The organism is [Clostridium] clostridioforme AGR2157 (assembly GCF_000424325.1).
Taxonomy (GTDB): domain Bacteria; phylum Bacillota; class Clostridia; order Lachnospirales; family Lachnospiraceae; genus Enterocloster; species Enterocloster clostridioformis_A.
The window spans coordinates 1-57,671 of the sequence record NZ_AUJR01000028.1 but is presented as its reverse complement, the minus strand read 5'-3'; the positions used below and the strand labels follow the sequence as shown (position 1 = coordinate 57,671).

General features: G+C 50.5%; 56 protein-coding genes and 3 pseudogenes (1 of these 59 running past the window's edge). 13 read left to right on the top strand and 46 right to left on the bottom strand.

Translation table 11 applies throughout. The features are described 5' to 3' along the window. The 5 genes from G614_RS0112860 to mtaB all read right to left on the bottom strand — a co-directional run. Positions 1-1,260, bottom strand: the 5' portion of a protein-coding gene (locus G614_RS0112860) for a ribonuclease J (protein ID WP_207637845.1). It extends 855 nt beyond the left edge of the window; the window shows 1,260 of its 2,115 coding nt (coding positions 1-1,260); it begins with the start codon at positions 1,258-1,260; its stop codon lies off the left edge, out of view. Between the two features lie 24 nt (positions 1,261-1,284). Then, entirely contained in the window at positions 1,285-1,569 is a 285-nt protein-coding gene (locus G614_RS0112855) for a DUF1292 domain-containing protein (RefSeq protein ID WP_027642267.1), read from the bottom strand. Positions 1,570-1,639: 70 nt separating this feature from the next. Next, the gene (ruvX, locus tag G614_RS0112850; protein ID WP_027642266.1) at positions 1,640-2,065 is read right to left on the bottom strand and encodes a Holliday junction resolvase RuvX; all 426 of its coding nucleotides are present in this window, start codon (positions 2,063-2,065) and stop codon (positions 1,640-1,642) included. 219 nt (positions 2,066-2,284) lie between these two features. Next, the gene (locus G614_RS0112845; protein ID WP_002567796.1) at positions 2,285-2,545 is read right to left on the bottom strand and encodes an IreB family regulatory phosphoprotein; all 261 of its coding nucleotides are present in this window, start codon (positions 2,543-2,545) and stop codon (positions 2,285-2,287) included. A gap of 149 nt (positions 2,546-2,694) precedes the next feature. After that, the gene (gene mtaB, locus G614_RS0112840) at positions 2,695-4,056 is read right to left on the bottom strand and encodes a tRNA (N(6)-L-threonylcarbamoyladenosine(37)-C(2))-methylthiotransferase MtaB (RefSeq protein ID WP_027642265.1); all 1,362 of its coding nucleotides are present in this window, start codon (positions 4,054-4,056) and stop codon (positions 2,695-2,697) included. Positions 4,057-4,261: 205 nt separating this feature from the next. On the opposite strand from mtaB, the gene G614_RS0112835 reads away from it, so the two are divergent. Further along, a complete protein-coding gene (locus G614_RS0112835) occupies positions 4,262-4,495 on the top strand; it encodes an HPr family phosphocarrier protein (RefSeq protein ID WP_002577933.1) in 234 nt (77 codons plus the stop codon). Positions 4,496-4,637: 142 nt separating this feature from the next. Here G614_RS0112835 and thiI read toward each other — a convergent pair whose 3' ends face one another. The 6 genes from thiI to G614_RS0112800 all read right to left on the bottom strand — a co-directional run bounded on the left by thiI (position 4,638) and on the right by G614_RS0112800 (position 10,741). After that, positions 4,638-5,822 (bottom strand): tRNA uracil 4-sulfurtransferase ThiI, encoded by a 1,185-nt coding sequence (gene thiI, locus G614_RS0112830; protein WP_027642264.1) that lies wholly within the window; start codon positions 5,820-5,822, stop codon positions 4,638-4,640. 67 nt (positions 5,823-5,889) lie between these two features. Continuing rightward, positions 5,890-7,044 carry a cysteine desulfurase family protein gene (locus G614_RS0112825; RefSeq protein WP_027642263.1) on the bottom strand — a complete coding sequence of 385 codons (1,155 nt, stop codon included), beginning with the start codon at positions 7,042-7,044 and terminating at the stop codon, positions 5,890-5,892. Between the two features lie 13 nt (positions 7,045-7,057). Continuing rightward, the gene (locus G614_RS0112820) at positions 7,058-7,807 is read right to left on the bottom strand and encodes a 16S rRNA (uracil(1498)-N(3))-methyltransferase (RefSeq protein WP_027642262.1); all 750 of its coding nucleotides are present in this window, start codon (positions 7,805-7,807) and stop codon (positions 7,058-7,060) included. Positions 7,808-7,837: 30 nt separating this feature from the next. Next, positions 7,838-8,794 (bottom strand): 50S ribosomal protein L11 methyltransferase, encoded by a 957-nt coding sequence (gene prmA / locus G614_RS0112815; protein ID WP_027642261.1) that lies wholly within the window; start codon positions 8,792-8,794, stop codon positions 7,838-7,840. An 18-nt stretch (positions 8,795-8,812) separates the two neighbouring features. Further along, entirely contained in the window at positions 8,813-9,568 is a 756-nt protein-coding gene (locus G614_RS0112810) for a sulfite exporter TauE/SafE family protein (protein WP_027642260.1), read from the bottom strand. Between the two features lie 438 nt (positions 9,569-10,006). Continuing rightward, complete coding sequence (locus G614_RS0112800; RefSeq protein ID WP_027642259.1) at positions 10,007-10,741, bottom strand: hypothetical protein; 735 nt, start codon at positions 10,739-10,741, stop codon at positions 10,007-10,009. Positions 10,742-10,899: 158 nt separating this feature from the next. Here G614_RS0112800 and G614_RS0112795 point away from each other — a divergent pair, with 158 nt between their 5' ends. Genes G614_RS0112795 through G614_RS0112785 form a run of 3 tightly spaced genes read left to right on the top strand, consistent with a single transcriptional unit; the run spans position 10,900 to position 14,993 of the window. Continuing rightward, positions 10,900-12,624, top strand: coding sequence for an ABC transporter ATP-binding protein (locus G614_RS0112795; RefSeq protein WP_027642258.1), 1,725 nt, complete (start codon positions 10,900-10,902; stop codon positions 12,622-12,624). Next, positions 12,624-14,519, top strand: coding sequence for an ABC transporter ATP-binding protein (locus tag G614_RS0112790; protein ID WP_027642257.1), 1,896 nt, complete (start codon positions 12,624-12,626; stop codon positions 14,517-14,519). The genes G614_RS0112795 and G614_RS0112790 overlap by 1 nt, the downstream gene beginning before the upstream one ends. An 18-nt stretch (positions 14,520-14,537) precedes the next feature. Continuing rightward, positions 14,538-14,993, top strand: coding sequence for a MarR family winged helix-turn-helix transcriptional regulator (locus G614_RS0112785; RefSeq protein WP_027642256.1), 456 nt, complete (start codon positions 14,538-14,540; stop codon positions 14,991-14,993). An 8-nt stretch (positions 14,994-15,001) separates the two neighbouring features. On the opposite strand, the gene G614_RS0112780 is transcribed toward G614_RS0112785, so the two are convergent. The 8 genes and pseudogenes from G614_RS0112780 to G614_RS0112745 form a co-directional block, all read right to left on the bottom strand. Next, positions 15,002-15,898 (bottom strand): D-isomer specific 2-hydroxyacid dehydrogenase family protein, encoded by an 897-nt coding sequence (locus tag G614_RS0112780; protein ID WP_002586210.1) that lies wholly within the window; start codon positions 15,896-15,898, stop codon positions 15,002-15,004. Between the two features lie 12 nt (positions 15,899-15,910). Further along, on the bottom strand, positions 15,911-16,696 hold the full coding sequence (locus tag G614_RS0112775) for an aspartate dehydrogenase domain-containing protein (RefSeq protein ID WP_027642255.1): 786 nt from the start codon (positions 16,694-16,696) through the stop codon (positions 15,911-15,913). 73 nt (positions 16,697-16,769) lie between these two features. Further along, on the bottom strand, positions 16,770-17,960 hold the full coding sequence (locus G614_RS0112770; protein WP_027642254.1) for a coenzyme F420-0:L-glutamate ligase: 1,191 nt from the start codon (positions 17,958-17,960) through the stop codon (positions 16,770-16,772). A gap of 77 nt (positions 17,961-18,037) precedes the next feature. Next, positions 18,038-18,181 (bottom strand): annotated as a pseudogene (locus G614_RS34425) (competence protein TfoX); the annotation flags it as partial. Between the two features lie 116 nt (positions 18,182-18,297). Next, a pseudogene (locus G614_RS27420) lies at positions 18,298-18,681 on the bottom strand (helix-turn-helix transcriptional regulator); the annotation flags it as partial. Positions 18,682-18,970: 289 nt separating this feature from the next. Next, positions 18,971-19,834, bottom strand: coding sequence for a type II restriction endonuclease (locus tag G614_RS0112755; protein ID WP_027642253.1), 864 nt, complete (start codon positions 19,832-19,834; stop codon positions 18,971-18,973). Further along, on the bottom strand, positions 19,828-20,625 hold the full coding sequence (locus G614_RS0112750; RefSeq protein WP_027642252.1) for a DNA-methyltransferase: 798 nt from the start codon (positions 20,623-20,625) through the stop codon (positions 19,828-19,830). Before G614_RS0112750 ends, G614_RS0112755 begins: the two co-directional genes overlap by 7 nt. Before the next feature lie 10 nt (positions 20,626-20,635). After that, a complete protein-coding gene (locus G614_RS0112745; RefSeq protein WP_027642251.1) occupies positions 20,636-21,463 on the bottom strand; it encodes a DNA adenine methylase in 828 nt (275 codons plus the stop codon). 205 nt (positions 21,464-21,668) lie between these two features. Between G614_RS0112745 and G614_RS0112740 the strand changes: the two genes are divergently transcribed. After that, a complete protein-coding gene (locus tag G614_RS0112740) occupies positions 21,669-22,490 on the top strand; it encodes a DUF305 domain-containing protein (RefSeq protein WP_027642250.1) in 822 nt (273 codons plus the stop codon). A gap of 82 nt (positions 22,491-22,572) precedes the next feature. On the opposite strand, the pseudogene G614_RS32745 reads toward G614_RS0112740, so the two are convergent. The 13 genes and pseudogenes from G614_RS32745 to recQ form a co-directional block, all read right to left on the bottom strand. Further along, positions 22,573-22,794 (bottom strand): annotated as a pseudogene (locus G614_RS32745) (spore photoproduct lyase); the annotation flags it as partial. After that, positions 22,794-22,943 (bottom strand): hypothetical protein, encoded by a 150-nt coding sequence (locus tag G614_RS32740; protein WP_242828083.1) that lies wholly within the window; start codon positions 22,941-22,943, stop codon positions 22,794-22,796. The pseudogene G614_RS32745 and the gene G614_RS32740, both read right to left, overlap by 1 nt. 166 nt (positions 22,944-23,109) lie before the next feature. Next, positions 23,110-24,330 carry an ROK family transcriptional regulator gene (locus G614_RS0112725; protein WP_002586201.1) on the bottom strand — a complete coding sequence of 407 codons (1,221 nt, stop codon included), beginning with the start codon at positions 24,328-24,330 and terminating at the stop codon, positions 23,110-23,112. Positions 24,331-24,411: 81 nt separating this feature from the next. Continuing rightward, positions 24,412-25,749, bottom strand: a complete 1,338-nt coding sequence (locus G614_RS0112720; protein ID WP_027642248.1) for a fucose isomerase — start codon at positions 25,747-25,749, stop codon at positions 24,412-24,414. Between the two features lie 63 nt (positions 25,750-25,812). Then, a complete protein-coding gene (locus G614_RS0112715; RefSeq protein ID WP_002586199.1) occupies positions 25,813-27,357 on the bottom strand; it encodes a tripartite tricarboxylate transporter permease in 1,545 nt (514 codons plus the stop codon). Between the two features lie 4 nt (positions 27,358-27,361). Beyond that, positions 27,362-27,829 (bottom strand): tripartite tricarboxylate transporter TctB family protein, encoded by a 468-nt coding sequence (locus G614_RS0112710; protein WP_027642247.1) that lies wholly within the window; start codon positions 27,827-27,829, stop codon positions 27,362-27,364. An 84-nt stretch (positions 27,830-27,913) separates the two neighbouring features. Then, positions 27,914-28,990, bottom strand: coding sequence for a tripartite tricarboxylate transporter substrate-binding protein (locus tag G614_RS0112705; protein WP_027642246.1), 1,077 nt, complete (start codon positions 28,988-28,990; stop codon positions 27,914-27,916). Positions 28,991-29,113: 123 nt separating this feature from the next. Further along, positions 29,114-29,872: a sulfite exporter TauE/SafE family protein gene (locus tag G614_RS0112700; protein ID WP_027642245.1), complete on the bottom strand. Its 759-nt coding sequence runs from the start codon at positions 29,870-29,872 to the stop codon at positions 29,114-29,116. Positions 29,873-29,878: 6 nt separating this feature from the next. After that, entirely contained in the window at positions 29,879-31,888 is a 2,010-nt protein-coding gene (locus tag G614_RS0112695; RefSeq protein WP_027642244.1) for an alpha-glucosidase, read from the bottom strand. A gap of 10 nt (positions 31,889-31,898) precedes the next feature. Next, positions 31,899-32,564, bottom strand: a complete 666-nt coding sequence (locus G614_RS0112690; RefSeq protein ID WP_027642243.1) for a DUF4867 family protein — start codon at positions 32,562-32,564, stop codon at positions 31,899-31,901. Between the two features lie 17 nt (positions 32,565-32,581). Next, the gene (locus G614_RS0112685; protein WP_002586193.1) at positions 32,582-33,439 is read right to left on the bottom strand and encodes an NAD(P)-dependent oxidoreductase; all 858 of its coding nucleotides are present in this window, start codon (positions 33,437-33,439) and stop codon (positions 32,582-32,584) included. Positions 33,440-33,495: 56 nt separating this feature from the next. Continuing rightward, complete coding sequence (locus G614_RS0112680; RefSeq protein WP_027642242.1) at positions 33,496-34,182, bottom strand: transaldolase family protein; 687 nt, start codon at positions 34,180-34,182, stop codon at positions 33,496-33,498. Between the two features lie 343 nt (positions 34,183-34,525). Beyond that, positions 34,526-36,409: a DNA helicase RecQ gene (recQ, locus tag G614_RS0112675; protein ID WP_027642241.1), complete on the bottom strand. Its 1,884-nt coding sequence runs from the start codon at positions 36,407-36,409 to the stop codon at positions 34,526-34,528. Positions 36,410-36,816: 407 nt separating this feature from the next. Between recQ and G614_RS0112670 the strand changes: the two genes are divergently transcribed. After that, entirely contained in the window at positions 36,817-37,653 is an 837-nt protein-coding gene (locus G614_RS0112670; protein WP_002577793.1) for a polysaccharide deacetylase family protein, read from the top strand. A gap of 156 nt (positions 37,654-37,809) precedes the next feature. Here the strand turns inward: G614_RS0112670 and G614_RS0112665 are convergent, their stop codons facing one another. Continuing rightward, positions 37,810-38,166, bottom strand: a complete 357-nt coding sequence (locus G614_RS0112665) for an arsenate reductase family protein (RefSeq protein ID WP_027642240.1) — start codon at positions 38,164-38,166, stop codon at positions 37,810-37,812. A 27-nt stretch (positions 38,167-38,193) separates the two neighbouring features. Then, entirely contained in the window at positions 38,194-39,198 is a 1,005-nt protein-coding gene (locus G614_RS0112660; protein ID WP_027642239.1) for a hypothetical protein, read from the bottom strand. A gap of 136 nt (positions 39,199-39,334) precedes the next feature. Here G614_RS0112660 and G614_RS0112655 point away from each other — a divergent pair, with 136 nt between their 5' ends. Beyond that, entirely contained in the window at positions 39,335-39,970 is a 636-nt protein-coding gene (locus G614_RS0112655; protein WP_027642238.1) for an SGNH/GDSL hydrolase family protein, read from the top strand. A 174-nt stretch (positions 39,971-40,144) separates the two neighbouring features. Here G614_RS0112655 and G614_RS0112650 read toward each other — a convergent pair whose 3' ends face one another. From G614_RS0112650 to G614_RS0112630, 5 genes are all read right to left on the bottom strand, one after another. Next, a complete protein-coding gene (locus G614_RS0112650) occupies positions 40,145-40,684 on the bottom strand; it encodes a nitroreductase family protein (RefSeq protein ID WP_027642237.1) in 540 nt (179 codons plus the stop codon). Positions 40,685-40,727: 43 nt separating this feature from the next. After that, entirely contained in the window at positions 40,728-41,414 is a 687-nt protein-coding gene (locus G614_RS0112645) for a YkgJ family cysteine cluster protein (protein WP_027642236.1), read from the bottom strand. 104 nt (positions 41,415-41,518) lie between these two features. Continuing rightward, positions 41,519-43,720: a DNA topoisomerase III gene (locus G614_RS0112640; protein ID WP_027642235.1), complete on the bottom strand. Its 2,202-nt coding sequence runs from the start codon at positions 43,718-43,720 to the stop codon at positions 41,519-41,521. A gap of 100 nt (positions 43,721-43,820) precedes the next feature. Then, a complete protein-coding gene (locus tag G614_RS0112635) occupies positions 43,821-45,605 on the bottom strand; it encodes a cobaltochelatase CobT-related protein (RefSeq protein WP_027642234.1) in 1,785 nt (594 codons plus the stop codon). Next, positions 45,595-46,515, bottom strand: coding sequence for an AAA family ATPase (locus G614_RS0112630; protein ID WP_027642233.1), 921 nt, complete (start codon positions 46,513-46,515; stop codon positions 45,595-45,597). The genes G614_RS0112635 and G614_RS0112630 overlap by 11 nt, the downstream gene beginning before the upstream one ends. A 47-nt stretch (positions 46,516-46,562) precedes the next feature. Here G614_RS0112630 and G614_RS35035 point away from each other — a divergent pair, with 47 nt between their 5' ends. After that, the gene (locus G614_RS35035) at positions 46,563-46,868 is read left to right on the top strand and encodes a hypothetical protein (protein ID WP_242828082.1); all 306 of its coding nucleotides are present in this window, start codon (positions 46,563-46,565) and stop codon (positions 46,866-46,868) included. Here G614_RS35035 and G614_RS0112620 read toward each other — a convergent pair. Both G614_RS0112620 and G614_RS0112610 read right to left on the bottom strand, forming a co-directional pair. Next, positions 46,865-47,053, bottom strand: coding sequence for a hypothetical protein (locus G614_RS0112620; protein WP_027642232.1), 189 nt, complete (start codon positions 47,051-47,053; stop codon positions 46,865-46,867). The genes G614_RS35035 and G614_RS0112620 overlap by 4 nt on opposite strands. Before the next feature lie 91 nt (positions 47,054-47,144). After that, positions 47,145-47,567, bottom strand: a complete 423-nt coding sequence (locus G614_RS0112610) for a hypothetical protein (RefSeq protein WP_027642231.1) — start codon at positions 47,565-47,567, stop codon at positions 47,145-47,147. Between the two features lie 103 nt (positions 47,568-47,670). Here G614_RS0112610 and G614_RS0112605 point away from each other — a divergent pair, with 103 nt between their 5' ends. Then, positions 47,671-47,892 (top strand): helix-turn-helix domain-containing protein, encoded by a 222-nt coding sequence (locus tag G614_RS0112605; protein WP_027642230.1) that lies wholly within the window; start codon positions 47,671-47,673, stop codon positions 47,890-47,892. 115 nt (positions 47,893-48,007) lie between these two features. On the opposite strand, the gene G614_RS0112600 is transcribed toward G614_RS0112605, so the two are convergent. The 3 genes from G614_RS0112600 to G614_RS0112590 form a co-directional block, all read right to left on the bottom strand. Beyond that, a complete protein-coding gene (locus G614_RS0112600) occupies positions 48,008-48,829 on the bottom strand; it encodes a PRD domain-containing protein (protein WP_027642229.1) in 822 nt (273 codons plus the stop codon). 207 nt (positions 48,830-49,036) lie between these two features. After that, positions 49,037-51,163 carry a PTS transporter subunit IIABC gene (locus tag G614_RS27405; protein WP_044917714.1) on the bottom strand — a complete coding sequence of 709 codons (2,127 nt, stop codon included), beginning with the start codon at positions 51,161-51,163 and terminating at the stop codon, positions 49,037-49,039. 362 nt (positions 51,164-51,525) lie between these two features. Beyond that, positions 51,526-53,478 carry an endonuclease MutS2 gene (locus tag G614_RS0112590; RefSeq protein WP_027642228.1) on the bottom strand — a complete coding sequence of 651 codons (1,953 nt, stop codon included), beginning with the start codon at positions 53,476-53,478 and terminating at the stop codon, positions 51,526-51,528. A 453-nt stretch (positions 53,479-53,931) separates the two neighbouring features. Between G614_RS0112590 and G614_RS33705 the strand changes: the two genes are divergently transcribed. The 3 genes from G614_RS33705 to G614_RS0112575 all read left to right on the top strand — a co-directional run bounded on the left by G614_RS33705 (position 53,932) and on the right by G614_RS0112575 (position 56,131). Then, positions 53,932-55,287 carry a DNA-deoxyinosine glycosylase gene (locus G614_RS33705; protein ID WP_027642227.1) on the top strand — a complete coding sequence of 452 codons (1,356 nt, stop codon included), beginning with the start codon at positions 53,932-53,934 and terminating at the stop codon, positions 55,285-55,287. A gap of 146 nt (positions 55,288-55,433) precedes the next feature. Beyond that, positions 55,434-55,946: a ferritin gene (locus G614_RS0112580; protein WP_027642226.1), complete on the top strand. Its 513-nt coding sequence runs from the start codon at positions 55,434-55,436 to the stop codon at positions 55,944-55,946. Continuing rightward, positions 55,946-56,131: a (2Fe-2S)-binding protein gene (locus G614_RS0112575; RefSeq protein ID WP_002586167.1), complete on the top strand. Its 186-nt coding sequence runs from the start codon at positions 55,946-55,948 to the stop codon at positions 56,129-56,131. Before G614_RS0112580 ends, G614_RS0112575 begins: the two co-directional genes overlap by 1 nt. Before the next feature lie 162 nt (positions 56,132-56,293). Here the strand turns inward: G614_RS0112575 and G614_RS33365 are convergent, their stop codons facing one another. Continuing rightward, positions 56,294-56,428 carry a hypothetical protein gene (locus G614_RS33365; protein ID WP_278245991.1) on the bottom strand — a complete coding sequence of 45 codons (135 nt, stop codon included), beginning with the start codon at positions 56,426-56,428 and terminating at the stop codon, positions 56,294-56,296. Positions 56,429-56,511: 83 nt separating this feature from the next. Beyond that, positions 56,512-57,177 (bottom strand): sugar O-acetyltransferase, encoded by a 666-nt coding sequence (locus G614_RS0112565; protein WP_027642225.1) that lies wholly within the window; start codon positions 57,175-57,177, stop codon positions 56,512-56,514. Positions 57,178-57,443: 266 nt separating this feature from the next. Between G614_RS0112565 and G614_RS34415 the strand changes: the two genes are divergently transcribed. After that, a partial coding sequence (locus G614_RS34415; RefSeq protein ID WP_207637844.1) for a transposase zinc-binding domain-containing protein occupies positions 57,444-57,671 on the top strand: 228 nt, incomplete at its 3' end.

Genomic DNA, 57,671 nt, shown 5'->3' with positions numbered 1-57,671 from the left:
CTTGCTGGCAATATCCATGATAGTCACCATGCTGCGGCCTTCCACCACAACCTTGCGGCCGTATTTATACGCCGTGTTCACCACCTGCTGAACCCTGTCCACATTGGAGGCAAAGGTGGCAACGATGATGCGCCTGTTCTGGTGCTCCGCGAATATGGCGTCAAATGTCTTTCCCACGGTACGCTCGGACATGGTGAATCCGGGACGGATGGCATTGGTGCTGTCTGCCATCAGGGCCAGCACGCCCTTCTTGCCCAGCTCCGCAAAGCGCTGCAGGTCAATGGGATCCCCAAACACCGGCGTATAGTCAATCTTAAAGTCTCCTGTGTGCAGCACGGTTCCCACCGGCGTAAATATGGCCAGGGCGGATGCGTCCTGGATGCTGTGGTTTGTCTTCACGAATTCCACTCTGAAACATCCCAGGTTCACGGACTGTCCGTGCTTCATCACCTTGCGTTTGGTGTTCTTTAAGAGTCGGTGCTCCTCCAGCTTATGCTCAATCAGGGCAATGGTCAGCTTTGTGCCGTATACAGGCACATTGACCTGCTGCAGGATATAAGGCAGGGCGCCGATATGGTCCTCATGGCCATGGGTAATGACGAAGCCCTTCACCTTGTCAATGTTCTGCTTTAAGTAGGTCACATCCGGTATTACCAGGTCAATGCCCAGCATGTCGTCCCCCGGGAAGGCCAGTCCGCAGTCCACCACAATGATGCTGTCCTCATACTCAAAGGCAGTGATGTTCATTCCAATCTGCTCAAGACCGCCTAACGGAATGATTTTCAGCTTGCCCTTTCCATCCTTTCTTCCGTCCCGTCCCTTCTGTCTGGCCGGAGAGGGAAGCGCCTTTGATTCGCCTGAATTTCCGGACGCCTTGGACTCCCCGGAATTCCTGGATGTCTTTGCGCTGCCGGCTCCCTTGGAGGTCCTTGCGCCGGTGCTGTCCTTGAACTCCCTGGCAGCGGATCCGGTCTGGGACTCTCCCATTTGTCCGGGCCTGCTCTTTGCCTGTCCCTGCCTGGAACCCGGGTTTTTCTTTTTCTGGGCTTCCCCATTTCCTCCCTGTTCCTTGGAAGCGGTCTTTTTCTGGGCCGGTCTCCTGTTCCGGGACTTATTGGGCTGCTCCTGTGGGGCCGCTGTTCCTGCCGCTTCCCGGACGCCGGCGTCCTGGACATTGTTTTCCTGTTCGGCCTGAATCGTTACCTGTGCAGCTGCCTCTGGCGCCGCCTCTGCCGTATTCTCTTTTTCTTCTAAATTCAAATTGATTCCTCCAATCTTTCTATTCTATTTCTCAAGGTCCACATCTGCATCGCTTAACAGTTCTTCAAACACTTTCATCAGTGCGTCCAGTTCGCTGTCGTCTTCCACAAACTCATACACAGCCTCAGCGTCCTGCTGTCCTGACATATCCTTAAGGATATAGCACTCTCCGTCCTCACCTTCCGGCGCGTCTGTCACAAGCAGATAACTCCTTGCATTTATCCTTGTTTCTTCTAACACATAAAAATCCACGGACTCTCCTGAATCCGTCACCATGGTAATCAAATCTTCTCTCGTCTTTTCTTCCATTTCTTCTCTCCTGACGCCTGTCTGTCCCGCCTGACGGGACCGGCTGCTTTGTCCATGTCCCAATTACATCCTAAATATGCTGCAGGCTGTCCAGATATCCCTGCAGAATCATGGCTGCCGCAATCTGGTCCACGCTTTTTTTTCTGTTTTCCCTGCGCACTCCGCTTTCAATCAGAACCCGTTCTGCCGCCACTGTGGTGAGACGCTCGTCCCAGAGGATGACCTCAAGACCGGTGCGCCGTTCCAGGGCCGCTTTGAACTCCTGGGTCTTTTCCCCGCGCTCGCCCACTGTATTGTTCATATTCTTAGGATAACCAAGAACAATACGTTCAATCTCGTATTCACCAATTAATTGCACAATCCGTGCAAGGGTCTGACGCATCTTATTCTCGCTGGCCCTTGTGATTGTCTCCACTGTCTGGGCAGTTATACCTAAAGGATCGCAGACTGCCACCCCAACTGTTTTCGAGCCAAAATCCAGACCCATTATCCTCATATTCAATTCCTCCGGTAAACGCAAAAAATCGGAATGCACCATAAAAGCAGCTGGCTTATGGCCAACTGAATGCATCCCATCATATCCATCCGTACATTACTGTGAAGGCCCGTTCCCGGGCCTTCTGTTATTCACGCCGCATATCCTGCCTGCCCGTGGCGGGCCGGATGCCCCTGGAGCGCCCCGGCAGATTGCCCCGGAACCAGTCTGAAACAGTTCTTATTTCAGACGGGCATCAATATACACAGCCATCAGTTCCTCCAGAATCTCATCCCGTTCAACCTTCATGATAAGACTTCTGGCCCCCTTATGGCTGGTAATATAAGTCGGGTCCCCAGACATGATATAACCCACGATCTGGTTCACGGGATTATACCCCTTTTCAGTCAAGGCAATATATACCTGCTCCAGTACGTCGCTTACTTCTATCTTTTTGTCCTGAACAGCTTGAAAATATTGAGTATCTTTTATATTGCCCATGTCATCACGTCCTTTAAGTATTCTTCTCTATTCTACATTATATTTTGCTATTCGGCAATAGATTATTTTCTTAATTTTTTCTAATTATTATCATGTTTCTGTAAAATGTCGCACAATCCTTCCGTCTTTTCGGAAATATGTTCCTTTTTTCAACAAAATTCCACCTTTAAAATCTCATCATTCAGAAGGCCCGAAGCAGAAAGCTCCATGATGCGCCCCGCAAACTGCTCCTGGTCCATTCCGTCCTCCAGCGGCAGGGCTGCCCTGACATACTGAGGGGTGTGGCCTATCATATACCATTTTCCCTCAATCTCAGCCCCTTCCTCAAACAGGACCGATACCCGGCTTCCCACAAAGCGCTCCCTGTATCCACGGGACATGGTCCTTTCCAGTTCCAGCAGCACGTCACTGCGCCGTGCCTTTACCTGCTCCAAAACCTGGTCCTCCATGACAGCCGCCTTGGTGCCCTGGCGTTTGGAGTATTTAAAAACATGCATCTCATAAAAACGCACTGTCTCCAGAAACCTTCTGGTTATCTCAAACTCTTCCTCTGTCTCTCCCGGAAACCCCGCGATCACATCCGTGGTAATGGCCGGACGGTCAAAGGTCTCCCTGAGTATGCCGCAGCGCCTGAGATAATCCTCCGTGGTATAATGGCGGTTCATCCGTTTTAACGTGGCGTCGCAGCCGCTTTGGAGAGAGAGATGGAAATGGGGACAGAATTCCGGCAGACCGGCCAGCTTTCCGGCAAATTCCCTGGTGATGATTCTTGGCTCCAGGGAGCCCAGACGGATGCGCTCCAGTCCCTCCACCCGGTGAATCCGTTCTATCAAATCCCACAGGGGGCCGCTGTCCCAGTCGCCGCCCTTTACAGGGCTTCCTTCCATATGCTCCGTTCCATAGGAGCTTAAATGGATTCCTGTAAGCACCACTTCCCTGTATCCCCGGGCCACCAGACCTTCCACCTCAGCCACCACATCCTCCGGCTTCCGGCTTCTGACCCTGCCTCTGGCGTACGGGATGATGCAGTAGCTGCAGAACTGATTACAGCCGTCCTGGACCTTGATGAATGCCCTGGTATGTTCTCCCAGGCGGCTTACATGAAGCTCCTCATACTCCTCGGCGCGGGCGATATCCAGCACATAGCCTTCTTCGTCCCCCTGCCTGTCCCTCATGTATTCTTCCAGAATATCCGCCAGACGCGCCTTATTGTTATTGCCGATAATGATATCCACACTGTTGTCTTCCTTCAAGGCATCGGACGCCACCTGGACATAACAGCCCGCTGCCACCACCACAGCCTCCGGATTCAGCTTCTTTGCACGGTGGAGCATCTGGCGGGATTTGCGGTCCGCGATATTCGTCACGGAGCATGTATTGATAATATAGACGTCAGCCTTCTGGTCAAAGGGCACGATTTCATAACCGCGCTCCGCCAGCTGCTGCTGCATGGCTTCCGTCTCATAAGCATTTACTTTGCATCCCAGGTTATGCAGGGCTGCTTTTGGCATTGTAAAACCTCCTGTTCACGGTCTGTCGCGACCCTTTATGCGGGGCATCCGCCCTATGGAACTCTAACCAAATTACCATATTGTTACTGCGTTTTTCATGCAATCTCACTATTGACTTTTAGTCCCCCTGTCTGTAGTATTAAAGCAAAGCAGGATTCACTGCAAACATAATTCATACACTCACACCACAAGGAGGGTTTTTCTCATGAAAACAGTTCGCATTTCGTTAAATTCCATTGACAAGGTTAAGTCGTTTGTAAATGATTTATCTAAGTTTGATGTTGATTTTGATTTGGTTTCCGGCAGATATGTGATTGATGCTAAGTCTATCATGGGTATCTTCAGCCTGGATTTATCCAAGCCAATCGACCTTAACATTCATGCCGAGAGCGGCGTTGATGACATTCTGGCTATCTTAGCACCATACATCATCGCTTAATCTGCTGATTCATTTCCCGCTGCCGCTGACCGCGGGAAAAGGCACATAAGTCAAGTCATCAGAAACCATCAGAGTCTGCCTCGGCAGACTCTTTTTTATGTTTGTTTCCGGATTGTATTGATGCGTTGTGCCTCTGTGCCCTTTATCCCTGACAGAGAATCTGTTCCGTGGTCTCCAGGGCAGTCTCCACCAGCTGGCCGATTTTCTCCTCCAGGCGGCGCTCCGAGCTGTGAATCACATTGATGTTGGGCTTTGTCACCGGATGCTTGGCCACAAAAATGGTGCAGCAGTCCTCGTAAGGCTGGATGGATGTCTCGTAGGTGCCGATTTTCTCAGACACATCCACGATTTCCTGCTTGTCAAAGCCAATGACCGGCCGGAACACCGGCATGGCGCACACCTCATTGGTGGCTGCCAGGGACTGTAATGTCTGGGAGGCCACCTGTCCGATGCTCTCGCCTGTAATCAGGCCGATGGAGCCGGTGCGCTCCGCTATGGTCTGGGCAATCCGCATCATATAGCGGCGCATGATGATGGTCAGCTCCTCATGGGGGCATTTATCGTAAATGTAGAGCTGGATGTCCGTAAAATTCACCACATGGAGATTGATGGGCCCTGCGTATCTGGCCACCAGGTTTGCCAGGTCCACCACCTTCTGCTTCGCCCGCTCGCTGGTATAGGGCGGGGCATGGAAATACACCGCGTCTATCTTCACGCCTCTCTTGGCAATCATGTACCCTGCCACCGGGCTGTCGATGCCGCCGGACAGCAGCAGCATGGCCCTGCCGTTGGTTCCCACGGGCATGCCTCCGGGACCGGGAATCATCAGGGAAAACAGGTTGATTCTCTGGCGCACCTCCACATGGAGAACCACATCCGGGTGATGGACGTCCACACGCATCCGGGGGAACGCTTCCAGAATCGCCTCTCCCATGTCACGGTTAATCTGCTCCGAGGTCACGGGATACTGTTTATCCCCCCTGCGGGCATTTACCTTAAAGGTTATGTTCTTATCCGGATAAACCTGGTCCATGTACTCCACCACATGTTTTTTCAGGCTCTCGTAATCCTTATCCTCAATCTGCACCATGGGGCAGATATCCGCTATGCCGAATACACGCTTCAGCGCCTCCACTGCATCGTCGTAATCATAGTCCGTCTCCGCCTTCACATAGATGCGCCCTGACTCCTTGGTGACGTCAAACTGTCCCTCCACGCTCTTTAATGCATAGCGGATCTGCTTTATGAGGGCATCCTCGAACATATACCGGTTTTTGCCCTTGGTGCCAATCTCCGCGTATTTAATTAAAAATGACTGGTACTGCATCTTTTACCTCTTTCTATCGCTTAATCGTCCCCTTAATTGTCCTGAGGGGACGTATCATTTACACGTATCAGCCTCTGTGGTACCTTCTCAGCACCGGCAGGAGCTCTTCCAGGACTTCCATACAGTAATCTATCTCTTCCTTTGTGTTGAACACGCCAAAGCTGAACCTCAGCGTAGAATCTAACAGTTCCTGCCTGACTCCAATGGCCTTTAAGGTTCCGCTGATTGCCGGGTGATTGGAAGAACAGGCGGATCCGGAAGAAACATAGATCCCCTTATCCTCCAGGGCATGAAGAAGGACCTCGCTTCTCACCCCCTGAAAGCTTGCGCTGACAATCTGGGGCGCGCTCTCCATTCCCTTGCGGCTGTTGACGGTGACGCCCGGCAGGGACGCCATGCGGTCTGTCATATAGTCCTTCAGGCCGGTGATGTACTCCACCTTCTGCTGATGGTCCGTGTAGATTTCCCTGGCCGCCCGGCCCATGCCTGCAATGCCCGGAACATTTTCCGTGCCTGAACGCATGTCCTTTTGCTGGCCGCCTCCGTAGAGAAGGGGACGAATCTTCACCTTCTCATCAATATAGAGAAAACCCACTCCCTTGGGACCGTGAATCTTATGGGCGCTGACAGACAACAGGTCGATTCCCTGCTTCTTCGGACGTATGATAAGCTTGCCGTAGGCCTGGATAGCGTCCACATGGAAAAGGATGGATGGTTTCTTCCCATGGATAAGGGATGCAATCTGCTCCACCGGCTCAATGGCCCCCACCTCGTTGTTCACATACATGATGGATACCAGGATGGTGTCCTGGCGGATGGCGGCTTCCAGCTCCTCCAGGGATATGTGGCCCTGGCTGTCCACAGACAGATATGTGACCTCAAACCCCTGCTGCTCCAGATACGCCAGGGGATTGTAAACCGAGGCGTGTTCGATTCTGGTGCTGATGATGTGCTTTCCGGCCCTCTGGTTTGCCATGGCAGTGCCGATGAGAGCCATGTTGTTGGATTCCGTGCCGCCGGAGGTGAACAGGATTTCCTTATCCCTGACCTTTAATGTCTTGGCAATGTCCGCCGCTGCCTGGCGCACATACTGCTCTGCCTCCATTCCCTTTCTGTGCTTGGCGGACGGATTGCCGTAATCCTCCGTCATGGTCTTCACCACAATATCCTTCACGCTGTCAAATACACGCGTGGTGGCTGAATTGTCAAAATATGCTTCCATTATACAAACTCCTTTACAGCGCCCCTTCCAGCCGCATCATAAGTACCGACAGCACGGCCAGGCCCGCTGTCTCCGTCCTCAGTATCCTGCGTCCCAGGCTGATGGGCCGCACGCCTTTTGAAAGGGCCAATTCTATCTCACGTTCATCAAATCCGCCCTCCGGTCCAATGAACACAGCAATGTCCTGCCCCGGCCCAAGGGCATCTAATTCTGCCTTTGTGCCGGCCATCCCCTCCTCATGTTCATAAGGAATGAGACGCACGCAAAAGCCCCGCCTCTCCACATAGTCAAAGGCTTCCTTTAAAGTCATGACACCGGATACCTGCGGAACCAGGCTGCGCTTGGACTGCTTGGCAGCGCTCTGTGCGATGGCCTGCCACCGCTTGCGCTTGGCCTCTTCCTTTTTCGGCTCCAGCTTGACCACCGTGTTCCTGGTGGACACCGGCACAATGCCGGCCGCCCCCAGCTCCACGGCCTTCTGGATGATAAACTCCATCTTATCAGATTTGGGCAGTCCCTGAAAGAGCCAGATTCTGGAAGGAAGCTCCCTCCCCTCCTCCTCTGTCTTAAGAATCAGGGCTGTGACCTCCCCTCCGGCGATTTCCTCTGCCTGACACAGGTAATCCCTGCCAGTGCCGTCGCTGACCAGCATTTCCTCCCCCTGCCTCATGCGCAGAACGTTCTTTATGTGGTTCACGTCAGGTCCGGTTATCCTTATCAGGCCGTCCTCCACCTGCTCAGGGTTCACAAAAAAATGATGCATGGCTTTCCCTCAGGTCCTTCCTTATTCATCCTATTTCCTTCTGGCGGTCACGCTCACCCATTCTCCCTGGTATGTGATTTCCACCACTTCCAGCTCCCGGCAGCGTGCAAACGCCTCCTTCACCGCCTCTTCCTTCATATCAATGATGCCGGAGGTGATGAAGATACCGCCCTTTTTCAGATGGGCCGGTATCTCGTCCACCAGCAGAATGATGACATCCGCCAGTATGTTGGCCACCGCCACATCGTACCTGCCGTATCCTGCCCACTCCTTTACGGAAGTCTGGTCTATGATATTACCCTGGAGCACATGGAACCTGTTCTCAGGAATGCTGTTGGCTTCCAGGTTCTCCCTTACGGCGTTAATGGCATTTTCATCCAGATCCGTGCCCCACACCTCTTTTGCCCCCAGTTTCAGGGCTGTGATTCCCAGGATGCCGCTGCCAGTTCCCACGTCCAGTACTAAGGTGTCCCGGTTCACGTACTTTTTAAGCTGCCGGATGCACAGCTGGGTGGTCTCATGCATGCCGGTTCCAAAGGCAGTGCCCGGGTCAATCTGCACCAGAAGCTTGTCCTTGTGCTCCTCCGGGATAGTCTCCCAGGTAGGCTTAATCAGGATATCGTCCACTGTAAAGGGCTTAAAGTACTGTTTCCAGTTGTTGATCCAGTCCTTGTCCTCTGTCTCCGACGCGGTGATGGTCCTGGCACCCAGGTCCGCAAATGGGGACAGCTCGTCCAGGCCCTCTTCCACCCGTTTGAGATAATCCGCCACATCCGCGTCATCATCCAGGTAAAAGCTTATCCTGGCAACCCCTTCGTCCGGAGGAAGCTCAGGGAGGATGTCAATAAACATTCCCTTTGTCTCCTTCTCTGTCAGGGGCACATTGTCCTCGATTTCGATTCCTTCTATACCAATGTCGTCAAACATGCTGCTAATCAGGTCTACCGCCTGAGTTGTGGTAGTTAATGTAAATTTTTTCCATTTCATACGATTCACTCCTATTTCCTATGTGCCGCTTACTATTTTAATGAACAATACCCCAAGCACCACCAGTACCACGGGACGGACCACCCTCTGACCGTCGTGGGCCACCATGCCTGCCCCAATGTAGTGTCCCGCGATGGAACAGACACCTGCCATAAGCCCCAGCGGGTAGCAGACATTTCCGGTGGCAATGAAGGCCACAAGGGCCGCAATATTAGAGGAAAGGTTGATTACCTTTGTCTGGGCGGAGGCGCTGCGGGCGTCCAGCCCGGCGGCCCCTGTGAGAATCAGAATCAGGAATGTTCCTGTTCCGGGTCCGTAAAAGCCGTCATATCCCCCCACAAAAAAGGCTGCCGCTATGCAGATGGCAAACACCTTGTTTCTGGAAATATCATCCGCCCTGTCCCTCGCTCCCATATCCTTGTTCCTGAGCACGTAAAACGCTACAACGGGCAGCACCACAATCATCATGTGCTTGATGACAGATTCCGGCACCATGAGGGCCAGATGGGCTCCCAGGGCCGATCCTGTCAGGGCTGCCGCCGAGGAACAGACCGCCATGAACACCTTTCCCTTCAGGAAACCGTGCTTTGCCAGGCGGGCCGTGGAAACAGTTGTGCCCATGGCGGAGCTGAGTTTATTGGTACCCAGTGCCACATGGGCGGGCACCCCTGCGATGAGATATGCAGGTAGGGCAATAAGCCCGCCTCCTCCTGCAATGGAATCCACCAGTCCGGCCAGGAATACCAACGGGCACACAATAAGATATTGTAACATGATTGTATCCTCTTTTCCGTAAAACAACCATTATATTATCACATAATATGTACACTGGCAATAAGCGGCATTTTTTTTTTGCAATAAAAAAGCCCCGCCCCGCATTAACATTATGAACGGATGAAAGAAAGATGCCGGGGCAGGAACGGGCAACCGCACAGGCCCCAGGGGACAGGGATTCCGGAACATACAATCATAAAACAAAAGGGCGGCAAAAGGCCGCGCGAAATTCCAACATTGCATTACACTCCATCACACACATACCGGATGGAACGGCTCCCAGGCATTGAACCAAGATACAAAAGAGAGGGATTACCATACAGTTACCATATAAATAAGGATACGAAAGAAAAAATTGCTTCTGGTCTTAGATTTACCATACGACAAAAACAAGAAAACCCCGGCTCCTGCTTGCCACAGGCGCCGGGGTTTTCTCCGCTACTGAATCAAAGCCCCGTCCGCTCCCACCACATAGCCGTCCGGGGTTGTGGTATTTACAAACAGGCGTCCCATGGTCCCGTCAGACTGGGTATTGAAATAATAAAGCTTCCCGTCTATCATCTGCCAGCCTGTGCGCATCATCCCCAGGGTACCGTCATCCAGGGGATTCAGATAATAGCGGTTTTTGTCGCTGTCCGTAAACCACCCGGTCAGCATATATCCATTCTGGTCAAAGCGGTACCATCTGTTATGTATAAGCTGCCACCCCCCTGACAGCCAGCTGCCGCCATAGAGCTGGAACCACCAGCCTCCGGGGCTGTATCTCCAGCCCTGGCCGTACTGTACGCCGGGTCCTCCGTTGTAATACCACCAGTCATCCTCGTCGTCCCAGTCATCCCAGTCATCCCAATAGTCGTCATTGGGGTCCCACCAGTATCCGGGGTCAAACTGGGCAGTGGACGTATCCGGCACATTGGTGTTAAAGCCAGGATAAGCCCTGACCGTATTATCCGTGGTGACCCGGGCATTGCCCTGAGGCGCCGAAGGGCCGCCGTAATCGTAGGTTCCTGACAGCGCTGTCCCGTAATCATACTCCACTCCGGGGCCGCCCCTGGGGTAATGGTCATAATACCAGCTGTCTCCCGGCCCATAGGCCAGGCAGTCCTGAACCGGCAGGAAAGACAGCGCAGCCACAGCTGCCAGTATAAACGGTACGGAAATCATCCTTCTCATGTTTATCTCCTCTTTTGACTTAAGTCTGTATTACATTCCCAATTACATTCTTATGCATATCCAAAAGTATATCACAACACAATTGACATTTTCAATACATGAGCATACAATAGTTGTATGTGCAACTGTTGTGAATGCATATGAAGGAGGATTCCGGAATGAAGGAATTTTTATCTTACCTGAAGCCCTACAAAAGGGATGCCGTCATGGCCGTCTTCTGTATTGAAGCCGAAACCGTGTTTGAGCTAATCATTCCCCTGGTCATGGCTTCCATTGTGGATGTGGGCGTGGCCAATGGAGACAGGCATTATATCCTGATGAAAGGGCTGCAGATGGTTCTCTTTGCCTTTATCTCCCTTGTGCTGGGTCAGGGCTCCGCCATGTTCTCGGCCCGGTGCGGCCAGGGACTGGGGGCCGAAATCCGCAAGGCGGAGTTTGCCAAGCTGCAGCAGTTTTCCTTTGCCAACACAGACCATTTCAGCAGCTCTTCCCTGGTGACCCGCCTTACCAGCGACGTAACCACCATACAAAACTCCGTTGCCACAGGCATGCGGCCTGCTTTCCGCTCCCCGGTCATGATGCTGACCGCCATGGCTGCCTCCTTTTACATCAATCCGCAGCTGGCCATGGTGTTTCTGGTGGCTGCTCCTGTCCTGGGTGTGCTGCTGTTTTTCATCATCAGCCATGTGCGCCCCCTGTACAGCGTAATGCAGGGCGCCATTGACATGGTAAACCGCATCATTCAGGAAAACCTGGCCGCCATCCGTGTGGTGAAATCCTATGTCAGGGGCGATCATGAAATCCGGAAATTCGAGGAGGTCAATTACAATCTGCAGTTTACGGCGGAAAAAGCCTTCCGCCTGTCAGTCCTCAACATGCCGGCCATGCAGTTAGTCATGTACTCCACCATCCTGTGCATCCTGTGGTTCGGCGGCAGGCTGGTCACCATAGGCGGCGTGAAGGTGGGTGAACTGACTGGTTTCCTGAGCTATGTCCTTCAGGTTTTAAATTCCCTGATGATGTTCTCCAATGTGTTCCTCATGACCACCAGGGCCCTGGCTTCCTGGAAGCGTATCTCGGAAGTCATGGATGAGGAAATCGACATCAAGGAGGATGCATCCAGTCCCCTTGAAGTGGAGCATGGTGATATCCGGTTTGAGAATGTATACTTTAAATACAATCAGGATGCTGCCGAATATGTGCTCTCGGACATCTCCTTTCATATAGAGGCAGGACAGACCGTGGGCATCATCGGCCAGACAGGCGCTGCCAAGAGCACGCTGGTGCAGCTGATTCCCAGACTCTATGATGTCACAAAAGGTACTGTATATATAGACGGCCGCCCGGTCCGGGAATACCCCCTTAAGGGACTGAGGGATTCCATCGCCATGGTGCTCCAGAAAAATACCCTGTTTTCCGGTACGGTAAAGGATAACCTGCGCTGGGGCAGGGAAACGGCCACGGACCAGGAAATCGAGGAGGCCTGCCGCATTGCCTGCGTGGATGAATTCATCGACCGCCTGGAACGCGGATATGAAACAGAGCTGGGCCAGGGAGGCATCAATGTGTCAGGCGGGCAGAAGCAGAGACTCTGCATTGCCAGGGCTATCCTCAAGTCTCCCAAGGTGCTGATTCTGGATGATTCCACCAGCGCGGTGGATACTGCCACAGAGGCCAAAATCCGGGACGGACTGGCAAAGAGCATGCCGGATACAACCAAAATCATCATTGCCCAGCGCATATCCTCAGTGGCCCACGCAGACCAAATCATTATACTGGAGGACGGACGGGTGAACGCGGTAGGCAGCCACGAAACCCTGCTGGCTTCCAACCAGATTTATCAGGACATCTATCATTCTCAACAGGAAGGGGCGAATCTGTAATGGCAAGAATAGCAAATTATAACCGTCCCAAGGATACCAGACGGACCTTAAGGCAGATGCTCAGCTATCTGGGGCGGCACAAGTGGTATATGCTGGTTATCGCCCTCCTGGTGACAATCAGCGCCCTGGCCAGCATATTGGGAACATACATGTTAAAACCGGTCATCAACCGTTTCATTCTCCCGGGAGACATACCGGGGCTTGTGAAAATGCTTCTGGTCATGGGAGCGCTGTACCTGTGCGGCGCGCTCTCCTGTTATGCCTACAATCAGATGATGGTCCACATTTCCCAGAAGGTGGTGAACGAAATCCGGTCCGATTTGTTCCGGCACACCCAGCGCCTTCCCCTTACCTACTTTGACGCCCATACCCACGGGGAGCTGATGAGCCGTTTCACCAACGATGTGGACACCATCAGCGAAGCCCTTAACAACAGCTTTGCCATGATGATACAGAGCTTCATAACCATAACAGGAACCATTACCATGCTGCTGGTGCTGGACTGGCGTCTTTCCCTTATTGTCATGGTATTTCTGATTCTCATGGTTCTGTTTATCCGTTATAATGGAAAAAGGAGCAGGAAGTATTTTACCCAGCAGCAGAAATACCTGGGCAGCATCAACGGCTTTGTGGAGGAGATGGTGGCTGGCCAGAAGGTGGAAAAAGTATTCAATCACGAGGCACAGGACTACGAGGAATTCTGCCGCCGCAACGAGGCATTCCGAACAGCGGCCACCAAAGCCCTGACCTATTCCGGCATGACGGTTCCCACCATAGTGGCCCTGTCCTATGTAAACTATGCCCTGTCAGCCTGTGTGGGCGGCCTGTTTGCCCTGTCAGGCCTTACGGATTTGGGGACACTGGCATCCTATCTGGTGTATGTGCGCCAGAGTGCCATGCCCATGAACCAGTTTACCCAGCAGATAAACTTTCTTTTGGCCGCCCTGTCGGGAGCCGAGCGAATTTTTGATATGATGAACGAGACCCAGGAACTGGATGAAGGCACAGTGACACTGTGTAATGTGCGAAAGAATGACAATGGCGGCTGGGAAGAATGCAGGGAATTTACCCACTGTTTCGCCTGGAAGGTGCCGGATGAGGATTCGGTTGATACGGCGCAGACCCATACCGGCTCCCAATCCGGCTTCCGTCTCATTCCCCTTGAGGGGGATGTGCGTTTCAACCAGGTTGTGTTCGGATACACGCCGGAGAAAACCATCCTGAACGGCATCAGCCTTTATGCCAAGCCCGGACAGAAAATCGCGTTTGTAGGTTCCACCGGCGCAGGAAAAACCACCATCATCAATCTGGTGAACCGTTTCTATGAAATACAGCAGGGAAGCATAACCTATGACGGCATTGACATAAGAACCATAAAAAAGGACGATTTGCGCCGTTCCCTTTCCATGGTCATCCAGGATACCCACCTGTTCACAGGAACCATAGCGGACAACATACGTTACGGACGGCTGGACGCCACAGACGAGGACGTGGTAAATGCAGCCAGGGTAGCCAATGCGCACTCCTTCATCCGCCGTCTGCCCCAGGGTTATGATACGCCCCTTCACAGCGACGGCGCCAACCTGTCCCAGGGGCAGCGCCAGCTTCTGGCTATTGCGCGGGCAGCCATCTCCCGCCCTCCTGTGCTGATTCTGGATGAGGCCACCAGCTCCATTGACACCCGGACGGAAAAACTCATTGAAAAGGGAATGGACGCGCTGATGGACGGGCGCACCGTCTTTGTCATCGCTCACAGACTGTCCACGGTCCGCAACTCCAAGGCCATTATGGTACTGGAAAAGGGCGAAATCATAGAACGCGGAAGCCACGATGAACTCATTGACCAGAAAGGGCGGTATTATAAGCTGTACACAGGCCAGTTTGAACTGGAATAGAGAAAGGAAGCATGAACCATGATGAAACAAGAGCAGGTACGCCGCCTCCTGGTGAGGGCGGAAAGGGCAAGGAAGCATCTGATGCAGCCCCATTTCACACGGATTGGCCTTACCTTCGGCCAGGGCCACGCCCGCATCCTGGATGTACTGCTGGCCCAGGACCATATAACCCAGAAAGAACTGTCGGATCTCTGCCATATGGATGTGACCACCATGTCCCGCTCCCTGGACCGTCTGGAGGAATCCGGCTACCTGGTAAGAGAAAAAGATCCTGGATGCCGCAGGTCCTATCTGATTTGCCTCACCGGTGAAGGGGTGGCAGAGGCCCATAAGGTACGCAGGGTACTGGAAATGGTGGATGATGTTATATGGAAAGGATTGGGGCAGGATGAGATGGAAGCATTCTGCGGCACCATGGAAAAGATATGTGAAAATCTGGAACAGTGTGATTTCAAATGGGATGACGAAACATAAAGCAATAACTACTGCTCCAGGTATGCGCGAATATTGTCCAGCACCTTTTTGCTGAGCAAATCAAAGGCCTGTTTTGTCCTGCCTGCTGAGATGCGTGCACAGAATACGCCCGGATGACCAAGCAGTTCTCCGGTGCTGTCTCCCAGGGCTCCCTCTGTATCGCAGATGAAGTAATTATTTCCCTGATCCAGCCATGTTTTCAGGGCAGGAAGGTCGAATGCCGGTCCAATGGAGGTATTGAACAGGAGCTTTCCCTGCCCCAGCTGCCTGAATTCCTTCTCATGAAGCAGAATCACATTTTTATTCAGGCAGGCAAAGACCACCTCGCTGCGGTCCAGCAGTTCCTTTAAGGGCCTGTAAGTCATCCCCTGGTCTTCTCTGTCCTGCTTCCTGGAACGGCTGTAATAGGACACATCCGCCCCCATGAACTTCAGGGCATCGGCTATCATTCCTCCTGACACGCCCATTCCGATGATACCCACCTTTAAATCCGTGATTTCAACGGGCATATCACGAAACATGGGACGGTCAAAGCCGTGAAGGAAACGCACCAGCTCACTGAGCACGTATTCCACCACCCCCCTGTCGCCGTAATCCCTGATTCCAAGCACTGTGATGCCCCGTTCCCTGGCACAGGCAATGTCTACATTGGCGCTTTCCTCAGAATAGAGGCTGCAGCACATGCCAATGTACCGGATGGATGGGCAGCTCTCGATCACATGACGGCTGATTCTGGATGTGTAGCTTACCAGCACCGCATCCGCGTCACCGATACGCCGGATGATTTCCCCATCGCCGGACGGCACATCCTCATGCAATGTTATCTCTCCCGCATACCGGTGCAGTTCCTCCTCTGCGCTGGGTATCAGGCTCACCGGCTCAATAGCCACTAATTTCTTAAACATGTCCATTTCCTCCTAAAATACGATTGGTGATACAATATTCTGTAAAACCGCCACCACGCTCCAGCCGGCAATGGCGCTGGTGCTGGAATAAATATCCACAACAGCCTTCACTCCTTCTATCTCGGATGTGATCTTATGGTCATCCCCAACCATGCCTGGAACGCTGTATATATCCACACGGGTATCCTCCGGCCCCGCGGTCACAAGGGATGAGGCCACAGCCACATTTACCTTGGTGGGCAGGAGGGAAATGGCTTCTTTTGCGTTGCCGTGAAATACATGGCTCTCCGGTCCGTCCTCCATCAGGCGCTCTACAAAAAGCGGGGTTCCCTTTAAGGACGCCGGTCCTTTCCTTGTCCTGATGCCTGCCTCTGCCTGCCCCATAAGGGATATGGTCCGCAGCACATCAAATCCTCCCACCGCACCGGACGCAATGTACACCCTGGTTCCGTGGCCGGCAGCCGCGGCCTTTACCTGTCCAAAAAATTCATGATCCGCAAATGCTCCGATGGACAGCACAATCATGCCGGCCCCGGATTCCAGAATCTTCACTCCGCAGTCCTTTACAGACTGGACCGAGGCTGCCTCCGCAACATAGTCAGGGGACAGCGCCAGAAGCTCGTCTATGGTGCCGCATGCCTGACACCCGCCTTTTTTTGCCAGAAGCTCTGTCTTTTCCCTGGTCCTGCCCAAAACTCCCACCAGCTCATATTCATCCAGCATTCCTTTCAGACCGGCTTCCACAATAATATCGGCCAGATAGCCGTTGCCCAGAATACCCAGTTTTAATTTTCCCATCATAACCTCCTAAAACAAGGGCTGAACGCTCCCTAAAAGCCTTCAGCCCTCCATGCCTTATCATCATTATGGCTTAGTTTGTATAGTTATCAAAATATCCCTGAACCAAAATGACCGGTGTACCCTTATCGCCGGAACCACTGGTAAGGTCACAAAGTGATCCTATCAGATCGGTGAGTCTTCTCGGCGTGGTTCCCTGGGATGCCATGTCGCCCACCAGATCGGATTTCTTCTCCTTGATTCTCTGGGAAACGGCATTCTTTAAGGCTTCTCCGGACAAATCCTTAAAATCATTGTCAGCCAGATATTTTAATTTCACTTCGTTTGGCGTGCCTTCCAGTCCTTCTGTATTGGCAACAGATACCACCGGGTCGGCCAGTTCCCAAATTTTTCCTACCGGATCCTTGAACGCGCCGTCGCCGTATACCATGACTTCCACATGCTTTCCTGTGCGGTCCAGGACTTTGTTCTGAATATCGTTTACCAAATCCATACAATCCCGCGGGAACAGCTTAATGGTGTCCTCGGTTGACTTGTTGGAGCCCAAAAGGCCGTATTTTTCATTGCAGCCGCTTCCGTCCACCGGGGCATTCAGGATGTCATCCATGCCGCATACCACCTCTGCGCCTGCCTCCTTTAAGATGCGCTTGGTGCGCATACGCGAATGGATGTCACAGGTCAGCACCCGCTTGGTATAATTTAAGATTTCCCTTGGATTATTTGCGAATACCACCTGGGCCTTCGCGCCCTGTTCTTCAATCAGCTGGCAGTAATAGGCCACATAGTCCACACCGGTAAACGGGTGCTTGTTCTCCCCAAACAGTTCCCTGTAGCGCTTCAAATCCAGCACATCGCTGTAAGGATTAATACCGGCCTCGTCTACCTGATCCAAGGATACCAGGGAGTTTCCCACCTCGTCGCTGGGATAGCTGAGCATCAGAACAACCTTCTTTGCGCCTTTGGCAATTCCCTTCAGACAGATGGAAAAACGGTTTCTGGACAGAATCGGGAAAATGACGCCGATGGTCTCCCCGCCAAGTTTTGCCTTCACGTCCCCCGCAATGGCATCAATGGAAGCGTAATTACCCTGAGCCCTGGCAACCACGGACTCTGTCACGGAAATGACATCCCTGTCCCTGATTTCAAAACCTTCGCTTTCCGCTGCATCCAAAACACTGTCTACCACGATTTCAGCAAGATTGTCTCCTTCACGGATAATCGGGCAGCGGATTCCTCTCGAAATTGTTCCTACTTTTCTTTCCATATGTATCTTCTCCTAATATATTATAATTTTCGTCATGCTATCTTATTATAATATAAAATACGGGATTGGGAAAGTAGTTATTTTCGTTTTGGCAGGGATGGGTTCGGAAGCTGACTGCAGGTATCCAGGACCAGGGCAGTCAGAAACTCTCTGTCATCCAGCTCCTCCACCAGATACATTCCCGGACGGCCGCCATGAGGCGCCACCGGTTCTGCTTCCGGGGTCCTGGTTGGGTCCTGCTGGTCATACCGGCTGCACGGGAGTTCACTGCATCTGCCGCAGTGGGGCAGTTGGATAACAGGACATCTGTTTGTCATGTTTAGAGATTGGTCCATGTCTATCTGTAAATTTCATAAATACGGCGTCCCAACTCTGCAAGTTCCGCCCGGAATTCACCGGGTTCCAAAAGCTCAATCTGGTCTCCCAGGCTCAGAATCCAGCAAAACAGGTTTTCTTTGTCCGAGTATCCGGCTGTAAACATAAAATTACCATCCGGCAGTTCCTCCAGAGTCTCAGGACCAAATTCATCTACAATCCTCCATTTAATGGACGGTTTGCACCGTGCCTTTACCAGAAAACGGATAGGGAAGGGACGGTCCGCCTCATTTTCATAAGGCGGCAGGATACGTTTATCAATGACCTCCCGGCAGCATTCCAAATCCATCATACGGTTCAGCTTAAACAGCCGGTAATCCTGGCGCATCAGGCAGAAACCCCACATCGAATTTTTCCGCCAGATAGGGGGCGGTTACCTTTTCCCGCTGGAGAAGGATGGACAGGATACCGATGAGGTCCATGACAATTCCTCCTTTGAAATGTGATGAACAAAGAACGGACGACCCAAGGAGGGAGGGTTACTTACATTCCTGTTTCCACGCCATTTCGGGCAGGGCTATGGGAATGCGGCCGGACTACCTACCAGCTCTGCAGGATTTTATCCCGCGTTGTGTTTTTATCTCTGCTTTTTGATTTTATCATATTACTGCACACTTTTCTATCCTTTATTGGCATCACACCAGCAACGCAGTCATAATCGAATGTTCCATATCGTCAATATTGTAAACATGCTCCATTACTTCAAAGGTTTCCCGCAGATTCCCTTTCGCACTTTTCCAGCCAATACCATCCGTAAACCACACAAAAGAAAATCCTTCGATTGTGTCTGCCTCCTGGGAAAGCATCTTATAGCTTCTGGCCGTTTCATTCAGCTTCGAGCCGCCGCCGCTGTAAAAATTCGTTTCAACAGCATAAATCATGGACTCTGTTTTTACCACGAAGTCAAACCGCTTTGCCGCCTTGCCTTCGTTGGACAGGGCGGATAAATCAATATCCCATTTATCCTCAATATCCTTAAGATACATCTCTTTAAAGTAGTTCTCATCCTTAGTAAATCCTGCGGCAATGATATATTTCTCCACCAGATCTTCCATCTGGTGTCCGCCGCGGTTCTTTCGGCCATTGGAATCAAGTCCCGTCTCAATCCCCAGCGCATAATCAACCAGATTATTTACCAGATGCTTCTGCAATAAGTCAAATAATCCTGTTTTTCTCATAAATATCTTATATTGATCCATATCATAATTCATTGTTTTAAAATTATACTCAAATGCGCCGTCCTCATCCTGGGCATATATTTCATTGCTCCGCACTGCCAGAAGCAGGGGGATGCAGGACAGGGTTTCCGGATATTTTGTTATTATTTTTTCAAAATCATCTTCAATATTCACAGAACCTATCATTGAATTTAATATGTTTAACTCGATTTTTATATCCTCCACATTGCGGACTACCTTTTCAAAATCTATGTAATACCGGTACCCTGAAATGCTTGCCCTGAATTTACTAAGCCATGCGTCAAAATCTCTTTTTACCACTCCAATGCCTCCTGTATATGCTCCAAACGTTTCTTCGCTATATCCAGATATTCTTCGTTATTGTCAATTCCGATAAACTGCCTTCCGTACTTTCCGGACACCACCCCGGTTGTCCCGGAACCGCAAAACGGATCCAATACCACGTCGCCCTTTTCCGTGGACGCCAAAATGATTCGTTCCAGTAAATACTCCGGTTTTTGTGTGGGATGCCTGCCGGCCCACTTTTCGGACGGCCTGGTGAGACTTCCCTCCCACACATCCTTCATCTGCTTCCCGCCATTCATTTGCTTCATCTGCTCATAGTTAAATACGTGTCTGGCTTTCTTTTCATCCTTCCTGGCCCACAGAATCGTCTCTGTGGAATGGGTGAAGCAGCGGCAGGCCAGGTTTGGCGGCGGGTTTGTTTTCTTCCAGGTAATATTATTGATTAGCTTATACCGCTCCTGCTGAAGCGCCATTCCGATTGAATATATATTGTGCAGCGTACCTGATATCCATATGGTTCCGTTGGGCCTTAGCACCCTTCTGCACATGCGGATCCACCTGCGGTTAAAAGCATGGTTTTCCTTAAAATCCCCGCCCTCATCCCAGGATGCCTTATTGACTGATACCATTCTTCCCCCTTTGCAGGTTATGCCGTTATTGCTCAGAAAATATGGCGGATCTGCAAATATCATATCAACGCTTTCCGGCTTCATTTTCCGCAGCAGCTCAAGACAGTCCCCCAGATAAAGCCTTTTTGTATCAGTTCCATAATATGCCTGGATTTTTCCCCGCATCAGCTCTTCCATAGATATACCTCTAATAATTCGTAATGATGATCTCCTGACCCACGCGGTTCTTTCCGTCAGAATTTATCATGCGCTTTACATCCACTACCACTTTGTTGAAATCTGTATATAACTGATTGATAAAATCTGTATTGTGATTTGTCAGCATACAGTAACATCCCCGTTCTGTAAGTTCTCTGAACACGGCAGCCAGACGTCTGTGGCTTTCGATATCAAATCCCTCCTTTGTGTAAGACTCAAAGGACGTTGGATTCAAAGGGGCATAGGGACTGTCTATAAAAACAAAATCATCCTTCTCTGCCAAATCACAGGCATTCTGAAAATCACCTTTCATAATATGCACCTTCTGCAGGCTCTGTGATACAGCCAAAATGCTTTCTTTACTGCACGATTCTCTCACGCTGTTATTATACGGTACATTAAACAGGCCTCTTCCGTTCACTCTGTAAAGGCCGTTAAAGCAGTGCTTATTGAGGAACACGAATAAAACAGCTAATTCCATATCGTATTCCTCCCGCATCATTTTATCATTATAGAATTCCCGGACTTTATAATAATACTCTTTTCCGCCATCTGCTATCCTTTTATCATACTCTGAAATAGCATCGGCAAATTCTTCTGGTGAAATCTTTATCTGCAGGTAAGCATTAATCAATGATTCGTTTATATCATTAATAATGGCTTTTTCCGGCTGTAATCCGAAATATACTGCACCGCCGCCGACAAATGGCTCCATATATCCATTATAATGTTTTGGCAGTCTCGCTTTTATCTGTTCAAGTAATTGTCTTTTGCCGCCCGCCCATTTCACAAATGGCTGTGCACTGATTTCCGTCATCGTGTTTCCTTTCACCAATAAAATCATAACATTTATGATTCATTATAAGTGAAAGTCAAATAAAACACAACCTGCAACTGCCTTCTTTCGGAAAACAAAAATACACCGGCAAAAATGCACCGGAGAATATTTCCCTAAATTTAGCAAATACTAATTTATGTCAGATTAAATACACCAGATTGAAGGATAAAAGGAGAAAGAGATTATGAACAAAAATATGCGCACATGGGTCATCGGCATCTGCGTGGCCCTGGTCATCATCGTGGCTGTGGCAGCCGCGTTTGCCAACAGCCGCAGCGGCTCTGATGCCGGACAGGCCTCTGAAAGCCAGACAGAAAGCACCTCTGCGTCCGCAGCGTCACCGGCGGACACAGGAACGGGTTCCCAGGAACAGGCATCCTCAAATTCCGGCAATGCCGCCGGCCACAGCGGACATAACGGACATATGAATGCATCCGGAGATGACCTGAGCCGTTACCTGACCGAACAGGATTCCATCATGATGAATATGATGGAGGATATGGTCATCCGCGAGAAATCAGGAAATGCTTCTCTGGACTTTCTGCGGGGTATGATTCCCCACCACGAGGCAGCCATCAAGATGTCTGAGAGCTATCTGAGCTACCAGGGGAAAAGCGATGAACTAAAAACCATTGCCCAGGATATCATAACCGCCCAGAAGGACGAACTCAAACAGATGAACGATCTGGTTAAATCGTATGAAAAGGACGGAAAAAAGGACCAGACAAAGGAGGACGCTTATCTGGAGCAGTACAGCAAAATGTTTGCCGATGACTCCATGTCCCGCCACACGGATCCCTCAGGAGCAGACAGTCTGGACCAGGCCTTTGCGGAGGGCATGATCATGCATCATCAGATGGCCGTGGATATGGCCAGGGATATCCTGGAATATACAGACTATGAAGAGATACGCACCATGGCCCAGAATATTATCGATGTGCAGGAGAAGGAAATTGCCCAGATGAAAAAGATTGTGAAGGAGCAGCAGGAATCCCAGCAGGAATAAATTATCAATAGTAGCACATGCCAGTCCACATCACAATGGATATAAGAATGACACGGCAGAATCAAACTGCGGGAAGGTCATGTCAGCTTATATAGAGTATAGGGACATTTCCCAGTACACGCCGGATCTCCGCCCGCAGATACATCTGGGCCTCTGCCCTGGATTCCGCCCGGTAGCAGTACCTTCCCCGTCCCCTGCCTGTCATCTGCTCCTTGTCATACAGGTCCGGGGCATTGGGAAATGCTTCGCTGTTAATGGCCCGGTGGACATAGGAATAGGTCATCAATATGACCTCCAGAAACATTACTGGTCATTGGGCCTTTCCTGCATTTCCCGGATGGAATTATGGCTCTCAATGGGAATCCACGGAAGGTCCCCGTATTCCTCCCTGATCTGCCGGCCCAGAGGGTAGTCAAAGATAGCCTGTTCATAGTAAACTGCGTCAAATTTCATGGATGCGCCTTCCTCCTGATGAATTCATGGACAATATGGGAATTGGTTTCAATGTGTTATTTTTACTATTTAATATTCCCCAAATCCATGAAGTTATCAATACAAAGCCACTATCCTTCCAATGAGTACTTGACTTTTTATTAGCAGGCTTTATAAGGTAATCCGTTTACTCTTCCGAACTTCCCGTATGATACAATAATTCATTTACTGCAACCGATAATGGACCAATATATTCGATTTTTTTGCTCAACCGTGATTTTACCAGATAATCATCCGATATAGACGGATCATATTCTTTACATTTTTTTATAAATCTATTCATCACAGTCTGAGATTCAAACATCTGTCCATACAGGATAACCTTACCAGGAGCAATGATTGTAACTGTATTCATAACAACACGCGCCATCACTTCAAAAATATCATCCAGCACAGCCCACATGCCTTCGTCACCGCATTCAATCCACTGCATAATATTTTCGACATTGATTTTCCCAATATCTCCGCCCACCATCTGATATAAAACGGGCATAGTCCGCTCGGTACATACACTTCGTACTGCCTCTGCTATTGCATGCGTAGTTGCCCTCGTTTCCAGGCAGCCTCTTTTTCCGCATCCACATAACTTCCCATTCTTTTCAATAGTGCAATGACCAATTTCCGCAGTTTTTGAATTCTGGCTGTCATACAAACGGTTCCCTATGATAATCGCTGACCCGACGCCCGGACTCCATTTTACTAAAAGTAAATTTTCCTGTTCCCGACCATTTCCGTAAATCAGTTCAGCCTCAGCAAATGCCTTTACGTTATTTTCAACAATAACCGGAAGATTCAAAAAACCTTTCAAAATATCCCCCACCGAAACGGGTTCTTTCCATATCCGATATGCATGCTGACTGATTCCCAGGTTTCGATTTACTGTGCCCGGAACCGAAACACCCACTCCCAGAACCATCTCTTTTCCAATTCCATGTTCCCACATCAAACTTTTGCTTTCATTTGCAATTTTCTTCAGAAACATTTCCGGATCCATGGTTCCGTCTGTACGCAATTTAGTGATGTAGCATTCTTTTCCCTTCAGGTTACTGATTGCTATACTGGTTTCAACCACTTCAATTCTGACTGACAGAACATAACGATACTGATAATTGATATCAATCAGAACTTTTCTCCGCCCGGCCCGCTTCGCTTCCTCAAGTTCTCCTTTTTCACAAAGAATCCCCTGTGACAACAGGTCCGAACAGATCAGGGTCACGGTAGCCGGTGTCAGACCGAGCTCTGCGGCAATGTCTTTCCGCGACATCGCCCCCCGGTCATTAAGAAGCTTCAATATCGCACTGCGGTTACTTACCTTTACGTTTCCCAGATTTATTCCTATATATCCCAATTCTGTCTGCGCCTTTCAGATTTCAGTATTTGTAACCAGTATAAATGTAAATTTTTTATAAGGCAAGCATAAGTTTTCGTTTTAATAGCGGCAAACCTCGACATTCAGCATATGCGCAAGCTTTTCAAGCTCCGCTGCCACATTGCCGTAAATCACTACGAAATGCGGCTCCCAACCGTCTTTCACACTGCCATGCACCACGCCCTTTGCATCACTTGCAGTCCGCACAACAATGGAGGTTCCGATGAACTGCTTCGGTTTGTCCAAAGCCGCGCCATCTGCGATGAAGAAACGGAATTTGCCGTCCGGCTTGCGTCCGACGCGGAAAACGGTTACTTTCTCACATGCTTCGCAGCCGAAATCCATCGCCGGGCCGATCTTACGGTTCGGATGAACGCCTACCACTGCGCCGGTGTCCTTGCGTGCCAGGTTGCATGCTGCCATACCGCAGTGCCAGAAGGTGATGGTATTCTCCTTCTCATCCATGGAAACCGGATCACCGAAGAAGGTGGAATTGCCGGTCAGTTCCTTACCGATGTACATGGAGAGCGCACCATAAACGTCTGCCTCACAGCTTGCGCAAACGTCTGCCGCATTCAGAAGGGACAGTACGGAGCATACCGGAGTACCGAAATCCGTGAAGAAATCCGGCCAGCAGCGGGAAGATACCGCGCCGATTCCACCCTCGGTCACATAGTCGGTATATGCCTTGTAAAGCTTTGCAAAATCTTTCACATTCTTATCCGGAGTCTTGTCCAGACCAGCCATGCAGCACCCGGCCTTGTCCAGATATTCTGCACACTCCCCGTCGGAATAGCTCTTTGCCTTATTGATCAGCTCTCTTGTCTCGATTGCCTCCAGCGTTACACCGAAGGTACTCATCATTTCGGCGTCCAGTGCACGTCCAAAACCGAAGCCCTGTGGAGTATGGCCGATCGCAGCCATCTTCAGATGATTCAGCTGATATTTTACCTTCGCCGCTCGAACAGCCGCGCCGATCTCTGCAATCACTTCATTCTCCTCCGGAGAACCGAATACATACTCGAATTCGCCGTCCCGGAATGCCTTGATCGCATTTGCCGCAGAATACGCGCCGGTCAGAGAGTTCAGTCTCAGACGGCCTCCGTCAATTACCGGCTCTCTCAGCGTCCAAAGAACGATCGGACAGGAGAAGCGCTTCAGCACCTCTCCCGCATACGCCGCATTTGCAAACGTAATATTCTGGAGAACGATCAGATCCGGATGAACGGTGTCCAGAAATGCAGACAGATCATTCATGGTCAGAAGCATTTTCTCTGGATACACTCCCTCCTCTGTGATGGAAGAAAGCATTTTAATTGATTTTTCGAACTCGATCTGCGCGCTCTCCAGATGGAACGTACCTACACCAATCGGAACATATGCAACCTGAAAACCCATGTGATATACTCCTTTCATTCCTATTTCAGGAATCTGTAATTCGACTGTTTTCTGTCATTATCTTTACCCGATGGTTTCCTGCTCTTTTTTGATTTCCTCCATTTGCGCCTGATTTAATGCCTCAACCTTCTTGTTGATGCGGATCATGGAAATAACCAGAACAACCGTCAGAATCAGGATGACACAGGAAATCGGACGCTTGAAGAAAATCAGATAATCTCTGTCATAGCTCATCATACTGGTTACGAAGTTCATTTCCATGATATCCGCCAGAATCATGCCCAGCATCAGCGGTGTGGAGGAAATATCCAGCAGCACCAGCAGATAGCTGAATATCAGGATGGCAGCGGTCAGAACAAGCTCCTTGGTATTTCCAGTCGCCGCAAACGCACCTGCAAAACAGAAAATGATGATAACCGGAGCCAGATAGGTGTAACGAACCTGAACGATCTTCGCCACCGCGCGGGTCAGGAACAGACCGATCGGGTACAGGAAAATATTTGCTACCAGACATCCCAGGATGATCGAATATGCGATTACGCCCTGTTTAGTAAACATATTCGGGCCCGGCTGGATGCCGTGAAGAATGAATGCACCCAGAAGCAGCGCCGTTACGCCGTCGCCCGGGATACCCAGAGTCAGCAGCGGGATCATAGCGGACCCCACAACCGCGTTGTTACTGGACTCTGCCGCCGCGATACCCTCCAGACTTCCTTTTCCAAAATCCTGTGGACGTTTGGAAGCTCTGCGGCACTCGTTGTAGCACATGAACTGTGCAACACCGCCTCCGACACCCGGCATTGCACCGAGAATAGAAGCGATTGCAGATGATCGGAAACATGCCGGAAGGATGGAAAGCATCTCCCTGCGCGTAATTCCCTGATTGTCAATTTTTGTGACATCATCTAGCTGTCCTTCTGCCAGAACGAAATCTCTCAGCTTTTGAACCACCTGAGTCAATGCGATCAGCGCGATCATGGCCGGAAGCATGTCAATGCCATACTTCAGTGCATCAATGCCAAAGGTAAAACGCATAACGCCGGTTACAGCGTCGGAACCGATTGCCGCCATCAGGATACCCAGCAGACCGGACATAATTCCCTTCGGAAGGCTGTCGCCGCTTACACCTGCGATCAAAGAGATACCGAGGATTGCCATTGAAAAATATTCAACCGATGCAAATCTGGATACCAGCTTTGTAATGAAAGAAGCGCAAACCAACAGCAGGATTGCGGAGAACAGACCGCCGAATACGGATGCAAACAGCGATGTGTCCAGCGCCTTTTTTACTTTACCTTTCTTTGCCAGCGGATAACCGTCAAAGGTTGTCGCAATCGCCGAGTTCGTACCGGGTGTATTCAGAGTAATCGCACTGATGGAACCGCCGTACATACCTCCTACGTATACAGCCAGAAGGGAAATGATCGCTGTATCCGGAGAGGAAAAGGAATAGGTCAGCGGAAGCAGAAGAATAATACCAAGAGTTACGCTCAGTCCCGGAATACATCCAACGATCATACCAAGAACCAGACCGCCAAATATTACAGAAAGGTTTACAACTGTGAATACCTGCGTAACCGCAAGTATAACCTGCTGAAAATCACCCATATCATCAACCTCCAAATCCCGGAATTCCCGGCAGTGAAATATGGAACACATAATAAAACAGGAAGAATATTCCGATTCCTGCTGCCAGTGTGAATATGTAAATGAACGGTTTCCGTTCGCCGCAGTACCACAACATGATCGGGAAGATAATCACTACCCCCGGAATAAATCCGATGTTGATGATCAGTGCCACAAATGCACAAAGCAGCACAATCAGAAAAATACATGGCTTCTCTTTTGCCCAGTCAAACTCAATCTCTTTTTCTTTCTTGAAGACCAGACTCTCAATCAGCAGAATCACGGAACAAATCAGTGTCCCTGCCAGGCAGATACCCGGGATAATACGCGGGCTCGGCGCGCCTGAGTCAAACATCGGCAGACGTACCTGATTCGGCATTACGAACAGCATAACTGCACCGAATACCCCCATGATAATGCCGGACCAAAGATTCGTTTTAATTTTGAATTTCATCCGAATATATCCTTTCTCCTAATGAACGAAGGCTTCTGGCTGTCCAAAGACAGCCTCGCCGTTTTATTGTCAATCGCTACTCTTTTACTGTCCACTCAGTGTATCAAATGCAGCGACTGCCTTCTCACATGCAGATTCCAGATGTTTCACAGCATCCTCACCATAGATCTCACACTTGTTCAGCATGATCTCGCTGATCCAGTCACTGTACTCAGCATCTGCCCATACATCCTTGGAAATCTGAACGATCTCATCGATCCATGCCTGATCTGCGCCGGTGCGGACTGCCACGAAGCCGCCTGCTGCAAGAATGGAACCGGTGTAATCCTTGGAAGCATCAAGTTCCGGAGCCTTTGCATCGCCTGCGATACCCGGAACCGGAATGTCGCCGTTCGGGCCTTTGAATCCTTCGAATGCACTCTCAGAGAATGCAAGGATCGGAATCATGGTGCCTGCCTCTACATCTTCCAAAGCTGCCTGAGTAGTTCCTACGAATACATCAACCTCGCCATCTGTCAGACCTTTCTTCTGAGCTGCGCCCCCATCATAAGGAACTACCATTACCTTACCGCCTTCCTGAGCGATCAGGGAACCTAAAGCCAGATGCGGATCAGACAGCGGATTACCGCCAGACATCTTAATGCCGCCCTCTTTCGCCTTTGCAAGAATGCTCTCCAGAGTCTGAGCCGGAGTGGTGTACATAATCCAGGTTCTGTCGTCTACGGTTGCTACCGGGTAGATATCTGCACGGTCAAAGTCAACAACTTCGGTGTTATATTTCTTGCCCAAGTCATGACGATACGCAACGCCGTAACCGTAAACAAGGATTTCTCTTGTCGAAGCATCCTGATCAGTATAATAGTTTGCTGCTGCAAAACCGTCACCGCCAGTCATATTTTCTACAATGAAGTTATATTCCGGATGTGTTTTTCCTGCTACCAGCGCATACTTTCTTGCGATTACATCTGCGGTTCCTCCTACACCGTAAGGGCAGATAATCTTGATGGTTTCTGCCCCGGAGTTTGAGAGAGCTGCAGCAGTGGTCTCAGCAGAAGCTGCTGCCGCGGTAGTTGATGCCGTGCTGCCTGAGTTGCCCCCGCAGCCAGCCAGAGACATTGCAGTGGTAATCGCCAGTGCCAGTGCCAAAACTTTCTTTTTCATAATGTAAAGCCCTCCTGAAAATAATTATTTAGTTTTATACGATAAGCTCGGCCGAAAGCAGCCGGGAACTTATTTTGGAGATAACACGATTCCTTTTTGCGTCCTTTGCCTTTTCGCCATTCGTCATTTCATCAACAAGTATGCACCGGAAATTAGCAGGAGAATGTAAGTAATCACCATAAACAGTTTCTGACTCATGATCGCATACAGCTTTCCCCCGATAAACATGCCGGCGAGCATAAACGGAACGCTGATCAGCTGTATGCTTACCAGATGCAGATCCCAAAGCCCCGCCCGGATATCATCAAACAGAATCAGGGAATTCAGAAAAATCCATATGGTTGAAATAGTTGCTCGGAAGCTGACTTTATCACGGACTTTTCGTGTCAGGTAACCGATTAAAAGCGGTCCTCCCGAAACGAAAATCCCGTGGATAATACCGGCAGCAGCCAGCAGAAGGTAAAGAAGAGGGGTATCATGTGTCTGAATCAAGACATCCTTCTGCTGCTGCGTACTGCCAGGTATCTGCAACTGTTTTGCCAGTCCCTGGATTGATAATAATATAACAAATATACCAAGAATCCGGTAAAGCATCTGTTCCCTACCAGCCAACATTCCCCGAATAAGAATGCCTCCGACAATTCCTGCCGCCATCACCACAACGATCTTTTTCAGTTCTTTCCAATTCACGCTGTCATGAAAGCCCACGAACACGTATATTCCCGACAGCAGTCCCAGCACATTCAGTACCGGCTTCGCTGTCGCATATCCGACCAGCATCAGACCGAACGGCATTGCGAGAATCGTTCCCGCAAATCCGGTGATTCCGTGAATAATATTCGACAGAAATATCACCAGATAGAAACAGACTAAATTCATCATAGTTTTTTACTTCCCGTATTTTTCACGAATCGATTCAAACAGCTTTGCCCATACGGAATCCTTCCGGTATAATACCGGTGTATCTCCCATCGGAGCCGCCACGCTGTAATCGCCCTGTCCGTACTCTGCGCCGGTCCACAAATGAACCCACTCACCTTCCGGAAGGTATACCGGCCATTCTGCCTGTCCGGACTGATACACCGGAGCCACCACCATGTCGCTGCCCAGCATGTACTGATACTGGATGTCGTAGCAGCGCAGATCCTGCTCGTAATGCAGGAACATCGGACGCTGTACCGGAACACCCTTTGCCGCATTTTCCGCCACCAGAGTTTTAATGTACGGAGCCAGCATGGTGTAAACGTCAACCAGACGCGCCAGCTGTTTCATGCAGTCCTCGTCATCGTAATACTGGAAATTCTCGTTCGGGCGGTTGCACTCGTGGGTTCTCATCACCGGAGTGAATGCCGCCATCTCCGCCCAGCGAAGGAACAGTTCCTTCGTGCGGGTATTGCCGAACAGAGAAGTATAACCGCCGATATCGCTGTGTGACAGACCGCAGCCGATCATGCCCGCACTCAGTGCCGCACAAATTACGGTTGCAAGACCGTCATGGATGGTAAAGTCAACAGACTGGTCTCCTGCCCAGAGAAGCGTACAGTGCTTCTGGCTTCCCGTCGCGCCGGCACGCATGAAGTAGACAACCTCGCCCAGCTTTCCGGTCTCAGCCAGCGCGTCATAGTTGCACTGTGCCCATAAAGCCGGCCAGTGATTATGCTCGATCATTGCGGATTTTCCGCTGTGAAGAACGATATCGTCTGTCGGAAGGTACTCGCCGAAGTCTGCCATCCATCCATCAATTCCGATATCCAGACTGTGTTTTTTGATGACCTCGTCCTTGAACCACTGGTATGCTTCCGGATTCGTCAGATCCACCACTGCGCAGTAGAACTCGCCGAAATCCACCAGATATTCGGTTCCATCGCTCTTCTTTGCAAATGCGCCCTTTTTCAGACCTTCTTTGTAAAGCTCACCGTCATTTACCAGGTACGGATTGACATAGCCAAGGAATTTGATTCCGCGTTTGTGCAGCTCTTCAATATGCTTCGGCAGCTCCGGATACATTTCCTGATGGAAATGCCAGTCCCATTGAAGACGTTTGCCGAAGGATGTGACGCGCTTGCCGCTCCAGTCCTGACACCAGACCCCGGAAACCTTGATTCTGTTTTCCAGAGTTTTTTCCATGAGCCCGAAGGAACGCTCGTTTCCGCCCTGTACGCCCATGATCAGTCCGTTGTAGACCCATTCCGGAAGCTCCGTCTGACGTCCGAAAAATGCACTCTCCTTTTCCAGCAGTTCCAGAAAGCTGCCTGCCGCCTCGATGCGGATCGAAGCAGGAACCTCCCAGATCTGCAGCTCGTGAAAATCCGGATTGCGGAAATCAAAGTCCGCATATGCGGTAGAATCCACATGGAGATAATAATGCTCGGAAGATACAAAGGTCGGCTGCGGGTAATTAGTATTGTAATAATCTCCGCCTGCTCCGCCGTTTTCCACATCGGAACGCCAGGTTACGTAAGTTGTTTTGTCACGTCCCACACCCGGCTCGGAAGTCCAGAGCGGGAAATGTCTTCCGCGCAGATTGAAGTAGGACATCTGCTCTCCACAGCCATAGCAGTGCTCGGTTTCCTTCGCATCGACGCGGAACCAGAAGCGGTTGATCGCAGGATTTACATTTGTAAAGGAAAGCTGAGCCAGATCACCATCCAGACGGATCACCATCGTCATCTCGCCGCCAAAGTCAATCTCCGCTCCATTCTCATCCACTTTTACCACCAATGCTGCCAGCGGACGGCGCTCGATCACATAATCCTCAATCTTAAAGTTGCCCCGGTACATATATACGTTTTCCTGTCCGCAGCCCACGTAAATCACCGGTTTTCCGATTTTCTGTGACAGAATGGTCTTATTACCGTTCACCAGCGACCAATCTGTGCCGTTATGTACAAGTTTCATAGGAATATCCTCAATATTTCAGTTCTTTGTTCTCGCCCAGAAGCCCCGGAAATGCGCCCTGTCTGATCAGAGGTTCTCTCTCCGGATGAGCGATTACCCATTTGTTCTTTTGCAAAAGCAGACGGTTCTCCGGCTCCAGCTGATCCGGCTTCGCAGTCAGCGGAGTATTGGTTCCTTTCGGAAGGAGCACGATACCCTTAAATCCCTCGTCCGTCACGCGGCATGGGGAAAGGTGCAGGGTGGTCTGATACATTTCGATGGCGGTGCCCTTTTCCACAAAGAATACACGGGCATCCTCCACACGGTAGGTATTGTTCCTGATCTCCCAGCTGTGGCCCAGTGCCAGCATGAAATCCGTCACTGCAATGTTGAGCTCGCTGCCCTTGTGATATTCAAAACCGTTGTAGGTGGTGTTGCGTCCGTTGCAGTAGCCGATTTCCACTTCCATGCCGCCGTACAGACCGTTCTCCACCTGCGCTTTGACCGGATCTGCCTCCAGTCCCGGCTCGGAGGCATGGTAAATATTTCCGCTCTCCGGGATTTCCGTGCTGCTCTCCATGTATGAAATCAGACCGGAAAAATCATAACCGGTTACAATGCGGCCAAACGGTGCGAACTCCGGATCCTTTACGGAACGGATCTTCACATCATTTACTTCATTCAGATGCTTTAACATAGAAACTCCGCCTTTCTCTAATAGCCTCTAACCAGTTTGAAGGTTGATCTCCAGTCATCCTTGCCGATGCCCATCTCCATACCCTTCTGGTAAACCTTCTGAACGTTTGCCTCTCCCGGCATGTCAAGTCCGCACTCTTTTGCAAGGTTCATGCAGATATTTACGTCCTTTGCAGCATTTTCAAATGAGAATGCAGTGGTGTAATCCTCTGCTGCCAGCTTCGCTGCCTGGCCGTCCAGATAGAAGTTCTGTCCGCCGCCATAGGAGATTGCGGTTGCATAATCCGGAATGGAGATTCCGTTTTTCTGTGCAAGAGCCAGAGTCTCGTTTACGCCATTCTGAATCTGGGTAACCAGCGCATTATGGCAGATCTTCATAACAAGTCCTTTGCCGTTTCCGCCCATACGAATCACGTTCTCGCCCATGTAGAGCAGAATTGGACGCATTTTCTCGCACACATCCTCATCGCCGCCCATATAGATGCCGAGCTTTCCTGCGACTGCAGCCGGTTTGGATTTTACAACCGGTGCGTCCATGAACTGAGCGCCGGTCTTCTTTACCATCCCGGAAATATCAACGGATACGCTTGGATCAATGGTGCTCATGTCGATACAGATCTTGGATTCATTCAGTACTCCAAGGATCGCAGTATACACGGACCGGGAATGCTCTGATTTCGGAACCATGGAAATGATGACGTCTGATTTCTCAGCCAGCTCCACACTGTCTGCACAGGCAGCCGCACCTTTGGATGCAAGCAGCTCAACCTTCTCTTTTACAAAGTCAAATACATAAACCGTGTCATCATGCTTTTTAACAATATTTTCGCACATGGACTCGCCCATGATGCCCAGACCGATAAATCCGATTTTCATGATGTTTTCTCCTTATTCTTGACCAGACGCCCCATCGGGACGCGCAACAATTCTTCTTACTCGGTGATGGTGTTGTCCCACGCATTGATAAAAGTCTCAAGACCCTGATGGGTGTATGCGTGTTTCATGGCATCCTGATATACTGCCAGACCAGTGGTTACGATGTCAGCACCTGCTACCGCACAGTCAACGATCTGCTTCGGAGTGCGGATGGCAGCGCAGATGATCTCAGTCTTGCCGTAGAAACCATAGTTCTTGTAAATCTCGACAATGTTCTTTATATATTCTTTGCAGTCCTCGCCGTTTGCCTCTTTCCAGCCGATGAACGGAGAAACGAACAGGGAACCGTTCTTTGCCGCGAAAATAGCCTGTGCCGGGGAGAATACCAGAGTCACGTTGGTGCGGATGCCCATCTGTTCCAGCTTTCTTGCAGCGGTAACGCCCGCCTCGGTACACGGAATCTTGATTGCAAAGTTCGGGCTGAGCGCAGCAACCTTCTTTGCCATCTCGATCATCTCATCTGCATCATCCAGATGCGGATTAATCTCTACGGATACCGGGAATCGATCGATACCTTCCAGCCCTTCTTCCTTGATCCAGTTCGCAATGTCGGTGATCGCGGTCATGAACGGCTTGCCGCTCAGCATAATGTGGCGAGGGTTTGTGGTTACACCGTCGATGCCAAATGTTTTGTAAGCGTACTGAATCTCATCCAGTTTTGCGCTGTCCAGAAAATACTTCATTTCTGTTTCCTCATTTTAATTGATTTAATTATTTAATTATTAAAAATGCAAGATAAGTTAAAATTTATTAGATGTTTTTCTTTGTTTGCGTTTTTACTACCATTATAATATAGCAATTATGCATATATGTCAATCACTTTTTCTCATTTATACAACAATTTTTTAATCATTTTAATCAATTATTCTATTCCCTTACATTCCTGTAAAATTCTTCTGTCAGACCACTGCTTTCTGCAGCTCTTTTTAAATTTTGAAAAACTGACTGTTTAAACAAATAAAGAAAGCAGAACAGCCTGCCAGCCGTTTCTGCTTTTCTTTACTCCAGCGGCAGTCGTCGAACGCATCACTGTCGCTGGTTATCCATTTCCGCCTGCACACAAGCCAAAAAACGCTCCCCGTACTTCTCATACTTAAACTCTCCCACGCCTGAAACATCCAGCATCTCCGCTTTGGTAGCCGGCTTCATGATGCACATATGAGTCAAAGTCTTATCTGAAAATACAATATAAGGCGGCACCTTTTCTTCCTTTGCAATCTCTGTCCTGACAGCGCGCAGCTTCTCAAACAGCATTTCGTCTGCTTCCGTAAACTCTGCGCCTCCCGCTGCGGCCAGCCCCTTCCTGCCTTTTCTTCCCTTTCCGGCACTTGCGCCGGCCACTTTGGCGGGATGCTCCGCTTCCCTGGCCATCTTCATGACCACCTGCTCTCCTTCTTCCAGGATCCCCTTTGACTTTCCTGTCAATTTCACAATCGCATACTCATCGTTTGTCACTGCCAGATATCCGTTCAGCATCAGATGGTTCATAACCTGGCGCAGCCTGTAGGCCGGTACATTTGCCAGCTCCCCATAATGCGGGTTCCCATCCATCCTGTAATTGCGTATCTTCGCTGTGTTGGCACCGCGGACCGTATCAATAATCACATTGGTTCCGTACCTCTGCCGGCAGCTCTCCACACATCCAATCAGTATCCGGGAAATATCCGTCACATCCACTGTCTCAAACTGGCTCAGACAGTTGGAGCAATTGCCGCAGTAATTGCTTCCATACTCCCCAAAATATCTCAGTATGTAATCTCTCAGGCATTCATTTGTAAAGCAGTAAAATGTCATCTTCCGCAGGCGTTCCCTGTCCCGCTCCATGACAATCTCCCGGGTTACGGGGTCCAACGCCTCGTTGTCCTGGTTATGGTCAATAAAGAACTGATTGGTTACCACATCCTGGCCGCCGTACAGAAGGATGCACTCTGAGGGCTCACCATCCCTTCCTGCCCTGCCGGCCTCCTGGTAATACGATTCCATGTTCTTCGGCATGTTATAATGCACCACAAACCTGACATTCGACTTGTCAATCCCCATGCCAAAGGCATTGGTGGCAACCATGATCTGGGCCCGGTCATATATAAAATCCTCCTGGTTATGCCTGCGCTCACTGTCGCTTAAGCCCGCATGATACCGGGTAACGGAAAATCCTTCCCGAATCAACTGGCTGCAGACCTCCTCCACCACTTTCCTGGTCAGGCAATAGATGATACCGCTTTCCCCCTTATGGCGTTCCAGGTAATTTACCATGGTGGCATATTTATCCTTGGGGGACTGTACGCCAAAGTAGAGATTCGGCCGGTTAAAGCCCGTGGTCATGACCTGGGGATTTCTGAGCATGAGTATGTCGATGATGTCATCCCGCACCTGCGCTGTGGCGGTGGCTGTAAATGCGCTTACAACGGGCCGGTCCGGAAGCTGGTTTATGAAATCCACTATTTTCAGATAACTGGGTCTGAAATCCTGGCCCCACTGTGATACGCAATGGGCCTCGTCCACAGCTACCATGGATATCTTTACCTGGCTGCTCAGTGCAAACCGCAGGAAATCCTCAGACATCAAGCGCTCCGGAGCAACATAGATAATCGGATATCTGCCGGCCCTGGCCAGGTCTAGTACCTTATAATACTGTGCCGCTGTCAGCGAACTGTTAATGTAAGCAGCCAGGATTCCCACCTGGTTTAAGCTGCTTACCTGGTCCTTCATCAGGGAAATAAGCGGGGAAATGACCAGCGTGATTCCATCCATCATAAGGGCAGGGATTTGATAACAAAGGGATTTTCCGGCCCCAGTGGGCATGATTCCCAGCACGTCCCTTCCTTCCAGAATGCTCTGGATCAGCACATCCTGCCCATCCCTGAATGTGTCATAACCAAAATAATGTTTTAATATCTCATATTGTGTCATAATCAAACTCCTCTGTATTGCTCCGGCATAAAAGAACCCAGTAGTCCCTGTTCCCGGCGTTTAGCGCCAGACTTATCTTCAGCTATGCTTCAGAACCATGGAAAAATGGCGAATATGCCCCGCAGCGGACCTGCTGTCTAAAGCAGATTAAACCGATTAAACATTATAGATGTAATTCATTATAACAAATCCGAAATAATAAAACAATGGTGATTTATATGCCGGATTATGGTACCTGATTATCCGTGGATCGTCCCCGTTTTTATCAACCCCCGGAATCCGCCGCAGTCTCCGGCAATACCTCCCCCACGGTAAGCAAAACCCCTTCTTTTGCTGGTTCCGGGAATAATACGGCCTCTGTTTCTATATATTTAAAGTAATTACTTCTGAAACAGGACCTATCCTTTATGAAAAACAGACTCAGAAGACTTCCCATGAAGAAGCTGTTACAGACCACCCTTCTGTTTGCCCTGGCCTTTTGTGCCGGACGGCTGGCTGCCCAGGTAGTGGAATACAATCGTCCTCCCGAAGCAGTGACCACATCAGCCGACGGCAACTGGGGACTTAGTTTCCCGGGCGAGGGTCAGATGCCCGTTGGAAATGCCACCGCGGACTATCTGAAGCAGTTCAATGCCTACTATGCCCAGAATACCCAGGATAAGGTCATCTACCTGACCTTTGACGCCGGTTATGAAAACGGAAACACAGCCGCCATCCTGGACGCCCTGAAAAAACACAATGTACACGCCACCTTTTTCCTGGTTGGAAATTATCTGCAGACCAGCCCGGACCTGGTAAAACGAATGGTAGCCGAGGGCCACAATGTGGGAAACCATACCTTCCACCATCCGGATATGTCGAAAATCTCCACCAAGGAGGCCTTTGAAAAGGAACTGAATGACCTGGAAACCCTGTACCAGCAGACAACGGGACAGCCAATGAAAAAATATTACCGTCCCCCCCAGGGCAAATACAGTGAAAGCAACCTGAAAATGGCCAATGACATGGGCTATAAGACTTTTTTCTGGAGTCTGGCCTATGTGGACTGGTATGAAGATAAGCAGCCAACCAAAGAGGAGGCCTTCAAAAAGCTGCTGACCCGCATTCACCCCGGCGCCATTGTCCTGCTTCACAGCACCTCCAAGACAAACGGGCAGATTCTGGATGAACTCCTGACCAAGTGGGAGGAAATGGGGTATCATTTTGGAACCCTGGATGATTTGGTGGCGGCTGACCAGGCATAAAAATGTCTGTTCCTTACTGCGTGTTCCATACATATCATTCAAAAATAAATATCATGGAACTATAAATATCATGAAAAAATGCCGGGAGAACGCACTTTTAATAAGGTGCATCTTCCGGCATTTCATGTTTGGTTGATTATGTTACTGTGTTAAATTCTACAGCAGTTTTTCCTTCCACTCCGCCTCCTTGAATCCGGTGAGCACGAAGCCGTCTCCCACCACCAGCGGTCTTTTCACCAGCATCCCGTCCGTGGCCAGAAGCGCCAGCTGCTCGTCCTCACTCATGGACGGCAGTTTGTCTTTCAGAGACATTTCCTTGTAGATATTTCCGCTGGTATTAAAGAAACGCTTCAGCGAAAGCCCGCTCATCCCGTACCATTCCCTTAATTCCTCCAGGGTGGGATTCTGCTCCTTGATAGGCCTTTCTGCATAGGCAATTCCATTGGCATCCAGCCACTTTAAAGCCTTCTGGCAGGTAGAGCATTTTTTGTAGCATAATACGGTAAGATTCATCTTCATTCCTCCATCTGTTCTATTTCCTTATTTGGCGGCAAACCTGAGCATTTTAGCTGAACCGTCAAAACAGAATGTATCTTCATTATAAGTAACCATATCCTCTGACGAATATGTAAGAAGGGCAGAATGCGCGCCTTCCATCCATCCCCCGATTTCTTCCTCATGGCCTGACGCGTTTTCTAACCGGGCAGCGTCAAGCTCCACGATTCGGACATTGCCAGGCCCTGCCGTCACTTTTTCATCCACCTTTATGGATGGCTTCATCTCCCCGCTGCCGCCTGCCAGTACCGCCGCACCGCTGCCCTCTGCTGTTATCTCCCCCTCTGATTCTTCCACTTTGAGCCTGCATGAATAAAGTCCGATTCCGGATTGGCCCGCAGCTGAAACTGCACCGGTTCCTCCGGCAATATCCACCTCCGGACACGATATTCCCGCATACGTTCCCTTTATATCCAGCTGTCCGCCCTCCAGGCGCAGGGCAGCCTGACTGTTTTCCGTTCTATTCCCCAAGATGCCTGCTGTTCCGGCTTCAATGTCCAGGCTTCCCTTTCCCCGGATGACCAGGGTGCCTGAATGTATGCGTATGCCTGCGCCTTCTGATCGGAGCCAGCTGCCGCTGCCTTCCTTTAACTCAATGGTTAAGTCCCCTGTTATATCAACCGCGGGCCGGGAGGACTCCGTATTTTCCATGACTGTGTTTTCTTCAGATGTATCTTTTTCAACTGCGTTTTTTTCAGCTGCGTTTTCTATAACCGCATTATCCAATGTCAGCGTATAGCTGTCCCTGGAATTTCTCAGTCTCCATCCGTTTCCCTCCACCATTTTTCCACGTCCCGGAAGCTCCACTTTTCCTTCATTTCCCAGGTAAAGAGCTGTCAGCGGCACCTGCTCCCTGGACTGGGTCAGCCCAAATCTGGATGCCAGATATATGCCTGCGCTGGATATGGCAGTGCAGAATGCAATGATAAGAATAATGAACAGAACAGCTCGCACCGTCCTGCCCACAAATCCCTTAGAAATCTTATCCATATAGATATTTCCTCCTGTTACAGTTTCGTTTATTTTATCATAAAGTAATCCATTTTTCCATTACTTGTGATATCATAGGAGAAAAGTGTGGTTACTGATAGGAACAGTTAAACCATGCAATAAGGAGGTTCTGTCTATGATAAATATTCTCTGCTTCGGCGACTCCAACACATTCGGGACCAATCCCAAAGGAGGACGCCATTCCTTAAATACCCGCTGGCCCGGACGTCTTCAGGTTCTTCTGGGACCTGAATATTATGTGATCGAGGAAGGAATGGGCGGACGCACCACGGTCTGGGATGACCCGCTGGAGCCCGGACGGTGCGGCATCCAGGCACTTCCCATGGCGCTCCAGAGCCATAAACCGCTGGACCTGGTCATTCTGTTCCTGGGCACTAATGACTGCAAGGCACATTTTCATGCCTCGCCCAGGGTTATAACTAAGGGAATGGAAAACCTGTGTCACACGGTACAGGGATTTGATTATGGGGAGGGTTATAAGAAGCCTAAGATTCTGGTGATATCCCCTATCCATATAGGAAATGACATGGAGCACTGCCCATATGTCAGTTTTGATGAAACCGCAACCGGTAAATCAATGGCCCTTGCGCCGCTCTATCAGGAACTGGCAAAGGCTGAGGGCTGTCTTTTCCTGGATGCCGCATCCCTGGCAGGCCCCAGCAGCATAGACCAGCTTCACATGGACGCAAAGAACCATGGGGCATTGGCTGAGGGAATCGCTGAGGTGGTGAAGGGGTATTTTGAACCGTAGGGGTGAAAAAAGGCCGGAAAACGAATCTCGCTTTCCGGCTTTCCTGTCTCCATGAAGACATCTTCTTCCTGGTCCACACCCACGTTAAGCATCCATTTGCACCAGAGCCTGCGCAGGATATCCGGCCCCCTTGTATAGGGAAGTAATCCTGTCCATGCCTTACCTCCACGCTGATTAATAGAACCTGGCAATCTCCTGGGCCGTGCTGCGCTTTGGCATCTGAGGGTCAGCTGCGCCATATCCCAGGGCAATGACCGCCACCACATCCTGGTCCTCCCCGATGGAGAGCAGTTCCCTCAGCTTATCAGCATCCCTTATTCCCATGACCAGGGTATCCAGGCCCAAATCCTTTGCCTTCAGCAGCAGGTTCTGGTTATGCATCCCCAAATCGTAGCAGCCCCAGCCGTTTCCCAGCTCATTGGAAGGGGTTCCGTCATTGTCATATCCAGAGCGGTTTTTAACAAAGGATGCCACAATCAGCACAGGCGCATCCTTGCAGTTTGTCTGGTTAAAGGATGGAAGGCAGGTTTCCTTTACCTTTTTCAGCATGTCATCTGACATAACCACATAGTATCTGGCTGTCTGTGAATTCTTCCAGGACGGCGCAAGGGTGGCTGCCTCAAGGATCTCCTCCACCTGTTCACGGCTCACTTTCCTGTCCGGCTGATACTTTCTCATGCTTCTTCTTTCCCTCAATACTGCGTCTAATTCCATATGATGTTCCTCCTGTCAATTTTTTGATATCCGGAAACCGCTTTTAAAGGCTGGTTTTGATTCCAAAACGTCCCGCAAACTCAGAGGCCTCTGTAATCCGCCTGTAAAACTGGGGATAGAACCCTTCCCCGCTGCTGTAAGGAGTTATGTAAAACTGCTTCAGCACATACATATCCACCGTTTTCCTGATGTCCGGGTTCCCATTTTCCTCCAGTCCCTTTCCCAGGTCCTTGAGAAAGTAATGCCAGTCATTTACAAACTTCTCATATTCCTTCACATCCGGGGTATCAATCCACTTGCGGATCTTTACCTTGCTTCTGTTCTCCCTGGGACACTCATGGACCTGCAGGAAGTAGCTGAAGGACCGGTTCTCATACAGTCTTCCCAGGGGGAAGAGGCGGCAGAACCCCGGCCTGTAAGGATGGATACCGCACCTGCCCTCACTGTTCAGGAAAGAACAGGACTCATCCTGACCCGTCATCCGGATGTTGGGCAGGATAATGCCATCCACCACATTCATCTCAAGAGGACCTGCCAGAAGCTGTTCCGGGGTCATCCCCAGGTTCACCGTAAGGCGGAACATATCCAGAGGGTCCAGCATGATGGATGAACCCATGCCGTGGCAGCAGGCAGAACAGCCTTCACAGCCGCCGCTGTCAGCCCTCACCATATCATTGATACCATATAATTTCCCGTCGGATATCTCCTCCAAACTGACCGCACGTTCCATATCTCCCAGTAATCCCTTTCCAACAGTTTCCATATTATTTCTAACAGATAGTATACCACCCTTTCCCGGTTTCACGCAACCATGCTTTTATGGGAAGGATGCCATCAGCCCTTATCCTCCAGATTTATTCCAGCCAGCGCTTTGGCAAATGCATTGTTAACCGGCTCCTCGGCTTCCTTTTTCTGCTGGTTCAGGTACCGGGCCACGTCTTTTTTTGACACGCCGGCGCCTTCCTTTTTCCGGCGCTCCTCAAAGGCCTTCAGCTTCTCCTTATGACCGCACCTGCACACAAATATCTGGGCGTCCCCCTTGCCCTTAAGCTCCATCTTCTTATGGCAGACAGGGCATCTGGCATTGGATGTGCGTGATATGACCTCCCGGTGGCCGCACTCCCGGTCCTGGCACACCAGCATCTCCGTGTTCCTTCCCTTTACGGCCAGCATCCGCTTACCGCACACAGGGCACTTTGTGCTGGTCAGGTTATCATGGCGGAAGGAGCCCTCCCCTGTCTTAATCTGACGGATCAGTTCCTGGGAATATCCCCTGATGTCCTTCATAAACGCGCCCCTTTTCAGGCTTCCCTTTGCAATGCCCGACAGCTTCATCTCCCAGTCCGCTGTCAGCTCCGGCTTCTTCAGGTCCTCAGGCACCAGCTCCAGGAGCTGCCTGGCCTTGGATGTGAGATAGATATCCTTGCCCCGCTTTTCAAGGAGGAAGCTGGAAAACAGTTTTTCTATAATATCCGCCCTGGTGGCAACGGTTCCCAGACCGCCGGTCTCCCCCAGGGTCTTTGCCATGGCCTTATCCTTTGTCTCCATGAACGCCACGGGATTTTCCATGGCAGAGAGCAGGGTTGCCTCATTAAACGGGGCAGGCGGTTTTGTCTTACCCTCAGTCATCTTAATGGACAGGCCTTTTAACACATCCCCCTTCTTCAGGTCCGGCAGCTGCTGGTCCTTTACCTCCGGCTCGTCCCCCTCTTCCTCGTCATCCACAGCCGTGTCGTAAGCATCCTTCCAGCCCTGGTTCTTTACAATCCTTCCCTTTGCAATGAACCGCTGGCCCCGGATGTCCGCTTCAAGGCTGGTCTCGTCATATTCATAGGGCGGGTACAGCACAGCCAGGAACCTGCGCACCACCAAATCATAAATCCGGCGTTCATCAATGGTCATATGGTCCATCTGTACAAACTGTTCCGTCGGTATGATGGCATGATGGTCTGATACCTTGCTGTTATCCACAAAAAATGGTTTTGCCGGCATGGGCTGGTTTACCAGGCGGCCAGCCAGCGTCTTATATGGGCCGATGGAGCACGCCTTCAGACGCTCCTTAATGGTCGGGACAATGTCCGCGCTCAGATACCTGGAATCGGTTCTGGGGTAAGTCAGGACTTTATGGTTCTCATAGAGGCGCTGCATAATGTTCAGCGTGTCCTTGGCAGAGTAATTAAACCGCTTATTGGCATCCCGCTGCAGCTCCGTCAGGTCATAGAGAAGGGGCGGTAAAGCCTTTTTAGGCGTCCGCTTTACCTCAGCCACAACGGCCTGCTCCCCCTTAAGGTCCTGGGCCAGTCCCTCCATTCGGCCGCGCTCAAAGGAACGGTGGCTGCCTGTCCTGGCATCCTGCCATGTAAGGACCAGCCCGTCCTTTCTGGCCTGAAGCCCAAAGTATGCCTGGGGAACAAATGCACGTATCTGCGCCTCCCGTTTTGCTATCATGGCAAGGGTCGGGGTCTGGACACGGCCGCAGGAGAGCTGGGCATTGTATTTACAGGTCAGGGCCCTGGTGGCATTGATGCCCACCAGCCAGTCCGCCTCTGCCCTGCACATGGCTGCATCGTACAGGTTATTGTATTCCCTTCCGTCCTTCAGGTTTGCAAATCCCTCCCGGATAGCCTTATCAGTCACGGATGATATCCACAGACGCCGGATGGGTTTATTGCACCCTGTCTTTTTCAGAATCAAACGAGCCACCAGCTCTCCTTCCCTTCCTGCATCCGTGGCAATGATAATGTCCCCCACATCTCCGCGGTAAATCTGGTTCTTTACAGCCTGGTACTGCCTTGAGGTCTGCTTGATAACCTCAAGCTTAAAAACCTCAGGCATCATGGGAAGGTCCTCCATCTTCCACTCCTTATACTTCTTATCGTAATCCTCCGGGTCTGCCAGGGTCACCAGATGGCCCAGTCCCCAGGTAACCACGTAACGCTCCCCCTCAATGGCGCCGTTTATATTTTTCCCACATTTAAGAACCCGGGCAATGTCCCGGGCAACGGAAGGCTTTTCTGCTATTACAAGTGATTTCATTGATATACTCCTTATCTCAATTTTAAACCGGAAGCTCCTGCCGTTCACTGGCAGGAACGATTGACAGGCTCCGGGATATCCCCGCCTTCTTAATCTTCTGCTATCGGCCGGACCGTAACTGGCTGGTCAGCAGCTTCCCAACCGTATCCGCAAGCTGCCCCATCTCCCTGATTCTGACAAAGCTGCTTCCGTATATCTTCCGGGCGCCTTCCAGGTCGCTGTCCAGGCCGTAAAATACAGCCATCACCTTGATTCCCTGCTTTTTAAGCTGCCGCACCTCCATCGCCGTATCCTCAATGCCTGCATCCCCCGAATATTCCTTTCCCCGCACCGCCCCTGAAACAGGCGCCATCCGCTGTTCGTCATTGGGGCTGGCGTCTGTCAGCACAATGAGCAGGCGTTTCTCACAGGGAGACTGTCCCGCCAGATGGCCCGCTGCCCTGAGGGCCAGACCATCCCGGTTCCATCCGGCTGCCACATAGTCAAGGATTCCTTTGTTCTTCTCCTTTTCCTCATAACCGCGGAATATACGAAACACTGTGTAGTTCTGGATGGTGGAAAAAGAATACACCTGGACCGGTATCCCGCAGCGGGTCAGGCTCTCGGCAATGACATATCCCTGTGCTGCTATAACGGCTTCATGTCCTATACGCGACGCAGACGCGTCCAGCATCAAATCCACGGAAACATTCTGCCGTTCTTCCTCTGAAACTTTCAAAAAAACACGGTCATCCTCCAGATACACGGCCCGCCAGACTGCCTCCCCCATCAGTTTACCCTGTCGGCTTATCTCCGGTACAGGCTGCAAATCCACAAGAAGGGTATTGCGAATCTGTTCCATCAGGCGCCGTATGCTGTTCTCATATTCTGACCTGTTCTTTTCAAACTGTTCCCTGTTCCTTTTTCTCTGCTGCGCCGCCTCCCACAGCTGTCTGGCCGATTCCCCGCGGTCCGGGACCTGCAGGAATTTCTCTCCCCTGGTAAAATGGAGGCCGCACGTGCTGTGGCATCCCGTGCAGAGCATATGACGGATAGCCTGATTTTGCCGCTCTCCGTACATGGAAACACCATAGCAGGCGTCAATATAGGAACGGACCGCCTCCTCACGCCGTTTCGAGGATGCCTCCATCCAGAAGCAAAAGCCTTTGGCGGCATCAGAAGGCTTTTTATGGGCCTTTCCGGATTTTTCACATTGGTCATCACCGGATTCAGGGGACTCCTGACCATGCTCATTCAGTGTGTTCCTGACAATCACGCCGTGGGCAGGCCGGACAAAGCGGAAGGGCTTAATCATCCCTTTAATCCGTTTTCTGTTTTCTTTTCTCTTTTGTTCTGAACGGCAGTCAAACCGGAAATATTCCCACAATATGCCGGAAACGCGCTCCATGATTTCATCGGTGTCAGCAGACCCGTCAAAGGACAGGCCGGACAAAATCCCCCGCTCCCACGGCGTAACCCCGGGCTTCTCTCCCAGCACCAGCCTGCCCCAGCCCGTCTGAAGGGACTGGACCAGCTTTTCCTGAGCTGACCATTTGGATTCCTCCAATACCTGAGCCCAGTATTCCCTGCGCAGCTCCTCCAGCACAGGACGGCCTTCCCGTTCCTTCTCATAAGCGCCGCATTCCAGGCCAAGCCAGAATATGGTATCATAGATATCCTGAAGCGCCGTGCCCTGAAAGGCCCCGAACATCTCTGACAATTTCCCGCCGTCATACCATCTGTGGACATAACCGATAATGCTGTTGAGATAAAGGTCTGCCCTTTTGTACCGGTCAAAGGCCATGAATTCCGGCTGGAAGGAATGGTCCTCCGCCGCAGTCCATATCATGTTGAGGGCCCGGCGCTCCTCTCCGTCATATTCCCGTATCTCCATATCAGTCTGCAAACAGTTTCTCCCTTTCCAGTTTTTTGGGAATCCTTGCCCTGATTAAATCCCGCACCAGGGTCTGTTCATACGGGTCAAAGGATTTGTTGGTAAGTCCCATATCCAGGGCAGCTCCCGCATCCAGCCCTTTCTCCATAAGCCGGACAGCATCCAGCAGTCCCCTAAGGTCCAGGGGGCGGGTGGAGAGCTGGGCGCTTTGGCATTTTCTCTCTATATCCAGAAACAGCTGGACAAACTGCCTGGCATAAGTCCTATTAAGACCAGGATACTCCCGGCTCATAAGCTTCTCCAGATTTTCCCCGGATATGGCCGGCATCTGCAGGCAGGCAAATCTGGAAGTCAGGGCCTCGTTCAGCTCTCTGGTGCCCGCATACCCATAGTTCATGGTGGCAATGAACCGGGTTCCCCCGTCCATATGCACCACATCGTAGCCCGGCACATCTATGGTCCGCCTGAAATCCAGAATTCCATGGAGCACGGCCAGGGCCTCGTTTCTGGCCATGTTGATTTCATCCAGGACTCCAAAGCCCCCGCTGATTCCGCAGCGGTACACCGGCCCCGGCCGGAACACAACGGCTCCGTTTTGAAATGTATCTGTTCCTATAAGGCCGGACGCATCCATGTTGACGTGAAGGGAGATGTCCCAAACCGGCCTGCCAAAAGCTGCCGCCAGATTCTGGGCCAGTATATTCTTTCCCGTTGCCTTTGGTCCTGCGAGAAGCAGATTCTGACCGCACAAAAGGGCTGCAATGGCCTGCTCCCATACTTCCTTTCCATAATACAGGTACCGGGGCACAGGTATCCTGCCCCGTTCCTCCTCCCTGACCGGATGGGAAGCCCTGAAATCCATGATTCCTTCGATTAAGCTGCTGTTTATTTTTTCCTCTTTTAAGAATTCAATCACCGTCATGCCCTCTTCCTCTTTTTTACAGTCTGATTGTAGCACAGAATTCTTTAATGGTGCAGATTTTCTGTGGTTTTGTGAAAATATTTTTAGCAGGTTTTGTGAAAATGTTTTTGGGCTTGCGTCTCCCAGTCACAGATGCTATATTAGAAATACCAGATAAAGTCCTGAAGACAGCTGCCATGTTTTTCGGGCAGGACCTTCTTCCATACCTGGGTGTCAAGGGACGGATTACCGGCATTGTTCCCACAGAACAGGTTCACCTTGAACTTCGCAGGATGGAAGAAGATTTTAAGATATTATGGGAGATTGAAAATACCCGGGCTCTATTTACGGTAATGTTTATTGGAGGATATTAGTCATTCTCCCTATCCTTTCTTTTCATGAATTCAAAAATCCCATTTCCATCCAGTCCGGGATTGGCCTGCACTGCGGCGTAAATCCGGCTGACGCAATCCGGGCTTTCTTCCAGCAACTCTGCTGTCTCTTCCGGGGAAAGTCCTTTTTTCATTTTCTTCATGACCTGGGATATGAGCTTGGTCATTTCTCCCTTTTCAGTTTCTTTTCCGCTTTCCTGAAAATTTTATCCGCGTTCCGGTCCTTGATACGGATTACTGGAAGTAATGCTGTCACTTTCAAACTCCAGATGCCGCAGGGAGCCATTTCACCGTCATCACAAACCGTTCCCGGTCATCCTTCACATTATACCGGTACCGGTCCTCTTCCGGCTGGGCATACCGCACCTCACAGCACCTGACTCCCAACTGCCTGGCCGTCTCATTGGTATAAATGTCCATGGTTATTTCCGCCGGATATCCCATGTCATAGCTGAACCGCACATCACGGAATTCATTGTTGATACATGTTTCAATCATCTTCCGGGCAAATGCCTCCTTATCCCCAATGTACAGCTTATTCGCTACAATAGTCATGTGTTCTGTCCTCTTTCCATCCCAGGAGGAAGATATGGTATTCCTCACCGACACGCCCCTTCCCCACTGCAGATATATGCAAAGGGCCATCAGAACCAGCGATGCCTGCATTAGTCTTTTTCTCATTCCCGCTACATCCCTCACCTGTATTATTATACATATTGTACACTAATACAGCTTATATTTCAATACATCCTGGAATATACTTATGTGGAAAGGCGGGGATGGTATGCATATTGAGATTGATTTGGAGCGTCTGCTGAAGGAAAAAGAGAAAAGTAAAAACTTTGTCTGTGAAAAATGCGGTTTGCAGCGGACTCAGTTCAATAATTACTGCAAGAACAAGGTATCCCGCGTTGACCTTACCATTCTTGCCAAAATGTGCGATTGTCTGAACTGTACGCCCAATGATATATTGAAAATAGTAAAAGAGACGGCAAAAGATGAATAGAACGCATGACGCCATGTGAAGCTATTCATCTTTTTTTGCGCCTGGGAGGGCGGCAAAAGGCTGGTAAATAAACTGACCGGGAACCTGCCTCTTCTGAGGTAGGCCCCGGTCTTTCCTATTCTCCCTGGATAACCCTCTGGATATGGATGGCGAGAAAGCCTGCCTCCTGAGAGGCCACAGACATCCCCAGCCGCTTTTCCATGTCCCCGCACACATCCACTGCCGCCTGGTATGGCACCGGAAAAGTCTCCCTTGCATATGCCTCCATGTCCAGACTCACAGGCTCTCCCTTTCGGATGCGGGCAATCATATACCGCAGATGGCTCACCAGACGGTTATACCCCAGAGAGTCCGCTGCCAGCTTAATGCCCATCTTCTCTTCTATGCTGCGGATACTGTCCTGTACCAGCCTGGCCATATCCATGGAATGGGCCACATTCTCCTCGGATGACCCGGCGTGAATGTGAAGGGTAATGTATCCCACCTCATCTTCGGATATGACAATGCCTGTCATTTCACGTATGATTTCCCTGCCTTCCATGGCAGCCTGGTATTCCCGGTCAAACAGGGCCTTTATATCCTGGTTAAAGGGATTTGGAAGCTCCCTTCCTTCACTGGCCCTGCCTGCGGCCAGGGCAATATGGTCCGCCATGGGTATCAGTATGTCTGAACTGATATCCCCCAGCGTTTTCCTGGCCGACTCAATTATATTTCCCGCTGCCTCGATAAAGACCGGGTCAATGCTGTTCACCTGCTGCAGCGCCGTGGACTTTCCGGTCACAAGCTCATACCGCTTTGCCTCTTTCACCTGCTCCAACCGCTCCCCGGTCCGGTGACCGAAGCCTATTCCGTTTCCCAGCAGAATCAGTTCCCTGCCGGTATCTCCATCTAAAACCAGTATTCCATTGTTGTTTAATACTTTGATGATGCGGTACATAAACCCCTCCCCGTCCACAGTGCTGCCGGACTTTGCCGCGCGCCGCGCCGCTGCCGTTTCCTATACGGACATTATACCTAATATCCCAAAAAACATCTACATTTGAATGAGATTTTTCCGCTCTGGCATACCATATCTATTTTAATACTCCCCTTAAAGGCGCGGACGGAAGGACTGAATATGAATCCCTTATCCGTATTCAATCCTTTAGTACCATCCGATTTCATCCAGCGCCCGTACCTCCCCGGTCTTAACCATATGAATCTCACGGCCTTCCGTGAGACCGGTGAATACAGCCATACAAGCCTCGGACGCAGCGTTGGCCTTGATATATTCCAGGTCGAATTCCATCAGCTTCTGGCCTTTCTTTACCTTCTGCCCATCCGTCACAAAGGTCTCAAACCCCTTTCCGTCCAGCTTCACCGTATCCACACCGATATGCAGCAGATACTCCATACCGTCCCCGGTTTTCAGACCAATGGCATGCTTAGAGGGAAATACAAACAGCACCTCGCCATCCTCCGGCGCCAGCACCTGTCCGTCTGCCGGTATGACCATGTAGCCGTCGCCCATGGCCTTGCTGGAAAATGCCTCGTCCGGCGCCTCCGTGATGGAAGCCGCTTTGCCGTTAAAGGGCGAGCAGATGATGTGCTTTTCCTGGCCGGATTCAGCATCCTCCTCCAAAGCCTCATCCGGTGCTTCTGCAAGATACTGCTCCAGATTTGACTTTATCACAGTCACGTTAGGTCCATAAATCACCTGGATTCCCTGTCCCTTTTTAATGACGCCCACTGCCCCGGTGGCCTTTAACAGTCTCTCATCCACCAAAGCCGGATTCTCCACTGAACATCTGAGACGGGTGGCGCAGCAGTCCACGGAGGTAATATTTCTCTTTCCTCCCAGCCCCCTGGCAATATCCATGCTGAGGGCATCTTTATCCCCATTGCCTCCATTTCCCGCGCCTGCCGGACCTGCCGCGCCTGCTGATTTCCTGGCGTTCACATCTGCCTTTGTGTAAAGCTTTGTCTCCTCGTCCTCATCCTCCCTGCCCGGAGTCTTTAAGTCAAACCTCTTAATCAGGAAGCTGAAAATAAAGTAGTACAACAGGAAATATATGATTCCTACCGGAATAATTCTCATCCAGCTGGTTTTCGCATTTCCCTGAAGGATGCCAAATATAAGCAAATCCAGGAAACCGCCTGAGAAGGTAAGTCCCACCGCGATATTCAGTATATGGGCAATCATATAGGCGCTGCCTGCCAGAATCACCTGTACGGCAAAGAGCATGGGCGCCACAAACAGGAAAGAAAACTCAATGGGCTCTGTAATACCGGTCAGCATACTGGCCAGGGCTGCTGACAGGAGAAGTCCTCCCGCGGCCTTTCTCTTTTCCGGTTTTGCCAAACGGTACATGGCCAGGGCTGCGCCGGGAAGGCCGAATATCATGAAGATAAACTCACCGGAGAAATACCTGGTGGCATCCGCGCTGAAATGGATCACATCCGGCGAAGCCAGCTGTGCGAAGAAGATGTTCTGGCCGCCCTGAATCAGATTTCCGTCCACCATCATGGTGCCGCCCACAGCGGTCTGCCAGAATGGCATATAAAATACATGGTGAAGTCCAAAGGGAATCAACGCCCTCTTTATAATACCGAAAATCAATGTGCCGGCATATCCTGTCCCTGTCACCAGACCGCCCAGGGCAAATATGGCATTCTGCACAACCGGCCATATGAAGTACATCACCATGCCCACCCCTACATAGACCACCGTGGATATGATGGGCACAAAACGGGAGCCGCCGAAAAATGAGATGGCATTGGGCAGCGCAATCTTGTGGTAACGGTTGTGGAGCGCCGCCACTCCCAGGCCCACGATGATGCCCCCGAACACGCCCATCTGCAAGGTCTGGATGCCGCACACAGAAGCAATAGTGCCGTCCAGGACGCCAGGGGCAATGGTGCCGTCCGGAAGAATCTTTCCCGTGATGGTCAGCACCGCGTTGATGGATACATGCATGACAAAAAATGCAATCATGGCGGAAAGGGCTGCCACCTCTTTCTCAGCCTTGGCCATGCCGATGGCAACTCCCACTGCAAATATAATGGGAAGATTGTCAAATATGACATTTCCCGCCTTGGCCATGATGACCAGAAGGGCATTTAACATGGTTCCGTCGCCCAGAATCCGCTCCAGCCCATATGTCTGGATGGTGGTGGCATTGGTAAAGGAACTGCCGATACCTAACAGCAGTCCCGCCACCGGCAGCACTGCAATGGGAAGCATGAAGCTGCGTCCCACCCTCTGAAGAACACCAAAAATCCTGTCTTTCATTTTTCTTCTCTCCTGTCTTTTTCGTCCAACCGCGCACCCTGGCTGTCCGGACACAAAAAAGGCATTAACTGTTAAGAACACTGTCTCCAATGTCCTCTTTCAGTTAATGCCTGCATCACCAGTAACACGCTCTTTATTCTGTTGCGCATTTAGTATAAACAAAAGATGGGATTTATGTCAATCCGAATTGTGCACTAATTTCAGTTTCTCTTTTTGTGCAAATATGCCAAACTTCCATTTTCTTCCTTCATGGACTCCGGCATGTATTAGTCCTTGCCGTACCCCGGCACGTCGTGTGGGATATACATATGCCGTCCCGGTCCACAGCAGGGCGGTCTCCTGCCATTGGGGTGTAGGGCGGGCTATTCTTCAGCCCGCACCTCTATGTTTCCCACATATTTCCTTTCCATCTGATGTCTGGCCTTACGGTTTTCCACGCTGTCAAACACAATGGAAAAATCGTAATCCTCAGGGTACAGCTCCCTGGCCCTTACCTTTAATTTCAGACGTTTCTGGTTTACCAGGCGTTTTTCCTTCTTTACCTGGACAAGAACATTTCCCGTCTGGTCCGCCGGCCTCACAACAATGCCAATCTCCCCTTTTGGAAGAACCTCCACGCTGTCGCCTCTCGTATACCCTTCTTCCGGGTTTGCAGCAGCCGGTTTTCGCTTTATGGGGACAATACCCGGAACCGGAATCCGCTCCAGTCCTCCCGGCCATTGTCTTCCCGGTGGCTTCTGAGATTTTTCCTTGGGCCTTTTCTGAGATTTTTCCTGGACCGCCCCGTCTCCGTAAGCCTCTGAGGCCGCTGTTCGAATCATGTCCTCCGGCATGCCCAGCCGCTTTGCAATATAGAGGGCGCAGCTGTCCCCGGTCTTTCCCATCTCCAGTCTGTAAAGGGGACGCAGGTTTTCCCGGTCAAAGGCCATCCTGGCGCTGATGAGTCCTGCATGGCGGCCCGCATATGTCTTAACCTCCGGGTAATGGGTGGTAACCAGGTAAAGACATCCCCGAAGCCTCAGCTGCTCCAGTATGGCAATGGCAATGCCCATTCCCTCGGCCGGATCAGTGCCAGAGCCCAGTTCATCCAGTATCACCAGGCTCTCCCCGGTGGCCCGCTTTAATATCTCCAGCACATTGGTGATATGGGCTGAAAATGTAGACAGGTTATCCAGAATATCCTGCCCATCCCCAATATCGCATAATACCAGGTTGCGCATGGCTATGTCCGCCTCCCGGCAGGGCAGATGCAGGCCGGAACAGGCCATGAGCACGAACAGTCCCACGGTCTTGATGGCAACGGTCTTTCCTCCTGTATTTGGCCCTGTGATTACCATTCCCCGCTTTTCCCCGCCCAGCTTAAAATCCAGGGGCACATTGGAGTCCTCCGGCAGAAGGGGATGTCTGGCTTCCTTAAGGCATATGATCCCCTCCGTGTTGATGGCCGGTTCCCTGGCATCCATTTGTGCGCTGAGCTTTCCTTTTGCAAACACAAAATCCAGCTTGGCCAGCAGCGCCAGGTTTTCCTTAAACCCATCCTCCTCCATGGCAATCTTATCCATAAGCGTGTACAGGATACGCCTCTCCTCGCAGTCCTCCTCAATCCTGAGTCCCTCTATCTCGTCCTGCATCCTGGCAATGGTTTCCGGCTCTATAAATACCGTAGAGCCGCTGGCGGACCGGTCTATGACGCTGCCCGGTATTTTGGACTTATACTCCTTCTTAACCGGCAGGCACAGCCGTCCGTTCCTGGTGACCAGAAAGGATTCCGCCATAAACTTTTTCTGTGATTTTAAAAGCGCCTCCGCCTTATCCTTAATTTTTTCTTCCAGAAGCTGCAGGTCCCGGCGAATATCCCGGAGTGCATTGGACGCGCGGTCGTCCACCCTTCCGTGACGGATGGCTCCCTCTATCTCCTCCTTTAGTTCCGGCATTAACCTGAGATTTTCCCCAAAGTAGGACAGCGGAATGCCATAGGATATTCCCTTGTCCAGATACGACCTGACCCGTCTCACCGCGGCCAGGAACATACCGATTTCCTCCATTTCCTCCGGCGTAAGCAGCTCGCCCCGGACAGACCGGGCTACAAACTCAGCCGTATGTTCCATGGCCGGCATGGGAGGCGTGCCCGCCAGCTCAAGCATCTGCCTGGCCTGGGTGGTGTCCCTCATGCTTCTTCGCAGCTCTCCCTCTTCCATACAGGGCACAAGCCCTCTGGCCATCTCCCTGGCCTCTGCTGAATTGGCAAGATCCGCCAGCTGTTCTCTTATGATATCAAATGCAACTGTCTTATATGCTTCAAATGTCCCGTTCATTGTTCTGTCTGTTTCCTCTCTGTTTCCTTGTTCGTCTATGTTCCCTATAGGGAATGTCTGAAAATATTAAATAGGTTTCGAACATGATAATGGAAGACAAAAAAACCTACGGACATCCACTACAGGCAATGTCGCATAGGTTTCCAAAGATACCATATGATTCATCTGTCATGGATTCCGGAGTACACAAAAACAAGGCCCGCCAGACGGACAATCATTTCATGTACACAATCGGTTTATCTATCTTCCACAAACAGATACAATTAACAAAAAGACACCTCGCTTTAAATATTACTGCATCTGATAATAGCAGATTTAAAAGCTCCTGTCAACATTTTTATTTCAAATTGTGCTATACTAAATTGTGCTATACTAAATTGTGCAATACTAAATTGTGCAATACTAAATTGTGCAATACTAAAAGGACAATGAAAATCCGGAGGAATGACTGACATGCCTTTTGTTTCACTTATTATACCTGTCTACAATGCGGAAAAATACCTGCGGCGCTGTCTGAACAGCGCCATGGAGCAGACGTTCCAGGACATGGAAATAATCGTAGTAAATGACGGAAGCCAGGATACCAGCCTGGGAATCTGCCGGGAATATGAAAAAATGGACCACCGCTTCCGTGTTATCAACAAGGAAAATACCGGGGTATCGGACAGCCGCAACCAGGCCATTGAGACGGCCAGGGGCGAATATCTGCAGTTCATGGACAGCGACGACTGGCTGACCCCTGACGCCACGGAAAGCTTTGTCCATGCTGCCAGAAAATTCGACTGCGACCTGGTAGTCTCAGACTTTTACCGGGTGGACGGGGCTGTGTTTACGGAAAAGCAGCACATACGGGAACGGGGACTTCTGACCAGGGCCCAGTATGCGGAATATATGATGCAGGAACCTGCTGACTTTTATTACGGCGTACTGTGGAATAAGCTGTACCGCCGCAGCATTGTCCGGAAGCATCAGCTTAAGATGGACGAAGATCTGCGCTGGTGCGAGGACTTTTTATTTAACCTGAACTTCATCCGGTACGCGAAGAGGTTCACGGCCATCCAGACTCCTGTTTACTACTATATGAAACGCAAGGGCAGCCTGGTGAGCACGGACTGGAAAAAAGCCAATGCTGTGAAGCTGAAGCTCCGTCTCCTTAAGGATTACAAAGAATTGTACCAGAGCATGGACCTGTATGAAGAAAACAAGCTGAAAATCAACGCCTTTGCCGTATCCATTGCAAAGGACGGAGGAATCGGAGCCCCCATGAGCCGGCTCAGGAAAAAGCTGAGCGAGGAGGATTACATTGAGGATGAACTTCCGGCAGGCTACACCCGCGTGTGCCACACACTGGGTCCTATTTACGATGAGACATCCCGCATACTGATACTTGGGAGCTTCCCCTCGGTAAAATCCAGGGAACAGAATTTTTACTACGGCAATCCCCAGAACCGCTTCTGGAAATTGATGGCCCGCCTGTTTGAGGAACCTGTGCCGGAAACCACGGAGGATAAAAAGGGACTGCTGATGCGCCATCATATCGCGCTCTGGGACGTGGTGGCCGCCTGTGACATCAAGGGCTCCAGCGACCGGAGCATCCGCAATGTGATACCCACGGACTTAAACCTGATTCTCCGCACGGCCGGCATCGAAACAATCATTGCCAACGGCGACACGGCCTTTCAGCTGTACCGCAAATACTGCCAGGAAAAAACAGGAAGGGAAGCTGTCAAATGTCCATCCACCAGCCCTGCCAATGCATTTTTCACGCTGGACCGCCTGGCCGAGGCATGGAGCCGGGAGCTATTCTGACAAAACAGGCTCTGGCCCCGGATCCAAATACCCCCAAAATGCTCCAAATCCCCAGATTTTTCTTGCCAAAGGCATATAAAACAAGTATGATGGAGATACACCTGATATAATTATTAAATTATAATTATAATTTAAGGAGGCTGTAAATGTTAGATAAAAAGGTAGCAGAACTTATTAACACACAGGTAAACAAAGAATTTTACTCCGCTTATCTGTATCTGGATTTTGCCAACTACTACAAAGACGCGGAGCTGAACGGCTTTTCCAACTGGTACCAGGTCCAGGCCCAGGAGGAACGCGACCACGCCATGCTGTTCATCCAGTATCTGCAGAACAACGGAGAAAAAATCACACTGGAAGCCATTGCCAAGCCGGACAAGGTGTTTGAGGACTTCAGGGGACCTCTCACTGCCGGGCTGGAGCACGAAAACTATGTGACCGGTCTTATCCATGAGATTTATGACGCCGCGTATTCTGTTAAGGATTTCCGTACCATGCAGTTTTTGGACTGGTTCGTAAAGGAGCAGGGCGAGGAGGAGAAGAACGCCAGCGAACTGGTAAAGCGTTTCGATCTGTTCGGCCATGACCCCAAGGGACTCTATATGCTGGATTCCGAACTGGCGGCAAGGGTCTACACCGCTCCCTCACTGGTGCTGTGATGGGGAAGGATAAGTACATATGTCCCTGCTTTAAGGTGACAAAGGACGATATTAAAAAGGCAATTGAAGAAGGTGCTGATTCCTTTAAGAAAGTCAAAAAAGCCACGCACCTGGCCGCGGGATGCGGCCACTGTAAATGCAAGGCTAAGAAGTATACGAAAAAGCGGCTGGGTAAGGTTAAATAAAATTCAGTTTAAAAGCGTGTCTGCACACTGGAATATTTCATGTGCAGACACGCTTTTTCTACAGACGTAAGCCGGCCCAGCGGACGGTACATAACTTATGGAGTCCCGGTCCAAGGTACTGCCCTGCATTTTTGTCTCCCCTGTCCATGTATCAGAAAACCCTCATACCTCAATCACAAATGTAGCGAATCCGCACGGTTTCACATAGATGAGTTCCTCCAGCGAGGACGGCTGGTGACAGCAGGGCATCCGGATTCCCAGGTATTTAAATGCACTGCCGTCATATGCAGTGTCCATGGCCTTTTGCCAAAACTCCATATCCAGCATTTATATATTATATCTGATATCACTGTACCTCCTGCCAGGAACCTGCTTCAATATTACATATCAATCTTCCGGTCCTTATAATAATACATCCGGTCCCGTTCCCCTATCTCCCTGAGTACACGGCATGGGTTTCCCACTGCCACCACATTGGCGGGGATATCCCTGGTGACCACGCTTCCCGCGCCAATGACAGAATTATCCCCAATGGTAACTCCCGGCACCACCACGGCTCCCGCCCCTATCCACACATTCTCACCAATGCGCACCGGCATGTTGAACTGGATTCCTTTCCTGCGAAGCCCCGGTTCCACCGGATGTCCTGCTGTGGCAATGGTCACATTGGGCCCAATCATGCAATGGGAGCCAATATAAATCTCCCCGTCATCCACCAGTGTCAGGTTAAAGTTGGCATAGACAAAGTCCCCCATATACACGTGTCTGCCTCCCCAGTTGCTGTGAAGAGGCGGTTCAATATAGCAGTCCCGTCCAATGGAGCCGAACATCTGTCCCAGCAGGCTGGTACGCCTGGCGCTTTCCTTTGGCCTGGTTGCATTGTAATCATAGAGAAGCTCCATACAGTCCATCTGCTCCTTCAGAATATCTTCGTCTCCCGGAAAATACAGGCGTCCCTCCTCCATGCGTATTGCCGCACTGTCATGGTCTCTCATTCCCCCTATTCTCCCGTCCTGGTTCCTGTGTTGATTTCTTTCTGTCTCCATCCAAACATTCCTCCCTTTCCACATGTTTCTGTGATGATTGTACTATATTACCTCTGCAATGAAAAGCAAAACATCGCTCCGCCTCCTTCAAAGCGGGTAGTTTTTAGTTTCGCATGTCTCCATTTTTCGGAACACGAAAAACTCCGACATACTCAACAGGCTAAAGCCCACAAGAAAGTGCCTTCGGCACCTCAACTCCCCTAGCCCCTCATTCATGAGGGGAATTAGGGCTTGTTTTTTGCGTCATTTTATTCCATAATAATCTCATGAATGTGATTCAGAAGATGCTCAGAGACTATTACGAAATCATTGAATACGATATAAAACCCAGACCTGTCGTCATGGAAAACATTGATAAGGTCATTAACTGCGGGGATCCTTCTTATGGTGGCGCCATGTATGGTTGTCCCCATTGCGGTAACCTCAAGTTCGTTCCTTTTCGCTGCCACTCCAAGTTTTGCCCCTCCTGCGGCGCTAAGTATTCCAATGACAGG

Excerpts from the sequence above, each read along its gene's own strand:
- G614_RS0112680 (WP_027642242.1), bottom strand. The coding sequence starts at position 34,182 with ATGAAGTATTTTCTGGACAGCGCAAAACTGGATGAGATTCAGTACGCT.
- G614_RS0112720 (WP_027642248.1), bottom strand. The coding sequence starts at position 25,749 with ATGGGTTTTCAGGTTGCATATGTTCCGATTGGTGTAGGTACGTTCCAT.
- G614_RS0112715 (WP_002586199.1), bottom strand. The coding sequence starts at position 27,357 with ATGGGTGATTTTCAGCAGGTTATACTTGCGGTTACGCAGGTATTCACA.
- G614_RS0112565 (WP_027642225.1), bottom strand. The coding sequence starts at position 57,177 with ATGGAGACAGAAAGAAATCAACACAGGAACCAGGACGGGAGAATAGGG.
- G614_RS0112795 (WP_027642258.1), top strand. The coding sequence starts at position 10,900 with ATGAAGGAATTTTTATCTTACCTGAAGCCCTACAAAAGGGATGCCGTC.
- G614_RS0112835 (WP_002577933.1), top strand. The coding sequence starts at position 4,262 with ATGAAAACAGTTCGCATTTCGTTAAATTCCATTGACAAGGTTAAGTCG.
- G614_RS0112590 (WP_027642228.1), bottom strand. The coding sequence starts at position 53,478 with ATGAACGGGACATTTGAAGCATATAAGACAGTTGCATTTGATATCATA.
- G614_RS0112690 (WP_027642243.1), bottom strand. The coding sequence starts at position 32,564 with ATGTTAAAGCATCTGAATGAAGTAAATGATGTGAAGATCCGTTCCGTA.
- G614_RS33705 (WP_027642227.1), top strand. The coding sequence starts at position 53,932 with ATGCCTTTTGTTTCACTTATTATACCTGTCTACAATGCGGAAAAATAC.
- recQ (WP_027642241.1), bottom strand. The coding sequence starts at position 36,409 with ATGACACAATATGAGATATTAAAACATTATTTTGGTTATGACACATTC.
- G614_RS0112620 (WP_027642232.1), bottom strand. The coding sequence starts at position 47,053 with ATGACCAAGCTCATATCCCAGGTCATGAAGAAAATGAAAAAAGGACTT.
- G614_RS27405 (WP_044917714.1), bottom strand. The coding sequence starts at position 51,163 with ATGAAAGACAGGATTTTTGGTGTTCTTCAGAGGGTGGGACGCAGCTTC.
- G614_RS0112770 (WP_027642254.1), bottom strand. The coding sequence starts at position 17,960 with ATGGAAAGAAAAGTAGGAACAATTTCGAGAGGAATCCGCTGCCCGATT.
- G614_RS0112685 (WP_002586193.1), bottom strand. The coding sequence starts at position 33,439 with ATGAAAATCGGATTTATCGGTCTGGGCATCATGGGCGAGTCCATGTGC.
- G614_RS0112645 (WP_027642236.1), bottom strand. The coding sequence starts at position 41,414 with ATGGAACGTGCGGTCAGTTTGGAGGAGATATCCGACGGGAAATTATAT.
- G614_RS0112745 (WP_027642251.1), bottom strand. The coding sequence starts at position 21,463 with ATGACGGAAATCAGTGCACAGCCATTTGTGAAATGGGCGGGCGGCAAA.
- G614_RS33365 (WP_278245991.1), bottom strand. The coding sequence starts at position 56,428 with ATGGACACTGCATATGACGGCAGTGCATTTAAATACCTGGGAATCCGG.
- G614_RS0112825 (WP_027642263.1), bottom strand. The coding sequence starts at position 7,044 with ATGGAAGCATATTTTGACAATTCAGCCACCACGCGTGTATTTGACAGC.
- G614_RS0112575 (WP_002586167.1), top strand. The coding sequence starts at position 55,946 with ATGGGGAAGGATAAGTACATATGTCCCTGCTTTAAGGTGACAAAGGAC.
- G614_RS0112605 (WP_027642230.1), top strand. The coding sequence starts at position 47,671 with ATGCATATTGAGATTGATTTGGAGCGTCTGCTGAAGGAAAAAGAGAAA.
- mtaB (WP_027642265.1), bottom strand. The coding sequence starts at position 4,056 with ATGCCAAAAGCAGCCCTGCATAACCTGGGATGCAAAGTAAATGCTTAT.
- G614_RS0112700 (WP_027642245.1), bottom strand. The coding sequence starts at position 29,872 with ATGATGAATTTAGTCTGTTTCTATCTGGTGATATTTCTGTCGAATATT.
- G614_RS0112670 (WP_002577793.1), top strand. The coding sequence starts at position 36,817 with ATGAAAAACAGACTCAGAAGACTTCCCATGAAGAAGCTGTTACAGACC.
- G614_RS0112810 (WP_027642260.1), bottom strand. The coding sequence starts at position 9,568 with ATGTTACAATATCTTATTGTGTGCCCGTTGGTATTCCTGGCCGGACTG.
- G614_RS0112780 (WP_002586210.1), bottom strand. The coding sequence starts at position 15,898 with ATGTTTAAGAAATTAGTGGCTATTGAGCCGGTGAGCCTGATACCCAGC.
- G614_RS0112775 (WP_027642255.1), bottom strand. The coding sequence starts at position 16,696 with ATGGGAAAATTAAAACTGGGTATTCTGGGCAACGGCTATCTGGCCGAT.
- G614_RS32740 (WP_242828083.1), bottom strand. The coding sequence starts at position 22,943 with ATGAAATTTGACGCAGTTTACTATGAACAGGCTATCTTTGACTACCCT.
- G614_RS0112820 (WP_027642262.1), bottom strand. The coding sequence starts at position 7,807 with ATGCATCATTTTTTTGTGAACCCTGAGCAGGTGGAGGACGGCCTGATA.
- G614_RS0112845 (WP_002567796.1), bottom strand. The coding sequence starts at position 2,545 with ATGGGCAATATAAAAGATACTCAATATTTTCAAGCTGTTCAGGACAAA.
- prmA (WP_027642261.1), bottom strand. The coding sequence starts at position 8,794 with ATGAAATGGAAAAAATTTACATTAACTACCACAACTCAGGCGGTAGAC.
- thiI (WP_027642264.1), bottom strand. The coding sequence starts at position 5,822 with ATGCAGTACCAGTCATTTTTAATTAAATACGCGGAGATTGGCACCAAG.
- G614_RS0112710 (WP_027642247.1), bottom strand. The coding sequence starts at position 27,829 with ATGAAATTCAAAATTAAAACGAATCTTTGGTCCGGCATTATCATGGGG.
- G614_RS0112600 (WP_027642229.1), bottom strand. The coding sequence starts at position 48,829 with ATGTACCGCATCATCAAAGTATTAAACAACAATGGAATACTGGTTTTA.
- G614_RS0112650 (WP_027642237.1), bottom strand. The coding sequence starts at position 40,684 with ATGGAATTAGACGCAGTATTGAGGGAAAGAAGAAGCATGAGAAAGTAT.
- G614_RS0112705 (WP_027642246.1), bottom strand. The coding sequence starts at position 28,990 with ATGAAAAAGAAAGTTTTGGCACTGGCACTGGCGATTACCACTGCAATG.
- G614_RS35035 (WP_242828082.1), top strand. The coding sequence starts at position 46,563 with ATGGTGCAGATTTTCTGTGGTTTTGTGAAAATATTTTTAGCAGGTTTT.
- ruvX (WP_027642266.1), bottom strand. The coding sequence starts at position 2,065 with ATGAGGATAATGGGTCTGGATTTTGGCTCGAAAACAGTTGGGGTGGCA.
- G614_RS0112640 (WP_027642235.1), bottom strand. The coding sequence starts at position 43,720 with ATGAAATCACTTGTAATAGCAGAAAAGCCTTCCGTTGCCCGGGACATT.
- G614_RS0112610 (WP_027642231.1), bottom strand. The coding sequence starts at position 47,567 with ATGAGAAAAAGACTAATGCAGGCATCGCTGGTTCTGATGGCCCTTTGC.
- G614_RS0112665 (WP_027642240.1), bottom strand. The coding sequence starts at position 38,166 with ATGAATCTTACCGTATTATGCTACAAAAAATGCTCTACCTGCCAGAAG.
- G614_RS0112655 (WP_027642238.1), top strand. The coding sequence starts at position 39,335 with ATGATAAATATTCTCTGCTTCGGCGACTCCAACACATTCGGGACCAAT.
- G614_RS0112855 (WP_027642267.1), bottom strand. The coding sequence starts at position 1,569 with ATGGAAGAAAAGACGAGAGAAGATTTGATTACCATGGTGACGGATTCA.
- G614_RS0112785 (WP_027642256.1), top strand. The coding sequence starts at position 14,538 with ATGATGAAACAAGAGCAGGTACGCCGCCTCCTGGTGAGGGCGGAAAGG.
- G614_RS0112790 (WP_027642257.1), top strand. The coding sequence starts at position 12,624 with ATGGCAAGAATAGCAAATTATAACCGTCCCAAGGATACCAGACGGACC.
- G614_RS0112740 (WP_027642250.1), top strand. The coding sequence starts at position 21,669 with ATGAACAAAAATATGCGCACATGGGTCATCGGCATCTGCGTGGCCCTG.
- G614_RS0112580 (WP_027642226.1), top strand. The coding sequence starts at position 55,434 with ATGTTAGATAAAAAGGTAGCAGAACTTATTAACACACAGGTAAACAAA.
- G614_RS0112695 (WP_027642244.1), bottom strand. The coding sequence starts at position 31,888 with ATGAAACTTGTACATAACGGCACAGATTGGTCGCTGGTGAACGGTAAT.
- G614_RS0112630 (WP_027642233.1), bottom strand. The coding sequence starts at position 46,515 with ATGACGGTGATTGAATTCTTAAAAGAGGAAAAAATAAACAGCAGCTTA.
- G614_RS0112800 (WP_027642259.1), bottom strand. The coding sequence starts at position 10,741 with ATGAGAAGGATGATTTCCGTACCGTTTATACTGGCAGCTGTGGCTGCG.
- G614_RS0112750 (WP_027642252.1), bottom strand. The coding sequence starts at position 20,625 with ATGGAAGAGCTGATGCGGGGAAAAATCCAGGCATATTATGGAACTGAT.
- G614_RS0112660 (WP_027642239.1), bottom strand. The coding sequence starts at position 39,198 with ATGGATAAGATTTCTAAGGGATTTGTGGGCAGGACGGTGCGAGCTGTT.